General features: G+C 62.8%; 48 protein-coding genes (1 of these 48 running past the window's edge). 25 read left to right on the forward strand and 23 right to left on the reverse strand.

Annotation, left to right across the window (positions count from 1 at the left end):
* The 3 genes from NKI85_RS06170 to NKI85_RS06180 form a co-directional block, all read left to right on the forward strand.
* Positions 1-1,176, forward strand: partial view of a phosphoenolpyruvate carboxykinase gene (locus NKI85_RS06170; protein ID WP_352522404.1) — the 3' portion only. It extends 435 nt beyond the left edge of the window; the window shows 1,176 of its 1,611 coding nt (coding positions 436-1,611); its start codon lies beyond the left edge, outside the window; its stop codon occupies positions 1,174-1,176.
* 80 nt (positions 1,177-1,256) lie between these two features.
* A complete protein-coding gene (gene arfB, locus NKI85_RS06175; RefSeq protein ID WP_352522402.1) occupies positions 1,257-1,694 on the forward strand; it encodes an alternative ribosome rescue aminoacyl-tRNA hydrolase ArfB in 438 nt (145 codons plus the stop codon).
* A 144-nt stretch (positions 1,695-1,838) separates the two neighbouring features.
* Positions 1,839-2,456 (forward strand): alpha-ketoglutarate-dependent dioxygenase AlkB family protein, encoded by a 618-nt coding sequence (locus NKI85_RS06180; RefSeq protein ID WP_352522753.1) that lies wholly within the window; start codon positions 1,839-1,841, stop codon positions 2,454-2,456.
* 20 nt (positions 2,457-2,476) lie between these two features.
* Here the strand turns inward: NKI85_RS06180 and NKI85_RS06185 are convergent, their stop codons facing one another.
* From NKI85_RS06185 to hisB, 14 genes are all read right to left on the reverse strand, one after another.
* A complete protein-coding gene (locus NKI85_RS06185; RefSeq protein ID WP_352522401.1) occupies positions 2,477-2,890 on the reverse strand; it encodes a hypothetical protein in 414 nt (137 codons plus the stop codon).
* Positions 2,842-4,029: a hypothetical protein gene (locus NKI85_RS06190; protein ID WP_352522400.1), complete on the reverse strand. Its 1,188-nt coding sequence runs from the start codon at positions 4,027-4,029 to the stop codon at positions 2,842-2,844. Before NKI85_RS06190 ends, NKI85_RS06185 begins: the two co-directional genes overlap by 49 nt.
* Entirely contained in the window at positions 4,026-4,439 is a 414-nt protein-coding gene (locus NKI85_RS06195) for a GtrA family protein (protein ID WP_352522399.1), read from the reverse strand. The genes NKI85_RS06190 and NKI85_RS06195 overlap by 4 nt, the downstream gene beginning before the upstream one ends.
* 7 nt (positions 4,440-4,446) lie before the next feature.
* Complete coding sequence (locus tag NKI85_RS06200) at positions 4,447-5,217, reverse strand: class I SAM-dependent methyltransferase (RefSeq protein ID WP_352522398.1); 771 nt, start codon at positions 5,215-5,217, stop codon at positions 4,447-4,449.
* Complete coding sequence (locus tag NKI85_RS06205; protein WP_352522396.1) at positions 5,217-6,224, reverse strand: glycosyltransferase family 2 protein; 1,008 nt, start codon at positions 6,222-6,224, stop codon at positions 5,217-5,219. Before NKI85_RS06205 ends, NKI85_RS06200 begins: the two co-directional genes overlap by 1 nt.
* Positions 6,225-6,300: 76 nt before the next feature.
* Positions 6,301-7,260: a type I pantothenate kinase gene (gene coaA / locus NKI85_RS06210; RefSeq protein WP_352522394.1), complete on the reverse strand. Its 960-nt coding sequence runs from the start codon at positions 7,258-7,260 to the stop codon at positions 6,301-6,303.
* An 18-nt stretch (positions 7,261-7,278) separates the two neighbouring features.
* Positions 7,279-7,605, reverse strand: coding sequence for a phosphoribosyl-ATP diphosphatase (locus tag NKI85_RS06215; protein ID WP_352522393.1), 327 nt, complete (start codon positions 7,603-7,605; stop codon positions 7,279-7,281).
* A gap of 36 nt (positions 7,606-7,641) precedes the next feature.
* Positions 7,642-8,436, reverse strand: a complete 795-nt coding sequence (gene hisF, locus NKI85_RS06220) for an imidazole glycerol phosphate synthase subunit HisF (protein WP_352522752.1) — start codon at positions 8,434-8,436, stop codon at positions 7,642-7,644.
* Positions 8,433-9,269, reverse strand: a complete 837-nt coding sequence (locus tag NKI85_RS06225; RefSeq protein WP_352522392.1) for an arginase family protein — start codon at positions 9,267-9,269, stop codon at positions 8,433-8,435. The genes hisF and NKI85_RS06225 overlap by 4 nt, the downstream gene beginning before the upstream one ends.
* Before the next feature lie 2 nt (positions 9,270-9,271).
* Positions 9,272-10,015, reverse strand: a complete 744-nt coding sequence (gene hisA, locus NKI85_RS06230) for a 1-(5-phosphoribosyl)-5-[(5-phosphoribosylamino)methylideneamino]imidazole-4-carboxamide isomerase (RefSeq protein ID WP_352522391.1) — start codon at positions 10,013-10,015, stop codon at positions 9,272-9,274.
* Between the two features lie 2 nt (positions 10,016-10,017).
* Complete coding sequence (locus NKI85_RS06235; protein WP_352522390.1) at positions 10,018-10,308, reverse strand: DUF1330 domain-containing protein; 291 nt, start codon at positions 10,306-10,308, stop codon at positions 10,018-10,020.
* 3 nt (positions 10,309-10,311) lie between these two features.
* Positions 10,312-10,962, reverse strand: coding sequence for an imidazole glycerol phosphate synthase subunit HisH (hisH, locus tag NKI85_RS06240; RefSeq protein ID WP_352522389.1), 651 nt, complete (start codon positions 10,960-10,962; stop codon positions 10,312-10,314).
* A gap of 1 nt (position 10,963) precedes the next feature.
* Positions 10,964-11,437 carry a DUF2628 domain-containing protein gene (locus NKI85_RS06245; RefSeq protein ID WP_352522388.1) on the reverse strand — a complete coding sequence of 158 codons (474 nt, stop codon included), beginning with the start codon at positions 11,435-11,437 and terminating at the stop codon, positions 10,964-10,966.
* Positions 11,438-11,441: 4 nt separating this feature from the next.
* Entirely contained in the window at positions 11,442-12,041 is a 600-nt protein-coding gene (gene hisB, locus NKI85_RS06250) for an imidazoleglycerol-phosphate dehydratase HisB (protein WP_352522387.1), read from the reverse strand.
* A gap of 225 nt (positions 12,042-12,266) precedes the next feature.
* Here hisB and hslV point away from each other — a divergent pair, with 225 nt between their 5' ends.
* The 5 genes from hslV to NKI85_RS06275 all read left to right on the forward strand — a co-directional run bounded on the left by hslV (position 12,267) and on the right by NKI85_RS06275 (position 16,428).
* On the forward strand, positions 12,267-12,818 hold the full coding sequence (gene hslV, locus NKI85_RS06255) for an ATP-dependent protease subunit HslV (protein ID WP_352522386.1): 552 nt from the start codon (positions 12,267-12,269) through the stop codon (positions 12,816-12,818).
* Positions 12,808-13,365: a GNAT family N-acetyltransferase gene (locus NKI85_RS06260; RefSeq protein WP_352522385.1), complete on the forward strand. Its 558-nt coding sequence runs from the start codon at positions 12,808-12,810 to the stop codon at positions 13,363-13,365. The genes hslV and NKI85_RS06260 overlap by 11 nt, the downstream gene beginning before the upstream one ends.
* A 4-nt stretch (positions 13,366-13,369) precedes the next feature.
* On the forward strand, positions 13,370-13,966 hold the full coding sequence (locus NKI85_RS06265; RefSeq protein WP_352522384.1) for a DUF2585 domain-containing protein: 597 nt from the start codon (positions 13,370-13,372) through the stop codon (positions 13,964-13,966).
* Between the two features lie 4 nt (positions 13,967-13,970).
* The gene (hslU, locus tag NKI85_RS06270; RefSeq protein ID WP_352522383.1) at positions 13,971-15,284 is read left to right on the forward strand and encodes an ATP-dependent protease ATPase subunit HslU; all 1,314 of its coding nucleotides are present in this window, start codon (positions 13,971-13,973) and stop codon (positions 15,282-15,284) included.
* A gap of 184 nt (positions 15,285-15,468) precedes the next feature.
* Entirely contained in the window at positions 15,469-16,428 is a 960-nt protein-coding gene (locus NKI85_RS06275; RefSeq protein ID WP_352522382.1) for a DUF1402 family protein, read from the forward strand.
* A gap of 34 nt (positions 16,429-16,462) precedes the next feature.
* Here the strand turns inward: NKI85_RS06275 and NKI85_RS06280 are convergent, their stop codons facing one another.
* From NKI85_RS06280 to NKI85_RS06290, 3 genes are read right to left on the reverse strand one after another with little or no spacing between them, the layout of a single operon-like run.
* Complete coding sequence (locus NKI85_RS06280) at positions 16,463-17,692, reverse strand: NAD(P)/FAD-dependent oxidoreductase (protein ID WP_352522381.1); 1,230 nt, start codon at positions 17,690-17,692, stop codon at positions 16,463-16,465.
* Between the two features lie 5 nt (positions 17,693-17,697).
* Entirely contained in the window at positions 17,698-18,012 is a 315-nt protein-coding gene (locus NKI85_RS06285) for a MocE family 2Fe-2S type ferredoxin (protein ID WP_352522380.1), read from the reverse strand.
* 42 nt (positions 18,013-18,054) lie between these two features.
* Positions 18,055-19,185 (reverse strand): fatty acid desaturase family protein, encoded by a 1,131-nt coding sequence (locus tag NKI85_RS06290; protein ID WP_352522379.1) that lies wholly within the window; start codon positions 19,183-19,185, stop codon positions 18,055-18,057.
* Positions 19,186-19,319: 134 nt separating this feature from the next.
* On the opposite strand from NKI85_RS06290, the gene NKI85_RS06295 reads away from it, so the two are divergent.
* The 6 genes from NKI85_RS06295 to NKI85_RS06320 all read left to right on the forward strand — a co-directional run bounded on the left by NKI85_RS06295 (position 19,320) and on the right by NKI85_RS06320 (position 25,455).
* On the forward strand, positions 19,320-20,351 hold the full coding sequence (locus NKI85_RS06295; RefSeq protein WP_352522377.1) for a LacI family DNA-binding transcriptional regulator: 1,032 nt from the start codon (positions 19,320-19,322) through the stop codon (positions 20,349-20,351).
* A gap of 311 nt (positions 20,352-20,662) precedes the next feature.
* The gene (locus NKI85_RS06300) at positions 20,663-21,604 is read left to right on the forward strand and encodes a sugar ABC transporter substrate-binding protein (RefSeq protein ID WP_352522376.1); all 942 of its coding nucleotides are present in this window, start codon (positions 20,663-20,665) and stop codon (positions 21,602-21,604) included.
* A 117-nt stretch (positions 21,605-21,721) separates the two neighbouring features.
* Complete coding sequence (locus NKI85_RS06305; protein ID WP_292655972.1) at positions 21,722-22,798, forward strand: ABC transporter permease; 1,077 nt, start codon at positions 21,722-21,724, stop codon at positions 22,796-22,798.
* 2 nt (positions 22,799-22,800) lie between these two features.
* Complete coding sequence (locus NKI85_RS06310; protein WP_352522375.1) at positions 22,801-23,568, forward strand: ATP-binding cassette domain-containing protein; 768 nt, start codon at positions 22,801-22,803, stop codon at positions 23,566-23,568.
* A gap of 67 nt (positions 23,569-23,635) precedes the next feature.
* Positions 23,636-24,637 carry an inositol 2-dehydrogenase gene (gene iolG / locus NKI85_RS06315; protein WP_352522374.1) on the forward strand — a complete coding sequence of 334 codons (1,002 nt, stop codon included), beginning with the start codon at positions 23,636-23,638 and terminating at the stop codon, positions 24,635-24,637.
* A 23-nt stretch (positions 24,638-24,660) separates the two neighbouring features.
* The gene (locus NKI85_RS06320) at positions 24,661-25,455 is read left to right on the forward strand and encodes an SDR family oxidoreductase (RefSeq protein ID WP_352522373.1); all 795 of its coding nucleotides are present in this window, start codon (positions 24,661-24,663) and stop codon (positions 25,453-25,455) included.
* A 23-nt stretch (positions 25,456-25,478) separates the two neighbouring features.
* Here the strand turns inward: NKI85_RS06320 and NKI85_RS06325 are convergent, their stop codons facing one another.
* On the reverse strand, positions 25,479-25,691 hold the full coding sequence (locus NKI85_RS06325) for a hypothetical protein (RefSeq protein ID WP_352776378.1): 213 nt from the start codon (positions 25,689-25,691) through the stop codon (positions 25,479-25,481).
* Between the two features lie 265 nt (positions 25,692-25,956).
* Between NKI85_RS06325 and NKI85_RS06330 the strand changes: the two genes are divergently transcribed.
* A complete protein-coding gene (locus NKI85_RS06330) occupies positions 25,957-27,048 on the forward strand; it encodes a 3-deoxy-7-phosphoheptulonate synthase (RefSeq protein ID WP_352522372.1) in 1,092 nt (363 codons plus the stop codon).
* Between the two features lie 57 nt (positions 27,049-27,105).
* Here NKI85_RS06330 and NKI85_RS06335 read toward each other — a convergent pair whose 3' ends face one another.
* A complete protein-coding gene (locus tag NKI85_RS06335) occupies positions 27,106-28,215 on the reverse strand; it encodes a Gfo/Idh/MocA family protein (RefSeq protein WP_352522371.1) in 1,110 nt (369 codons plus the stop codon).
* 153 nt (positions 28,216-28,368) lie between these two features.
* Here NKI85_RS06335 and NKI85_RS06340 point away from each other — a divergent pair, with 153 nt between their 5' ends.
* The gene (locus NKI85_RS06340; RefSeq protein WP_352522751.1) at positions 28,369-29,214 is read left to right on the forward strand and encodes a MurR/RpiR family transcriptional regulator; all 846 of its coding nucleotides are present in this window, start codon (positions 28,369-28,371) and stop codon (positions 29,212-29,214) included.
* On the opposite strand, the gene NKI85_RS06345 is transcribed toward NKI85_RS06340, so the two are convergent.
* Positions 29,211-30,101, reverse strand: a complete 891-nt coding sequence (locus NKI85_RS06345) for an AraC family transcriptional regulator (protein WP_352522370.1) — start codon at positions 30,099-30,101, stop codon at positions 29,211-29,213. The two genes, NKI85_RS06340 and NKI85_RS06345, sit on opposite strands and share 4 nt — an antisense overlap.
* A gap of 137 nt (positions 30,102-30,238) precedes the next feature.
* Here NKI85_RS06345 and NKI85_RS06350 point away from each other — a divergent pair, with 137 nt between their 5' ends.
* From NKI85_RS06350 to phnN, 9 genes are all read left to right on the forward strand, one after another.
* Positions 30,239-30,967 carry an SDR family NAD(P)-dependent oxidoreductase gene (locus NKI85_RS06350; protein WP_352522369.1) on the forward strand — a complete coding sequence of 243 codons (729 nt, stop codon included), beginning with the start codon at positions 30,239-30,241 and terminating at the stop codon, positions 30,965-30,967.
* 200 nt (positions 30,968-31,167) lie between these two features.
* Entirely contained in the window at positions 31,168-33,102 is a 1,935-nt protein-coding gene (locus NKI85_RS06355; RefSeq protein ID WP_352522368.1) for a bifunctional 5-dehydro-2-deoxygluconokinase/5-dehydro-2-deoxyphosphogluconate aldolase, read from the forward strand.
* A 35-nt stretch (positions 33,103-33,137) separates the two neighbouring features.
* The gene (gene iolD / locus NKI85_RS06360; protein WP_352522367.1) at positions 33,138-34,982 is read left to right on the forward strand and encodes a 3D-(3,5/4)-trihydroxycyclohexane-1,2-dione acylhydrolase (decyclizing); all 1,845 of its coding nucleotides are present in this window, start codon (positions 33,138-33,140) and stop codon (positions 34,980-34,982) included.
* A 43-nt stretch (positions 34,983-35,025) separates the two neighbouring features.
* The gene (gene iolE, locus NKI85_RS06365; RefSeq protein WP_352522366.1) at positions 35,026-35,943 is read left to right on the forward strand and encodes a myo-inosose-2 dehydratase; all 918 of its coding nucleotides are present in this window, start codon (positions 35,026-35,028) and stop codon (positions 35,941-35,943) included.
* Positions 35,944-35,985: 42 nt separating this feature from the next.
* Positions 35,986-36,204, forward strand: a complete 219-nt coding sequence (locus NKI85_RS06370; RefSeq protein ID WP_352522365.1) for a DUF3329 domain-containing protein — start codon at positions 35,986-35,988, stop codon at positions 36,202-36,204.
* 2 nt (positions 36,205-36,206) lie between these two features.
* A complete protein-coding gene (gene iolB, locus NKI85_RS06375; protein ID WP_352522364.1) occupies positions 36,207-37,019 on the forward strand; it encodes a 5-deoxy-glucuronate isomerase in 813 nt (270 codons plus the stop codon).
* A gap of 151 nt (positions 37,020-37,170) precedes the next feature.
* The gene (locus NKI85_RS06380; protein ID WP_352522363.1) at positions 37,171-37,878 is read left to right on the forward strand and encodes a DUF1045 domain-containing protein; all 708 of its coding nucleotides are present in this window, start codon (positions 37,171-37,173) and stop codon (positions 37,876-37,878) included.
* A 77-nt stretch (positions 37,879-37,955) separates the two neighbouring features.
* Complete coding sequence (locus tag NKI85_RS06385) at positions 37,956-39,095, forward strand: alpha-D-ribose 1-methylphosphonate 5-triphosphate diphosphatase (RefSeq protein ID WP_352522362.1); 1,140 nt, start codon at positions 37,956-37,958, stop codon at positions 39,093-39,095.
* Positions 39,092-39,721 (forward strand): phosphonate metabolism protein/1,5-bisphosphokinase (PRPP-forming) PhnN, encoded by a 630-nt coding sequence (gene phnN, locus NKI85_RS06390; protein WP_352522361.1) that lies wholly within the window; start codon positions 39,092-39,094, stop codon positions 39,719-39,721. Before NKI85_RS06385 ends, phnN begins: the two co-directional genes overlap by 4 nt.
* Before the next feature lie 95 nt (positions 39,722-39,816).
* Here phnN and NKI85_RS06395 read toward each other — a convergent pair whose 3' ends face one another.
* The 3 genes from NKI85_RS06395 to NKI85_RS06405 form a co-directional block, all read right to left on the reverse strand.
* Entirely contained in the window at positions 39,817-40,347 is a 531-nt protein-coding gene (locus NKI85_RS06395) for a DUF2231 domain-containing protein (protein WP_352522360.1), read from the reverse strand.
* A gap of 154 nt (positions 40,348-40,501) precedes the next feature.
* Entirely contained in the window at positions 40,502-41,497 is a 996-nt protein-coding gene (locus NKI85_RS06400; protein ID WP_352776384.1) for an ABC transporter permease, read from the reverse strand.
* A 24-nt stretch (positions 41,498-41,521) separates the two neighbouring features.
* Positions 41,522-43,066, reverse strand: coding sequence for a sugar ABC transporter ATP-binding protein (locus NKI85_RS06405; RefSeq protein ID WP_352522358.1), 1,545 nt, complete (start codon positions 43,064-43,066; stop codon positions 41,522-41,524).
* Between the last annotated feature and the right edge of the window lie 198 nt (positions 43,067-43,264).

Consider the following 43,264-nt stretch of genomic DNA (forward strand, 5'->3'; position numbering starts at 1 on the left):
GCCGCCGAACTCGAGCATTTCGTGCCCGATTTGACGATCATCGACCTGCCGTCGTTCCGCGCCGATCCCGCCCGCCACGGCACGCGCGGCGAAACGGTGATTGCCGTCGATCTTTCGCGCATGATCGTGTTGATCGGGGGCACCTCCTATGCCGGCGAAATGAAGAAGTCGGTGTTCACCGTGCTTAACTATCTGCTGCCGGCAAAAGGCGTGATGCCGATGCATTGCTCGGCCAATGAAGGGCCGGCCGGCGACGCGGCCGTTTTCTTCGGCCTTTCCGGGACCGGCAAGACGACGTTGTCGGCCGACCCGTCGCGGACGCTGATCGGTGATGACGAGCATGGCTGGGGACCGCATGGCATCTTCAATTTCGAAGGCGGCTGCTATGCCAAGACGATCAAGCTTTCCGCCGAAGCCGAGCCGGAGATCTTCGCCACCACCCAGCGCTTCGGCACGGTGCTGGAAAATGTAGCGCTCGACGCCGGCCGTGTGCCGGATTTCGACGATGGCGGGCTGACCGAAAACACGCGCTGCGCCTACCCGCTCGACTTCATTCCAAACGCCAGCAAGACGGGGCGCGCCAACCACCCGAAGAACATCATCATGCTGACCGCCGACGCATTCGGCGTGATGCCGCCGATCGCGCGGCTGACCCCGGCGCAGGCCATGTACCATTTCCTCTCCGGCTATACCGCCAAGGTGGCGGGGACCGAGAAGGGCGTTACCGAACCCGAAGCGACATTTTCGACCTGCTTCGGCGCACCGTTCATGCCGCGGCATCCATCGGAATACGGCAATCTGCTGCGCGAGCTTATCGCATGCCACGGTGTCGATTGCTGGCTGGTCAACACCGGCTGGACCGGCGGCGCCTACGGCACCGGCAAACGGATGCCGATCAAGGCAACGCGGGCGCTGCTTGCGGCAGCGCTCGACGGCTCGCTGAAAGCGGCCGACTTCAGGACCGACGCCAATTTCGGGTTTGACGTACCGGTGACGGTTGCCGGCGTCGACCGCGCCATTCTCGACCCGAGATCGACCTGGATCGACAAGCCCGCCTATGACCGGCAAGCGGCAAGGCTGGTCGGTATGTTCGTCGACAATTTCGAAAAGTTCGAAGCCCATGTCGACGCCACCGTACTCGGCTCTGCACCACGCATGCAGGTCGCAGCGGAATAGCCCCCGCCACATGGCGACGCTTCAAGGCCCGGTTTCGATCGGGCCTTTTCTTTTTTCGCCTGCCGCGCCATGACTGCGGCATGAACGCCGACGACAAGATCATCATTACCGACGATGCGGTGATTAATCCGGGCGACCTGCACGAGGACTTCATCCGTTCGTCCGGCCCGGGCGGCCAGAACGTCAACAAGGTGGCGACGGCGGTGCAATTGCGCTTCGATGCCGCCAATGCACCGGGCCTGTCGGAGCGCGTGCGCGATCGGACCATCAAGCTCGCCGGCCAGCGCGCCACCAAGGACGGCGTCGTTGTCATCGAAGCCGGACGCTTCCGCACGCAGGAGCAGAACCGGGCCGACGCCCGCGCGCGGCTGACGGCACTGGTCGCCAAGGCCGCCGAACCACCGCCACCGCCACGCAAGAAGACCAGGCCATCCAAGGGCGCGGTCGAAAGACGGCTAAAGGGCAAAGCCGGGCGCGGCTCGATCAAGAAGCTGCGCGGCCGGGTCGAGGATGATTGACGGCCGCGGCGCTGCCGAAGCGGCTTCGGATTCCAGATCGCCGGTGTAAGGTTCGCAGCCACTGTCGGAGGCGGATTTCGGGTCGCCGTCTTCATGAGCTGGTGGCATCATTTTCTCAAAAGACCCAATGAAACGATCAAGCTGATGCTCGTGCTGCCCAAAGGCGTCCGCCATATGCCCGGCTACCTGTCGCGTGCCTCGCAGGAAGCGCTGGTGGAAGATGTCAGGAAAGTCGTGCAGGAAGCCCCGCTGTTCGTGCCGGCAATGCCGCGCACCGGCAAGGAGATGAGCGTGCGCATGACCAATTGCGGCCCGCTGGGCTGGGTCACCGACAAGGAGCAAGGCTATCGCTACCAGCCGACCCACCCGGTGACCGGGAGACCTTGGCCGCCGATCCCGGAGGTACTGCTCGAACTGTGGCGAGACGTGTCTGGCCATGCGCACCCGCCGCAGGCCTGCCTGATCAATTTCTATTCGCAGGACGCCAAGATGGGTCTTCACCAGGACCGTGACGAGATCGATCTCTCCGCACCTGTCGTCTCGGTCTCACTCGGCGACGATTGCCTGTTCCGGGTCGGCCAGACCACGCGCGACGGCGCCACCAAATCGTTCAGGCTGAAGAGCGGCGACGTCGTCGTGCTTGGCGGCGAAGGGCGGCTCTGCTTTCACGGCGTCGACCGCATCTACCCGTCGACCTCGGCGTTGCTCAAGAACGGCGGCCGGATTAATCTGACGCTGAGGCGGGTGACTAAAGCGATGTAAAGCCGATGGAATCGGACGGGCTAGGGGCTGGGGCGAACATAATCGTTACGCAGGTAGATGCGTAGGCGCTTGTCTTCGGCGAGCACGCGGTAGCGGGCCAGAATGGCGTCGAAGCCAAAACGCTCGATCAACTGGCGTGTCCAAGGGCCGTCATCCTGGAAGATGATGACATCGGGTCGCAGTCGCTCAAATTCTTCACGTTTGCTTTCGGCATAGCGCACCATGATGGCTTGGTAACGCGCCGCCTCGCTGGCATCGCCGGAGAGAGCCGCCCGCCGCGACAGATCGAGCGAATACGCTCCGAGCCAATCGCTGACATGCGTCGAAACGAACTGCCCGTCGACCATGCGGCTCAGCGGATGTCCGGCGGAAAGATCCGGGCTGATCAATGCAACGGTTGGTCGATCGGTTGCGGCGCGAATGGCATCAGCCAACACGTAGTCCGTTTGCTCGACGGTCGAGTACGGCAAGAAAGCGGCCGCAACCCCCACCAGCACCAAGGCCCGCGGAGGAACCCCGATACGAGAGAGCAGCCATACCGGTTGCCGCTCGCTTCTCGGCAAAGGCAAAGAATGGTCGCTATGGCGTAAAAAATCGTGGGATAGGCGTGATAGGTCCAGCCTTTGGCCTGGTAGAACAGCGGGAACAAGCCGGCAATCGACGCTGCTAGCGCTACAGCCGCCAGTTCTGGAAAACGCCCAGTCGGCCACAACCACCAGATCAGCAACGGGAGACACCAGCAGGTTATACCGTAGCACGCCACAATCGGCAGAAAGATGCGCTCTTGAGCATAAACGTCCGCCAGCTGCGGATAGACGTCGCGCAGGAATTCCGGATAGATCAGGGTGACCGCTGCCAGGTAGGCGATGCAAACGCCGCCGATCACCCAGTGTTCCAGGGCGAACACCGGTCTTAGGCTGCGCCGATGCGCTGCAACGAGCAGCGCCGGCGCCAGCACCATGATCGCATAATAAGGCTTGATCAGCAGGAGCGCCCCGCCAGAAAGGCCGGCCAGCCCGGCGAGACCTGAGCTTGGTTGCGTGCTTGCCTCTTTTCGCGCCCGCCAGGCATGCAGCGCCAGCAGCGGCATGAACAGCGCGATGCCGATGTGCTCGCGCTCACTGAAGACGTTGCCCGGGAAGATGACCAGCATCGCGTAGAAGGCCGGGCCCAGCGCAAACAGCAAGGGCGTTTCCGTGAACCCGGCGCGTTTGATGATGGCGCCGGAGAATAAAAGCCCGATCAATGCGGCCAGGTATGTCCAAGCCTGAACCAGGATTTCGGGAGCAACCCCCAGCATCCTGGCCGCAGCCACCGGCGGCATATAGAGCCATACACTGAATGGCGGGTTGGTCTCGTGGATTTGCGAGTAAAGCCGCTCACCGGAGAGCATACGCTCGCAGACAGTGGTCAGCCAACTCGTATCCGGAATGGTTCCCCAGCGCATCTGCCAAGCGATTGAGAGGACCGTGATTGCAGCGAAGGCAAAAACACTGCGGCTGGAAACCAGCGATTCTGCCAAATCCTGGCTGCGCCACCGACTCCAGGCGCCGACGTCATCCGAGACGCTCATGATGCTGCCGGCATCTTTGGACCCGGGGCAAACACCCATCGATCGAGGATGAAGTAATTGATTGCCGGCACGGCGACACAGATGATGGCGATCGGCAACACTGGTCGCGTGCCAAGGCAATCGACCAAGACCAGGGGCAACAACCAGGAAAAACCAATGCCCAGCGCAGTCAGGAGGAAAAACCGGGGTGCCTCAAACGCATGCGTCCCCGGCGATACAAAAGTCACATATTTGTGGCCGAGATAGGAAAAGATCGCAGCGATGATGTAGGCGGCAACCGAAGCCAGTGCAGCCGGCAGGACGGGACCCGGAAGCGCGGACAGCAAGAAAGCGCAAACGGCATAGATCAGCGTCGATGCAATGCCAATCAGCGCGAAGCGCGATAGTCGACGATACGAGCCAGTGCCCATTACGCGGTCAAGCTGCCAATTTCTCGTCGAGGCGACCGGTTTCGACGGCGCCCTTGCTGCGGAACACCGCCAGCAGCGAAACACCGAAGGGCAGACTTGCGTTTGGTATGATGCGGCCCTCAGCCGAAAACACAGCCTTCATCGCCGCATTCAGCGGTTTCGGCGGCGTTGCATGGCCGGCTGGCAAGGTTGGCGTACGCAACCTGTCTAGCAGTCGTGCCAGTGCCGCTACAGGAAAGAGCGCGGCATTTGTATAGCTCAGCCGGTCGATGGTGAAGCCAGCCTTCTCAATTCGTTCACGCAGCAGGCTGCGTGAATAGCGCCGCATATGATGCAACCCCACGTCATGCGTGCTCCACAACCACTGGTGTGCGGGCACCGTAAGGACGACGCTGCCGCCTGGTTTCAGCATTTGGCGGATCGCGGCCAGCGAAGCCTCGTCTTCGGCGACATGTTCCAGCACGTCGAACAGGCAGACGAGGTCGCAGCTTTGCGGCGCGACAGGAATGTTGTCCGGCAGGTGTCCGGCAAGGAAGTCGCGGCCGGTCTTTTCCCGGGCGATCCGGCGCGCGAGATCGCTCATCTCGACCGCCGTCACGGCGCCGAACTGCTCGAGCATCCGGATGTTGCCGCCGGTGCCGGCGCCGATCTCGACGATGCGCGCCTTTTCGGGCAGGCCGATGCTGCGAATGACCGCCTCGGCGATGGCACGCCGCCCGCAGAACCACCAATGCTCGTCTTCCGTGGCGGCCATCTGCCGGTAGGCGTCGAGCTCCATCAGTCCATTCCCTCATATTTGCGGCGCACGATGTAGATCGGACGCTGCTTGATCTCGGCGTAGACCCTGCCGAGGTACTGTCCGATGATGCCGATACCGAGCAACTGGATGCCGCCAAGGAAAAGAACACTGACCAGCAGCGAAGCGTAGCCGGGCACATCAACGCCAAAGATCATTGTCTTGGCGATAATCAGCAGGCCGTAGAGGAACGACAGCACGGAAATCATCGCGCCGACATAGGTCCAGATTTCAAGCGGAGCGGTGGAGAAGCTGGTGATGCCTTCCAGCGCGAAGTTCCACAGCTTCCAGCCGGAGAATTTCGACTGGCCGGCGATGCGCTGATCGCGGACGTATTCGACCGTTGCAGTGCGAAACCCGACCCAGGCGAACAAGCCCTTCATGAAACGACGGCGTTCGGGCAAGGAGCGCAGCGCTTCGATGACCTGACGGTCGATCAGCCGGAAGTCGCCGACATCGTGTGGGATCTTCTGCTGCGCGATCCAGTTGTGAACGCGGTAGAACATCGAGGCGGAGCGCTGCTTGAGAAAACTGTCGCTCGACCGATTGGCTCGCTTGGCGAGAACGACCTCGAAACCCTCGCGCCACTTTTCCACAAGCAGCGGAATGACATGCGGCGGATCCTGCATATCGACATCCATGGGGATCGCTGCATCGGCATCGCAGCTGTCGAGGCCGGCGGTCATCGCGGCTTCCTTGCCGAAATTGCGTGAAAGGTCGATTACGCGGATGCGTGGATCGGCCTCTTGGGCTTCGATCAGCTTTTCGAGTGTTCTATCGCTGCTGCCGTCGTTGACGAAGATGAACTCGAGGGCAACGCCTTTATTCTTCAGCGGAGCGGTGCTTTCGCACACGGCCTTCAGAAATGGAGCAATCGCGCCTTCCTCATTGTGGACCGGTACGATCAGAGCAATCGTGGCGGTCCCGCTGCCCGGACGTGCGACGCGGCCAGATGCCGGCCGATCAATATTAAGGAATGGCGCATTCATTGTTTGCCGAGCCCGCAGATCAGGCCCGACAATAGGAAGACTGGGTTAAGATGACTTTAAGGAATGCCTCGGGATTTCACAGTTTTCGGAGCGCCACTTCCTCGACCAGATGGTTGGCGCCCTTGCGCAGGATGAGATCGGCTCGGGCGCGCGTCGGCAATATATTCTCGCGCAGATTCTTCAGATTGATGTTGGCCCACAGGCCCTCGGCGATGGCGCGGGCCGCATCCTCGGAAAGTTGCGAATAGCGGTGGAAGAAGGAGGCCGGGTCGCGGAAGGCGGTTTCGCGCAGCCGCATGAAGCGGGCAATATACCAGTGATGGATCAGCTCTTCTTCCGCATCGATATAGATGGCGAAGTCAAAGAAATCCGATAGAAAAGGCACGATCTTGCCGTCCTTGGGCAAGTTGCCCGGCTGCAGGACATTGATGCCTTCGAAGATCAGGATGTCCGGCCGGTCGATGGTCTGGAACTCGCCCGGGATAACGTCATAGGTCAGGTGCGAATAGACCGGCGCGCGGACGTTGCGCTGCGCCGATTTGATGCCGGACAGGAAGCGCAGCAGCGCGCCGACATCGTAGCTGTCGGGAAAGCCCTTGCGCTCCATCAGGTTGTTGCGGCGCAGGACCTCGTTCGGCAACAGGAAACCGTCGGTGGTGACCAGGTCGACCTTGGGGCTCGACGGCCAGCGCGCCAGCAGCTCCTTTAGGACGCGCGCCGTGGTGGATTTGCCGACGGCGACGGAACCGGCAACACCGATGATGAACGGTGTCTTGGCCACGTCCAGCGCGTTGAAGAAGGCCTGGCGCTGCCTGAACAGGAGTTGACTGGCTTCGACATGAGCCGACAACAGCCGTGACATCGAAAGGTAGATGCGCTCGACCTCATGGAGATCGACCGGATCATTCAGCGACCGCAGACGATGGATCTCGTCTTCGGTGAGCGTCATCGGCGTATCGGCGCGGAACCGCGACCATTGCTCGGCCGAGAAGAACCGATAGGGTGAATACTTCTCGGTAGGAGCGAGCTGGTCCATCGAGTTCCTCCGCAGCGATCAGCCCCGGTCCAGCCGAGACGCCTTTTCGGCGACGCCCGAACGACCGGTGCGGTGTTCGAGCTCCTTGAGCACATCGCTCAGCGGAATGCCCGCTATGCCGAGAACGACAAGCCAATGATAGATGAGATCGGCGCTCTCCGAAACAAGCGCGTCCCGGTCGGCGCTGACGGCTGCGATCACCGTTTCGACCGCCTCTTCGCCGAGTTTCTGCGCCGCCTTGCCTATGCCGCGCTGAAAGAGCTTGGCCGTCCACGAATCCGGATCGCCGGAACGTGCGCGTTCGCCAATGATCTTCTCCAGATCGGAGAGCGAGAACTCAGTCATGACGCCGTTTACAGCCTCTTCTTAGCCGGAAAGGCTCTAGGACCGATTACCCGGCGAGTCCAGCCGCATCGGCAGTCCGGCTCGAGCCATATGCATCTTGGCTTCGGCGATGCTGTAGGTGCCGAAATGGAAGATCGAGGCTGCCAGCACCGCGCCTGCATGGCCGTCGCGAATGCCTTCGACCATGTGATCGAGCGTGCCGACGCCACCGGAAGCGATGACGGGCACGCGTACGGCGTCGGCGACCGCGCGGGTAAGCGCTATGTCGTAGCCGGCCTTGGTGCCGTCGCGGTCCATCGACGTCAACAGGATCTCGCCGGCGCCGAGATCGACGATCCGCCGAGCGAACTCGACGGCATCGATGCCGGTCTTCTCGCGGCCGCCATGGGTGAAGATCTCCCAGCGATCAGCCTCGCCCGCAGCGGACACTTTCTTGGCATCGATAGCGACGACGATGCACTGGTTGCCGAATTTGTCGGCTGCTTCGGCGACAAAATTAGGGGTCTTCACCGCCGCGGTGTTGATCGACACCTTGTCGGCGCCGGCGAGAAGCAGCTTCCTGATGTCGGCGACCTGACGGACGCCACCGCCGACGGTCAGCGGCATGAAACATTGTTCGGCCGTCCGGGCGATGACATCGAAGATGGTCTCGCGGTTTTCCGACGAGGCGGTGATGTCGAGAAAGCAGAGCTCGTCGGCGCCGGCCGCGTCATAGGCCTTTGCCGCTTCGACGGGATCACCGGCATCGACCAGGTCGACGAAATTGACGCCCTTGACGACGCGACCGTTCTTGACGTCGAGACAGGGGATGACGCGGGCTTTCAGCATCAGATTCTCTCGATCGCCGCAAGAAAATCGACAAGCAGTTGGCCGATGACGGGCGGAATCTCGGCCTGGGAATCAAAGGCAGGGTCGTAGGCCGAGAGCGTCACGCCGACGATCGGGATGGACCTGGCCAGCCCGCAGGCAAGTTGCCGCAGCTGTTCCGGGCTCGGACCGCCTGGATGCATGTAGCGGTTCACCTGCAGCACATCCGGATCGAGGACGTCCAGGTCCAGATGCAAATGTGCCCGGGCAGCCCCTGCCGCTGTGAGCTTTCCGACTATATCGAGTGCACCGGCACATTCGGTGCGCACGATCGGCAAAGGTTCCAGCAGGCGCTTTTCGTCGGGATCGAGGTCGCGGGCATCGACCAGCATGCAGCGCACCGGGTCTATCGGCCGGAATCCCGGAATCGCTGCTGTCATCGGACGCCAGCAGAGCCCGAGTGTCGCCGCCAGCGCCATGCCGTCGAGAAAGCCGTAGGCGGACGTCTCCGGCGTGTTGAGATCGCCATGCTGATCGATCCAGATGATCGTATCAGCCGCTTCACCGGCCACCGCACCGGCGGCGGTCAGGCAATTTCCAGCAAGGACAATGGGGAAGCGTCCTCCGTCGCCGGCGAGGCCGACCTTGGCCGCGACGGCGTTGCAGACGGCGAAGCCGGTTGCGATTTCGCGCCCCTGCTCGTCTCCCACCTTGCCGATATCTTCGACGGCGACGTCGTGGCGAGCCATGGTCAGGGCTTCGACGAGCCCACCGGCGATGATGGCGTCCGGCCCCTGGCCGCACCCTTCATGATGGTGCCCGCTGTCATAGGGGGCGAGGATAATCGAGACTTTCATGATCACGCCCCTGCCATCGGCTTGCCGCGCAGGATTGCCAGCGCCTCGGCCGGGTCGATGCGGCCGTCGTAGAGCGCGCGGCCCGAGATCGCGCCTTCGAGCTTCCGCGCATCGGGCATGGTCATGCGCACGATGTCGGCGATCGAGGCAAGCCCGCCCGAGGCGATGACCGGAATCGAAACCGCCTCAGTGAGATCGATGGTGGCGTCCCAGTTGATGCCGGTCAGCACCCCGTCGCGATCGATGTCGGTGTAGATGATGGCGGCGACGCCGGCGCCTTCGAATTTCTTCGCCAGTTCGACGACGCCGAGGCTCGAGGCCTCGGCCCAGCCTTCGACTGCGACCTTGCCGCCCTTGGCGTCGATGCCGACGGCGATCTTGCCCGGGAATGCCTTGCAGGCCTGCCTGACCAGATCCGGATCGCGCACGGCCACTGTGCCGAGGATGATACGGGCCAGCCCGCGGTCGAGCCAGTCCTCGATCTGCGCCAGGGTGCGGATGCCGCCGCCGAGCTGCACCGGGTTGCTGGTCGCCTTGAGAATGGCGCCGACAGCTGCGCTGTTGACGCTCTGGCCCTTGAAGGCGCCGTTGAGGTCGACCACGTGCAGCCATTCGAAGCCCTGCTCTTCGAAGGCGCGCGCCTGAGCGGCGGGATCGTCATTGTAGATCGTCGCAGTCGCCATGTCGCCATGCTTGAGGCGCACGCATTTGCCGTCCTTGAGGTCTATCGCCGGAAACAGGATCACCTTCAGGCGCCTTCGACGATGACAAAGTGGCCGGTCGAGCCGGCGAGCCTGTACTTCAAGGCCTCCTGGTATTCAGGCGAGCCGTAGCATTCCATCGCCTTCTCGTAGGATTCGAATTCCACCAGCACATGGCGATTGCCTGTCGGCCCTTCCGGGCTGGTATGCCGCCCGGCTCGCACCGGGAATTTCGCGCCGTATTTCGCGAAAGCCGCGGCGTTGGCCTCGATATACTGCTTGTAGATCTCGGGATCGCGGACGTCGACCATCGCCATCCAATAGCCCTTCTTGCTCATGATTCAGGGCCTCCATTGCAGGAAGTTGGTGATCAAAGCGAGACCGAGTGCCTGGCTCTTCTCGGGGTGGAATTGCGTTCCGGCGAGATTGCCGCGCGCGACAGCGGCCGTCACCGGGCCACCATAGTCGGCAACCGCCAGCACCTCATCCTCCTTCTGCGCATCGAGATGGTAGGAGTGGACGAAATAGGCGTGCAGTCCCTTCCCGCCCGTCGCAATGCCGGAAAACAATGGGTGCTTGCGCCTGAGATCGAGCGTGTTCCAGCCGATCTGCGGGATCTTCAGCGCCGGGTCGGCCGGCGTGATCTCCTTGACGTCGCCGGCGATCCAGCCAAAGCCCTTTGTAACGGTCTTTTCCAATCCTCGCTCCGACATCAGCTGCATGCCGACGCAGATACCGAGGAACGGCCGCGCCTTGGCGATCGCCACCTCCTCCACTGCCTCCCACATGCCGGCAACCGCATGCAGTCCAGCGGCGCAATCGGCATAGGCGCCGACGCCCGGCAGGACGATGCGGTCGGCGGTCCTGACCCGCTCGGCATCGGCGGTGAGCTCGATCGCGGCGGCGATGCCGGCTTCATGCGCGGCGCGCTCGAAGGCCTTGGTGGCCGAGCGCAGATTGCCCGACCCGTAATCGATGATCGCGACCCGCATCTCAGGGCTTTCCCGGAATATGGGTCAATCCCAGCGCCATACCCATCTGCGCCGGCCGGGCAAGTGCTGCGTCCGGGACGATGCGCTGCGCAGGGGCCTGTGCATTCGAATCCGCATCGGCTTCCAATGCATAGCGGATGTCGGCATCGTCGAGCCTGTCGGCCTCGACGACGCCCCACTCATGCCAGCCGCGGCGGCGAAGGGCTGCAATCCGCAGGCCCTGTCCTTCCAGCCCGACATAGAGCGAGACAAGCAGCGACAAAAGCGAGCCGGCGGTTTCTAGGCCCAGCCTTTCGCCAAGCATCGAAAGCAGGCCCATGGCGACAAAGGCCAATGCCGCCTCGACCCACAGCCGATGCCAAGCCAGCCAGAGCGGCGGCACCAGCAAGCCGAGCCAGGCAAAACCGTCGCGGACAAAGGTAGCGTCCGCTCTTCCGTTGCGGCCCGGCGGCTCCATCACGACATAGATGGCCATGGCGCTACCCTTTCAAGGATCCCTTGGTGGAGGGAACCGCGTCCGGCTGGCGCGGGTCGCGCTCAAGCGCCAAACGCAGCGCACGCGCCACGGCCTTGAAGCAGGTCTCGGCGATATGGTGGTTGTTGGCACCATAATGATTGGTGATATGCAGCGTGATTCCGGCATTCTGCGCCAGTGCGTGGAAGAATTCGCGCACCAGCTCGGTGTCGAAGGTGCCGATCTTCGGCGACGAGAACGAAACATTCCAGACCAGAAAAGGGCGGCCGGAGACGTCGATCGCCGCCCGCGTCAGCGTCTCGTCCATGGCGAGATCGATCGAACCATAGCGCATGATGCCGCGCCGCTCGCCCAGCGCCTTGGCCAGCGCCTGGCCGAGCGCGATGCCAGTATCCTCGACCGTGTGGTGGTCGTCTATGTGCAGGTCGCCCTTGGCCTTCACCGTCATGTCGATCAGCGAATGGCGCGACAACTGGTCCAGCATATGGTCGAAGAAGCCGACGCCCGTCGAAATGTCGGATTTGCCCGAGCCGTCGACCTGAACCGACACGGAGATATCGGTTTCCTTGGTCTTGCGGCTTATCTCGGCGGAACGGGGCGCCATGACCTCATCCTTGTCTCAGGTTTGCACGGTTCAGGCGTTCACATGCCTGAAAACGAAAGCCTTCTAGCAGCATGACCCGGCGATTGCCAGTTACCGCTGCGGAGCGATATCAGACCCTGCGGATGGCCGGTTTGCAATCATCCGGCCTATGCATACATATGGCCGATCAAGTCACTCGTAACGCGCCAATCGCCTTGATGGGATCGGTGCTGATCGGAGCAGAAAATGTCGAATGAACTGACCATGCATGCCACGACCATCCTGACCGTGCGCAAGGGCGGCAAAGTGGTGATCGCCGGCGACGGCCAGGTCAGCCTCGGCCAGACCATCATGAAGGGCAACGCCAAGAAGGTGCGCCGCATCGGCAAGGGCGGCAACGTCATCGCCGGTTTCGCCGGCGCCACCGCCGATGCCTTCACGCTGCTGGAGCGGCTCGAAGCCAAGCTCGAACAATATCCCGACCAGCTGACGCGCGCTTGCGTCGAGCTCGCCAAGGACTGGCGCACCGACCGCTATCTGCGCCGACTGGAAGCAATGATGCTGGTTGCCGACAAGTCGGTCTCGCTGGCGCTGACCGGCACCGGCGACGTGCTGGAACCCGAATTTGGCGTCATGGCGATCGGCTCGGGCGGCAATTACGCGTTGGCCGCAGCACGCGCCCTGATGGATACCGACAAGGACGCCGAGGGGATCGCCCGCAAGGCGATGCAGATCGCGTCCGACATTTGCGTTTACACCAACAACAGCTTCGTCGTCGAAACGCTCGATGCCGCCTGAGCGGAGTCTCCGCTATGATTTTCGGCCGGTGACCGAGAAGGACCTGCCGATGATCGCCGGCTGGCTTGCCGAGCCGCATGTCGCCGAGTGGTGGGACGATCCAGGGACCGAGATTGCAGAGATCCGCGGGCATATCGACAGCATTTCGGTCGAGCCGCTTATTGTCGAGCTCGACGGCAAACCCATCGGCTATCTGCAGAGTTACGATCCGCATCTTGAGGACGGCCATCCCTATAGCGACCAGCCGTTCGGCACGCTCGGCATCGATTTGTCGATCGGCGTGCCGGAGCTTGTCGGGATCGGTCACGGCTCGACGATCGTCCGGCAGTTCGTCGAGCAGCTTTTCGAGGAAGGTGCGCCGCGCGTCATCATCGACCCGGACCCTGCCAATGCACGGGCTATCCGTGCCTATGAAAAGGCCGGTTTCAGGGCTATCGATCGCAGGAAGTCGGAATATGGCGATGCCGTGCTGATGGCGATTGATGCCCACGAGGGTGACGCCGAACAGGGTGATGCCGAAGTGGGCGACGCAGAAGAGGGGCAATAGCAGCATGAGCGTATCCAGCGACAAAACCGTCTCGGCCTATGAAGACAGTTGGCGAATGGGGCTTCTGCTGGTTCTCGGCCTGGTCATCTTCCAGGCCGGGGCCCTTTACGGCATGGGGCGGACGCCGATTTGCACCTGCGGTTATGTCAAGCTGTGGCATGGCATCGTGCAGAGTTCGGAGAATTCCCAGCATATTTCCGACTGGTACAGCTTCTCGCACATCATTCACGGCTTCCTGTTCTATGCGCTGGCATGGTTCCTTTTCCCGCGCTCGCCGATCGGGCTCAGGCTGGCCTTTGCGGTCGTCATCGAGGGCGGCTGGGAGCTGCTCGAGAACAGCCCTTTCATCATCGACCGCTACCGCGCCGGCACGATCTCGCTCGACTATTATGGCGACAGCATTATCAATTCGGTGTCGGACACGCTGGCCATGGTGCTGGGGTTTGTCATGGCGCGAAGGCTCCCTATATGGGTGATCGTAATCCTCGCCCTCATCTTCGAATTCGGTGTCGGCTATCTCATCCGGGACAATCTGACACTCAACGTGATCATGCTGCTGCATCCGTTCGAGTCCATTCGGCAGTGGCAAAGTGGAATTTAGTGACATGAGCACATTCTCTCCCCGCGAAATCGTTTCGGAACTCGACCGCTTCATCATCGGCCAGAAAGACGCCAAGCGTGCCGTGGCGATTGCCTTGCGCAACCGCTGGCGCCGCCAGCAGCTCGAAGGCCAGATGCGCGAAGAGGTGATGCCGAAGAACATCCTGATGATCGGCCCGACCGGTGTCGGCAAGACCGAGATTTCGCGCCGCCTGGCGCGCCTTGCCGGTGCGCCTTTCGTCAAGGTCGAAGCCACCAAGTTCACCGAGGTCGGCTATGTCGGCCGCGATGTCGAGCAGATCATCCGCGACCTGGTCGAGATCGCCATCGGGCTGGTGCGCGAGAAGATGCGCGAGGACGTCAAGGCGCGTGCTCACATCAACGCCGAGGAACGGGTACTCGAAGCGCTCGTCGGCAAGACAGCGAGCCCGGCCACCCGCGACAGTTTCCGCAAGAAGCTGCGCGACGGCGAGCTCGACGACAAGGAGATCGAGGTCGAAGTGGCCGATACCGGCAATGGCGGCATGCCCGGCTTCGAGATTCCCGGCATGCCGGGCGCCAATATCGGCGTGCTCAACATCAACGACATGCTGTCGAAGGCGATGGGCGGCAAGAAAACCAAGATGCGCAAGACGACCGTCAAGGAGTCCTACGGGCTGTTGATCGGCGACGAGTCCGACAAGCTGCTCGATCAGGACGAGGTGGTGCGCAGGGCACTCGAATCGACCGAGAACGACGGCATCGTCTTCCTCGATGAGATCGACAAGATTGCCTCGCGTGAAGGCGGCATCGGTGCCGGTGTTTCGCGCGAGGGCGTGCAGCGCGACCTGCTGCCGCTGGTCGAAGGCACCACGGTTGCGACCAAATACGGGCCGGTGAAGACCGATCACATCCTGTTCATCGCTTCGGGTGCATTCCACGTCGCCAAGCCATCCGACCTGCTGCCCGAATTGCAGGGCCGCCTGCCGATCCGCGTCGAGCTGCGGGCGCTGGAGAAGGACGATTTCGTCCGCATCCTCACCGAGACTGAAGCGAGCCTGATCAAGCAGTACATCGCGCTGATGAAGACCGAGGGCGTCGACCTGGTCTTCACTGATGACGCGATCGACTCGTTGGCCGGCATCGCCGTTGACCTCAACGCAAGCGTCGAGAACATCGGCGCCAGGCGGCTGCAGACGGTGATGGAGCGGGTGCTGGACGAGATCTCCTATGACGCACCGGACCGCAACGGCACCTCGGTGACCATCGATGCCGCCTATGTGGAGAAGCATGTCGGCGACCTCTCCAGAAACACGGATTTGTCGCGTTTCATCCTGTAGGAGACGCTTCATCCTCAAAGAGGCCGGGGAACTGCTCCCGGTCTCCGCCAAATTCAGCCCGGCATCCCCGATGTGTGGCTAAATGGAAGCATCCGGCGAGCTTTCGTCCCGTCGGGTGCAGGCGTCTCTCGACTCCCGTTGGAGCATTACCTAGTTTGCCCGGCGATTATTTGGGCGGCGGCACATGAAAAAACTGATCCTCGTCATTCTCGGGCTGACGCTGGCGGCAGCCATGTTCGCCGCGCAAGCGGCAACGATGGTGCCGCCGGGCAACCGCAACACCGAGCAGCCCGACATACCGGGCGCTTCGAGCCGGCGCACCCAGGCGACCAACACCACCTTCCAGGCGAAATACCGCAAGGTCTTTGCGCTGCTCCAGAACGATGCCGAACTGCGCGGCAAGATCAAGCAGGCAGCCGCGGCCTATGGCATCGACCCGATGCATATCGTCGGCGCCATCGTCGGCGAGCACACCTACAATGTCGATGCCTACGACCGGCTGCAGACCTACTACGTCAAGGCGATCTCGTATCTGTCGAGCAAGCTCTCCTTCGCCTATGACGGCCAAGACATCACCGATTTCGTGCAACGGCCGGAATTTGCCAAGTGCGCCGGCAAATCGGACAGTTACGAGCTCTGGGAATGCCGCGAGCAGGTGTGGAACCGTTCCTTTCGCGGCAAGACCGTCGATGGCACCAGCTTTCCCAACGACCGCTTCGGCGCGACTTTCTTCCAGCCCTATTATGCCGGCCAGACTTTTGGCCTTGGCCAGCTCAATCCGCTGACGGCACTGCAGATGAGCGATCTCGTGCACAAGGTTTCCGGCCTGCCGGAGCTCGACGTCGGCGACCCGAATGCGGTCTACAAGACCATCATGGATCCGGACCTGACCCTGCCTTATGTCGCGGCAACGATCCGGAAGTCGATCGACGCCTATAAAACCATTGCCGGCTTCGACATCTCGGGCAATCCCGGCATCACGTCGACGCTCTACAATGTCGGCAATCCGGAACAGCGTGCCTATGCGCTGAAGGCCGAGAACGACAAGCGCCGCGCTGCGGGCGAGCCGGAAAAGCTGCCTGAGGAAAATTACTATGGCTGGCTGGTCAACGACAAGTTGCCGGAGCTGAAGGCGCTGTTTTAGCCGAGCCCATTCGGCCAATTATCCCCCCGGCAGCTCAAGCCGCCAGCAGCGATTTCAGTTTGACGGTCTGCGAGCCTAGCGCTTCCGGCGCTGGCTTTGCCCGCTTTGCAATCAGCATCTCGGCCAGCCTTATGTCGCGCGCGACCGCATTGCCGGGGCCGATGCCACTTGCCGCAACCAGCCTGCCGTCCTCGGCGAGATGGAACAGGATGAACGCGCCGTCGCCGAGGTCGCGGCGCACGATGCTGCGGCCTTCGTCCGACAGGCCGGCGATCTGCAAGGTCAGGCCGTACTGATCCGACCAGAACCACGGAACCGCCGCGTGGGCCTCGCCGGCGCCAAGCATGTTCCTGGCGGCAAGCGCACCCTGCTCCTGCGCATTGCGCCAGGCTTCGAGCCGCACGCGCCGGCCGCCATAGATGGCGAGCGGAAACGAGCAGCAGTCGCCGGCGGCAAAGATGTCCGGGTCGCCGGTGCGAAGCGCGGCGTCGACGGCGATACCATTGTCGATGGTCAGCCCCGCCTCCGCGGCAAGTCCGGTCACCGGCACGGCGCCGATGCCGATCACGGCAAGATCAGCGACAATGCCCTGCCCGCTGGCAAGCGCCATGCGCACTTCGGCGCCATCATCAGCGATGGCGGCGATGCCCTCGCCGCACAGGATTTTCACGCCTTCGGCCTCGTGCGCCGCGTGAATGATTTGCGCAATCTCGGCCGGCACGCCGCGCATCAAGATGCGCGGCTGCGCCTCGATGACGGTGACCGCCGCACCCAGTCTGCGCGCCGCCGCGGCGAGCTCGAGCCCAATGAAGCCACCGCCAATGATGGCGACGCGATTTCCGGCGCTGAGATGAGCACGAATAGCCAGCGCATCGTTGAAGGTCCGGAGATAGACGCAGCGCCCGCCAAGACCCGGCATCGGCAATTTGCGCGGCACCGACCCAGTGGCCAGCAAGAGCCTGTCGTAAGGCAGGACCGAGCCGTCCGACAGGCGCACGGTATGCGCAGCACGGTCGATCGCGACCGCCCGAACTGAATGGATGTGCCTGATCGACCGCTCGGCAAAGATCTCGTCACTGGCGATTGCCGTGATCACCGGCGCTTCGGCAACCATCGCGTTCTTCGACAGCGGCGGCCGCTCATAGGGCAGATGCGGCTCGTCGCCGACCAGCGTCACCGGGCCATTATAGCCGAGATCGCGCAGCGCGAGCGCTGCCCGCCCGCCGCATTCGCCGGCGCCGATGATGACTATTCCTTTCGCCATCACCGTCACCCAATCTGGATCAGAACTTTGCCGGCATCGACCTTGACCGGATAGGTCCTTAGATCGACACAGACCGGCGCGCCCCTGGCAGCCCCAGTCTTGTAGTTGAAGCGGCCATTGTGCTTCGGGCACTCGATGATGTTGTCCATCACGAGCCCGTCGGCCAGATGCACCTTCTCATGGGTGCAAAGGCCGTCGGTGGCGAAATAGCCGTCGTCGGGGCTGCGATAGACCGCAAAGGTGCGGCCGCCATGATCGAACCGCATCACGTCCTCTTCGTCGATGTCCCCGGCGTCACAGGCCTCGATCCAGTCGCTCATTTCTCCCTCCCGGCAGATTTTTTGGCCCGGCATGGGCTTGGCTCATTCGGCTGCCGCGGCGGCAGCAGCGTTGTCGTTGTGGAAGTCCTCGCGATAGGGCCTCGCCGTCGGCGGCAGTTCACGCTTGATGAAATAGTCTTCATTGCGCAGCTGCCGCAGGAAGGCCGGTATCATCTCGCGGTAGCCGGCCAGGATAGACGGTGTCGGCGCCGGCAGATCGTGCTTGATCAGCTCATGCAGCCTGGGCAGCGCATGATAGGGCACCATCGGGAACATGTGATGCTCGACATGGTAGTTCATGTTCCAGTAGATGAAACGGCTCACCGGGTTCATGTAGACCGTGCGGCTGTTGAGCCGGTGATCGGTGACGTTTTCAGCCAGGCCGCCATGCTGCAGCAGGCCGACCATCACATGGTGCCATGCGCCGTAAAGCCTGGGCAGCCCGACCAGCATCAGCGGCAGGAACGAGCCCGTGTAGAGCGCCAGCGCGATAGTCGCGGCATAGATCGCCGTCCAGATGCGGGCAATGCGGATGGCCTTCGGCTGCTCCTGCTCGGGAATGAAGGTTCTTTCGGCCGGGCTGATGATGCCGGCTGCATTGCGCAGCATGTCGCTCATCGCATGCCAGGCGTCGAGAATGCCGACGAAGTTGAGCACGACGCGCAGTAGATCGGGCGGACGCATCACCGAGATCTCCGGATCGCGGCCGACGATGATGGTATCGGTATGGTGGCGCGTGTGGCTCCAGCGCCAGGTTACCGGGTTGCGCATGATCATGAAGCAGGCGATCTGATAGACCACGTCGTTCATCCACTGCGTCCTGAAAGCGGTGCCGTGGCCGCATTCGTGCCAGCGGGAATCGGTGGAGGAACCGTAGAGGACGCCGTAGATGAAGAAGAACGGCACGCACCACCAGCTGCCCCAGAACCAGGCGCCGCCGGCGCCGCTCAGGACCAGGGCGCCGAGCCAGATGATGGTATCGCGGATCGCCGGACCGTCGGAGCGCTGCATCAGCTCCTTCATCTGCTTGCGCGACACGTCGGTGTGGTACCACTCGGCCGCCGTCAGCCCGCTCTCGACGGCGAGTTTCGCGTCGCGGCCGATCAGGCTGTAGTCACGCCGGGACGCTGCTACAGAGGTAATGTTCCCGGTTCGGAGTCCAATGTCCACCATGGCGGAGGCCTCGATTAGGTTTCTGCCATACTGAAATAACGCTTGGGCTTGATAGGCTCAATATCACAAAGATAGTTTCTATCATTTTCCATCAGAATGGTGTAAAAGGGGCCGGATAGTGGAGTAAGGCAGCGATGGCGAAACGGCCGACGATCACCGACCTGGCACGCATTTCGGGGGTCAGCGTTGCCACCGTCGACCGGGTGCTGAACAACCGCTTGCCGGTGCGCGAGGAAACCGCGCGCCGCGTTTATGAAGCGGCGACCAGCATCGGCTATCACGCAGCCGGGCTGATCAAGCAGCGGATGCGCCATGAATTGCCCGAATACCGGCTCGGGTTCCTGCTGTTGAGGCGGGAGGACGTCTTCTACAGCGAATTCGCCCGCGAGCTTGAGCTGGCGGTGTCGCAGTCGCCGCGCTTTCGCGGCGTAGCGACCATCGACTTCGCCGCTTCGCTGGCGCCGGACGAGATCGTCGAGCGAATGCGCAAGCTGGCCGCAAAATCCAGGGCTGTCGCCCTGGTCGGACCTGATCACCCGACACTGACGGTCGCCGTCGAGGCTCTCAAAGCCAAGGATGTGCCGGTATTTTCCCTGCTTTCCGACTTCGCGTCCGGCATTCGCGAGGGCTATGTCGGCCTCGACAATCGAAAGGTCGGCCGCACCGCTGCCTGGATGATCTCGAAGGCCGCGAAGAAACCGGGCAAAGTCGCGCTCTTCGTCGGCAGCCATCGCTTCCATGGTCACGAGCTCCGCGAGATCGGCTTTAGATCCTTCTTTCGCGAGCAGGCGCCAGAATTCACCATACTCGAGACGCTGGTCAATCTGGAAGCGAACCAGATCACGCATGATGCAATGATCGAGCTTCTGGCCCGCCATCCTGATCTCGCCGGTTGCTATGTCGCCGGCGGCGGCATGGAAGGCGCGATCTCGGCGCTGAGGGAAGCGATGCCGGCAGAGATGCCGGCGGTCGTCTGCAACGAGATCACGCCTGACTCCCGTGCGGCGCTGGCGGATAACATCCTGACCATGGTGATCTCGACACCACTGGCGGCGCTTTGCCGGGAGCTTGTAGCGCTGATGGCGCATGCCATCGAGACCGGTGCCGCGAATGCGCCGGGTCAGACCTTTCTGCCCTTCGACATTTATCTACCGGAAAACATCTGAGGTCGCGGCCATTGCCGCTGCATGATGTAATCTATCAGGACGGCTTTCAGGCCTGGCTTGCCTGAGCGTTCGTCTAAAAGAGCTCGAAATGCCGAAAATCCATTCCTCACGGCGAAATCTCGCTTGACGCCCTCACGCGAAATGGAATAAATATTTCACTAACTGAGCATTTTGGTTCTTTCGTTCCGGAACACCTGTTTCAGGCAAAATGCCTTCCGGAACTGAAGCGGGCAATCGGGAGAGATTCCCTGGGAGATCGGGGATTCCGGGTAGATCGGTGCAGCCGGACACCAATGTGGAGGAGACATAAAATGAAGAAACTGCTTTTGGGCGTCGCGTTTACGGCGCTGATGAGTTCGTCCGCTCTCGCTGCCAAGATCGGCGTGTCGATGGCGTTGTTCGACGACAATTTTCTCACCGTGCTGCGCAACGGCATGATCGAGCAGGCCAAGGGCATGGACGGCGTTGAGCTGCAGGTGGAGGACGCGCAGAACGACGTCGCCAAGCAACTTGACCAGATCAAGAATTTTGCCGCCTCGGGCGTCGACGCCATCATCGTCAACCCGGTCGACACCTCGGCCACCCAGGCGATGTCGGACGCAGCCGCCGCGGCCAAAATTCCGCTGGTCTATGTCAACCGCGAGCCGGTCAACGTCGACACGCTGCCCGACAACCAGGCCTTCGTCGCCTCGAACGAAGCCGATTCCGGCACGCTCGAGACCAAGGAGGTCTGCCGCCTGTTCAAGGAGGCCGGCAAGAAAGAGGCCAATGTCTACGTGATCATGGGCGAGCTGTCGAACCAGGCAGCGGTGCAGCGCACCAAGGACATTGACGACGTGATCGCCACTCCGGACTGCAGCTTCATCAAGATCATCGACAAGCAGACATCGAACTGGAAGCGCGAAGAAGCGCAAAACCTGATGACCAACTGGCTGTCGACCGGCAAGCCGTTCGACGGCGTCATCGCCAACAATGACGAAAGCGCCATCGGCGCCATCCAGGCGATGAAAGCTGCCAACATCGATATGAAGTCGGTTGTCGTCGGTGGCGTCGACGCTACCCAGGACGCGCTTGCAGCGATGCAGGCTGGCGATCTCGATGCAACCGTGTTCCAGGACGCGGCCGGCCAGGGTGCCGGCGCGCTTGACGCAGCGCTCAAGCTAGCGAAGGGCGAGAAGGTCGAGCACAAGGTCTACATCCCCTTCCAGCTGGTCACGCCGGCGAATATCGACAAGTTCCTGAAGAAGAACTGAGGCCGCGGACCCATTCGAAACGGAGCGGCGCGCCAAAATAAGACAGCGCCGCTCCTCCTTTCCCTCTCGGCCTGAAGAGCGGCCGAGTGGAGACCGTGGCTGACGGAGGAAGCACGATTGGCACAGACATCTCACGGCGTCGGCGGGCTCAGCTATGATGCGAAGCGGCGCGCATGGCCGGCCGAATTCAACGTCTTCCTGGCGCTCGTCATCCTGGTCGGCGCTTTCGAGCTGATCGGCCGGGTTTTCCTTGGCGACAGCTTCCTGTTCAATACCCGCGACAATATCGATGCAATCTTCAATGAGGCACGCCTGCAGATCATCATCCTGCAGGTGTCGATCGTCGGCATCATTGCCATCGGCGTGACGCAGGTGATCATTACCGGCGGCATCGATCTGTCCTCGGGTTCGATCGTCGGCGCCACGGCGATGATAGCCATGAGCTTCGCCCAGGTGGCGACGGTCAATGGCAACCCGAATCCCAAGGCAATGTTCATCGCCCAAGGCTGGACCGATCTGCCGGTAATCGTTCCGGTGCTGGTCGCGATCGGCTGCGGTCTGCTGGCCGGCCTGGTCAACGGTGCATTGATCGCCTACACCCGCATTCCGCCGTTCATCGCCACGCTCGGCATGATGGTCACCGCGCGGGGCATCGCCAAATGGTGGTCGAAGGGCCAGCCGATCTCGTTTCCGACCGAGAGTTTCGCCGCCATCGGCAAGGGGCTGATGCCCGTCATCATTTTCATATCCCTGGCAGTGCTGTTCCAGCTGATCCTGAGCTACACCAAATATGGCAAGCACTGTTATGCCATCGGCTCCAATGAGGATGCCGCGCGCATGTCCGGCATTAACATCGCCAACCACAAGATCCTCGTCTACGTCATTGCGGGCGTCCTCGCCGCGCTCGCCGCCGTGGTGCTGAGCTCCAAGAATCTCACCGCCCAGGCCGGCATGGGGGTGATGTATGAACTCGACGCGATCGCCATGGCGGTGATCGGCGGCGTCTCGCTGTCGGGCGGCCGCGGCTCGATCATCGGGACGGTGATCGGCTCGCTGATCTTCGGCGTCATCATTTCCGGCTTCACCTTTTTGCGCCTCGACGCCTATTACCAGGAGATGGTCAAGGGCGTGATCATCGTCGGCGCAGTCGTTCTCGACCAGTGGCGCCAACGCTTGCGGGCAATGAGGGCTTGATCATGTCGGACATCGTCCTGAAGACCGAAAACCTGACCAAGTATTATGGCGGCGTCCATGCGCTGGAAGGTGCGAACTTCGAACTGCGTAAGGGCGAGCATGTCGCCATTATGGGCGACAATGGCGCCGGCAAATCGACCTTCGTACGCCAGATTACCGGCGTCGAGCAGCGCACCAGCGGCAAGATGTGGTTCGACGGCAAGGAAGTAAATTTTGCCGGCCCTATCGAAGCGCGCGAGGCGGGCATCGAGACGGTGTTCCAGAATCTGGCGCTGGCCGACGATCTCGACGTGCCGTCGAACCTGTTCCTCGGCCGCGAAAAGGTGCTGTTCAATCTCGGGCCCTTCTCGATCCTCGATCGCAAGTTCATGCGCAAGGCGACCGAGGCCGCCTTGGTCCGGACCGCGGTCAAGATCCCCAACCTTTCCAACACCATCCGCCACATGTCGGGCGGCCAGCGCCAGTGCGTGGCGATCGCCAGAACCGCGACCTTTGCTTCCAAGCTCATCATCATGGACGAGCCGACGGCGGCACTCGGCGTGCAGGAAACGATGCAGGTCGAAAACATCATCCGCACGCTGAAGGAAAATGGCGAACCGCTGATCCTGATCTCTCACAACATGCGCCAGGTGTTCGATTTGGTCGACCGCATCGTCGTCTTCCGGCGCGGCCGCATCGTCGCCAATTTGCGCAAGCAGGACACCGACGGCAACGATATCGTCTCCTATATCACCGGCGCCAAGACCGGGCAGGCGGAACTTGCGGCCTAAAGGCCAACGCCGGGCCACAGGCGCCGACACGCCTTCCCTTCCGAACCATCCTCAAAGGAAAATCTTCATGCCTCTTCGCTTTGCTCTTCTCGGTGCCGGCCGTATCGGCAAGGTCCACGCCCGTGCGGTCGGCTCCAATCCGCAGGCCAGGCTGGTTGCGGTTGCCGACGCCTTCGAGAAGGCGGCGACCGATCTGGCCACAGCCTATGGCGCCGAAGTGCGCAGCATCGACGCCATCGAGAAGGCCGGGGATATCGACGCGGTCGTCATCTGCACGCCGACCGACACCCATGCCGATCTGATCGAGCGCTTCGCCAAGGCGGGCAAGGCGATCTTCTGCGAGAAGCCGATCGACCTCGATGCCGGCAGGGTGGAAGAATGCCTGGCCGTCGTCGACAAGGCCGGCGCGACCTTGATGGTAGGCTTCAACCGCCGCTTCGATCCGCATTTTGCCGCCGTGCGCAAGGCGATCGACCACGGCGCCATCGGCACCGTCGAGATGGTGACCATCACCTCGCGCGATCCCGGTCCGCCGCCGCTCGACTATATCGGCCGCTCCGGCGGCATCTTCCGCGACATGACCATTCATGATTTCGACATGGCGCGCTTCCTGCTTGGCGAGGAGCCGGTGGCAGTCAGCGCGCATGCTTCGGTGCTGGTCGACAAGAAGATCGGCGAGGCCGGCGATTTCGACAGCGTCAGCGTCATCCTCGAAACCGCCTCCGGCAAGCAGTGCGTCATCTCCAACTCGCGCCGCGCCACCTATGGCTACGACCAGCGCATCGAGGTGCATGGCTCGAAAGGCATGATTGCGGCCGAGAACCAGCGGCCGGTGTCGATCGAACTGGCCAATGAAAAAGGCTATACGCGGCCGCCGCTGCACGACTTTTTCATGACCCGCTACCTCGACGCCTATGCCAACGAGATCGCTGCCTTCATCGCCGCGGCGACGACAGGCAACAAGGCGGCGCCGAGCGGCAAGGACGGGCTGGTGGCACTGAGGCTGGCGGATGCGGCGCTGAAATCGGCCAAGGAAGGCAAGACCATTCGCCTCGACAAGAGCCACTGAACATCAAGCACAGGAGCAAGGCGATGAACGGTTCCGCCGGTCGCAATTCCGAAACACGCGCCATCGTCACCGGCGGCGCGCAAGGCATCGGCTTCGCCGTCGCCGAGGCGCTGGCCGATGAGGGCTGCCGGGCGCTGGCGCTGATCGGCCGCTCCCAGCAGAAAGGCGACAAGGCTGTCGCCGCTCTCAAGCGGGCAGGCGTCGACGCCATCTTCATCAGTGCCGACGTCTCAGAGGTGGCCGACTGCAAGCGCGCCGTCGAAACGGCGATCGCCCATTTCGGCACCGTCAACGCGCTGGTCAACGCCGCCGCCACTTCGGCCCGTGGCTCGCTGGTCGAGACCTCCCAAGACCTCTTCGACCAGATATTCCAGACCAATGTGCGCGGCCCGTTTTTCCTGATGCAAGGCGTGGTGGCGCATTTGCTGGCGCGCAAGGCGCCGGGCTCGATCGTCAACGTACTGTCGATGTCGGCGCATTGCGGCCAGTCGTTCCTGGCGCCCTATTCGTCGAGCAAGGGGGCGCTGGCGACGCTGACCAAGAATGTCGCCAATGCCTATCGCGGCAGCCGCATCCGCTGCAACGCGGTGCTGCCCGGCTGGATGGACACCGAGGGCGAGGCGATCGTGCAGAAGAAATGGCATGACGCGCCAGACGACTGGCTGGAAAAGGCCGAAGCCGCGCAGCCGATGGGCCAATTGGTGAAGCCGGCGCAGCTTGCCCGGCTGATCAGCTATATGATCAGCCCGCAGTCCGGCGTCATGACCGGGTCGCTTGTCGATTACGACCAGAGCGTCGCCGGGTCGTCGCCTGAGTAGCATCAGTTGAAAACGTCGGGGCCTCAGGTCCGGTGTGCATTGTGCAACCCCGCCAACTCGACCTGAACGTCGGCCAGCTCTTGCTTCCAGTAGGCAATATCCTCCGGCGTAGCTGGCGTCCCGAAGGCGTTGGCCTCGTAGGCGCTCAACATAGCTTTGGCTGATCTTAGGCGTGCGTCTGCCGCCGCTCGCAGCAGCGCATAAACATCGACGGGTTCTTCGGGATCTTGGTCCATATCGTTGAGCGTATAAGAGTTCGGGCTGGATCGCGACGGGCAGGGCCGTCAAAATTCAAACTGAGGGGAGCGTGACAAGCACCTCGGCTTCGGCTATAGGGCTGGCATGATCAACCCGACCGCCTCGTTTTGGTACTTTAGCTACTCGCTGGCGGCGGGAGGATTGCGCTCGATCTGAAGATTGCAGCATCAACATCCGAACGCCGCCAGACCTGGCGGCTTTTTTGTTTCAGCCGGCAGGTCTCCCAATCAGGAGCAGAAAGCCGTGTTGACCACCACAGATGATCTTCGGGTCAAGGAACTCAAAGAACTGAGCACGCCGGAAGAGGTGATGCGCGAGATACCGCGCACGCTGACGGCGACGCGCACCGTTACCGCCTCACGCAACGCGATCCATTCCATCTTGACCGGCGCCGCCGACCGGCTGGTGGTCATCGTCGGCCCTTGTTCGATCCACGACCCGGTCGCCGCCGTGGACTATGCCAGCCGGCTAGCGGCGCTGCGCGAGACCCTGTCGGACCGGCTGGAGATCGTCATGCGCGTCTATTTCGAGAAGCCGCGCACTACGGTCGGCTGGAAGGGCCTGATCAACGATCCCGACCTCGACGGCAGCTTCAACATCGACAAAGGACTGAGGATGGCCCGCAACGTGCTCTCGGCGGTCAACAATCTCGGCCTTCCCTCAGCGACCGAGTTCCTCGACATGACAACTCCGCAATACATCGCCGACCTCGTCGCCTGGGGCGCGATCGGCGCGCGCACGACAGAGAGCCAAATCCATCGCGAGCTCGCATCGGGCCTCTCCTGCCCGGTCGGTTTCAAGAACGGCACCGACGGCAATCTGCGGATTGCCGTCGAGGCGGTGAAGTCCGCCGCCCAGCCGCATCATTTCATGGCGGTGACGAAGGGCGGGCGCAGCGCCATCGCGACGACCACCGGCAACGAGGACTGCCACGTCATCCTGCGCGGCGGCATTGTGCCCAACTATGACGCGGCAAGCATAGCTGCTGCCTCCGCTGAGCTCGGCCGGATCGGCGTGGCACCTCGGCTGATGATCGATGTCAGTCACGCCAACAGCAACAAGAAGCCGGAAAACCAGCCGCTGGTGGCGGCTGACGTGGCGGGCCAGATCGCGGCGGGCGACGAGCGCATCATCGGCATCATGATCGAGAGCAACCTGGTCGCCGGCCGGCAGGACGTCGTGCCCGGCAAGCCGCTCGTCTATGGCCAGAGCATCACCGATGGCTGCATCGACTGGGAAACCACCGAGACAGTGCTGCTCGGCCTTGCCGACGCCGTCGAGCGGCGCCGGTCGGCGCGACACGCCATGATCGCCGATCGCCCGGGAGCCGCCTGAGACCGGCACTGCCCCCTTCTCCCCTTGCGGGAGAAAGGGAAACCAGCGCCCGGCTTACTACCGCACTGCGATCCAGCGCTGTTCCGCGAACGAGCGCGCCATCGCGTGCACGGTGCGCTCGATCTCCAGGCCTTCGTCGAAGTCGATGATCCGCGCCGGCTTGCCGGCAAGGCGCGTCAACAGTTCGCGGCATTCGATGATCTTGAGATCGTTAAAGCCGAGGCCGTGGCCGGGCGCCGGCAGGAAGGCGTCGTAAGGCCTGTGGTGCGGCGCCACCAGGATCGTGCGGTAGCCTTGCTCGGTCGGTCGATCGGCCGTCAGATAGAGCTGGAACTCGTTCATCCGCTCCTGATCGTACAGGATCGAACCCTTCGAACCAAAAATCTGGATGGCGATCCGGCCCTTGCGGCCCCACGCGGAACGGTTGACCAGCAAGGTGCCGGCGATGCCATTTTCGAGATGCATCAGGATGCTGGCGATATCGTAGGTCTCGACCGCGCGGCGCCCGCCTGAGGCGACGCGGCGGTCGGCATAAGGCTTGGCCATGTCGCACATGACGCGGGCGACACGACCGAACAGGACCGCAATGAGCGACAGCGGGTGTACGGCGAAATCGTCGAGAGCGCCATAGCCCGACACCGCCTCGTGCTTCCAGAAGAACAGCGCCTGCGGATCGGCCATGAAGTCCTCGTCCATCTCGATGCGCAGATGGTTGACCTCGCCGATGATCTTCTCATCGAGCAGTGCACCGATATGGCGGATTGCGGGGTTCTGGATGTAGTTATAGCCGAGCGCGGCGACTTTGCCTGACTTTTGGGCCGCCGCCGCCATTGCTTGCGCCTCGGCGAAGCTCGGCGCCATCGGTTTTTCGCACCACAGATGCTTGCCGGCTTCGAGGATGGCGATGGCCATTTCCGGGTGGAACTGGTTCGGCGTGGTCAGCGAGACGACATCGACTTCCGGGTCGTCGACAACGGCGCGCCAGTCGCCGGAGGCCTTGGCGAAGCCGAATTCGGCCGCACGGCGTTTGGCAAGGTCCTCGTTGACCTCGCCGAGATGGACCAGCCTTGGCTTGGCCACGTCGGGAAAGACGGTGCCGACCGCATTCCAGGCAATGGCGTGGCACTTGCCCATGAAACCAGTACCGATAAGACCTACCCCGACCATCTGCTTTGCCTCCGCTACGTGCAAATTTGTGTGGATGAATTAGTCCATTTTGTTTGTAAATGGAACGCTTGTCTCATTTTTTATGGTGTTCTTGCACAGGCCCGCTATGATGGGGCACAGAGGGAACCGACGATGAGCCTGGGCGGAGCGACGATGGACGAACGGGTGCCTCGCGATTTCGAAACGCTGCGGGCGACGATCCTGGAGCGGCGCCAGAGCCTGCCGAAACGCATCGCCCAGATCGCCGCCTACGCGCTCGACAATCCCGACGATATCGCCTTCGGCACCGCTGCCAGCATCGCCGCCTCCGCCGGTGTACAGCCTTCGACCCTGATCCGCTTTGCCCAGCAGCTTGGCTTCGACGGCTTTACCAGCCTGCAGCTGGTATTTCGCGAGCGCCTGCGCGAACGCAACTCGTCCTATGACGAGAGGCTGGCGGCGTTGCGCGCCAAGGCCGAGGAAGGCGCCGGTCACCGGGCGATTTTCGACGGTTTTGTCGCCGCAGCCAGCACCTCGCTCAACGACATTTCGCGCACGCTGAACGAAGACCATTTCGAAGATGCGATCGCCGTGTTGGCCAAGGCGGAAACCATTTATGTGCTGGCCAAGCGGCGCTCTTACCCGGTCGCCTCCTACATTGCCTATGCATTGGGCAAGCTCAAGATCCGCAACCAGCTGATCGAATCGGCCGCCGGCCTCAATGCGGAGATGATCGGTTTTGCCTCTCCAAGGGACGCCGTCATCGCCATCAGCTTTTCGCCCTATGCCCCGGCCACCATCGAGGAGGCGCGCGTCATTTCGGAGCAAGGCGTGCCGATCGTGGCGATTACCGACAGCTCCTTTTCGCCGCTCGCCCAATTCGCCAGGGTCTGGTTCGAGGTCGCCGAAGCCGATTTCGCCGGCTTCCGCTCGCTGTCGGCGACGATGGCTTTGGCCATGGCGCTGACCGTTGCCGTCGGCGAGAAGCGGCGCGACGGCGGCCGCAAGCGGAAGGCTTAGATCACCTCTATTGCCGTTTCGCCTTCTGCCAAAAGCCGCGCTGCGTCGCGGGCAGGCGGCGATCCGAACTGGCGGGCATACTCCCGGCTGAACTGGGAAGCACTCTCATAGCCGACAGCGAAGGCGACACGCGCCACGTTGCCCGGCTGGGCAATCAGCAGATGGCGGGCTTCCAGCAAGCGGATTTGCTTTTGATACTGGATTGGGCTCATGGCCGTCGCCGCCTTGAAGTGGCGATAAAACGCAGCGCTGCTCATGCGGGCGATTTCGGCCAGATCCCCGACCCGGACCGGCTGATGGGGATGCGAACGGATCCAGGCGATCGCCCGGCCAATCCGGGACAGATGGCCATCGGCGCGCGCAAGCTCACGTAGCTTTCCGGCCTGGGGGCCTTGCAGAAGCCGAAACAGTATCTCCCGCTCGAGCAAGGTTGCGAGCACGGGAATCTCCGCTGGCCGGCCAAGCAGCCGCATCATTCGACGCAACGCGTCGAGCAGGTCGTCATCAACGGGAGAGGTGGAGAAACTGTCGCCGCCGAGGGCCGGCCGGTGGTCGACGAGGAGCGCGGCGACGGCCTGCAGGTCAAGGGTCAAGCCAATGGCCAGGTAAGGGCGCGCGGCGCTCGCTTCGACTATCTGGCTGATAGTGGGCGTCTCGACAGTGTAGATGAAATAGCTGGCCGGATTGTAACGAAGTGCCCGGTCGCCGATCAGAACCGTCTTCGCGCCCTGCAATACGAATAAGATCCCCGATCCCCACACCCCCGGCAATGGCGCCGTGGCGACTTCGCTGCGGCCGATCGAAACGCGGGGAATCGCCGTTCTTGTTCGTCGCCCGCGCGCATGGCGGCCGGCGATCTCGATCAACTCCTGCAGCGCCTCGCTCATTGCACCAGCATCGCGCATTCGCGCCAACCGTGCAACAGCGTGAGAGGATTAGGCAAGAGCTGGAGAGTTTCCGGCGCGCGGCGCCCGCTGCGTCGCGCCATTTGTGGCTCGTCCACAAGGAACATGGAGACACCGATATGACGACATCGAAAAGCGCGCTGGTGACCGGCGCCAACAAGGGTATAGGCCGCGAAATCGCCCGGCGACTGGCGACGATGGGCTTCAAGGTCTGGCTCGGCGCCAGAGACGCCGAACGCGGCATGGCGGCAGTGCAAACCTTGCGCGCCGAAGGCCTCGACGTAGAGTGGCTTGAGATGGACGTCACGCAGGATGAGAGTGTGAAGGCGGCCGCCAAAGCCGTCAGCGCGGCCAACTCCTGCCTCGACGTGCTGGTGAACAATGCCGGCGTCGCCATCAACTACGACCTGCCGCCGAGCCGGCAGCGGGTTGCCGACATCCAGGCCACCTATGACGTCAATGTCTTCGGCCCGATCCGCGTGACCCAGGCATTCCTGCCGCTGCTGCTGGCAGCTCCTGCTGCCCGCATCGTGATGGTGAGCAGTTCCACCGGGTCCATCGGCCGGGCGCTCGATCCCGCCAGCGCGAACCACGCCGTCAATATTATGGGCTACGGCAGCTCCAAGACGGCCTTGAACGCCATCACCGTGGCCTTCGCCAGGGAGCTTGCGCCGCAAGACATCAAGGTCAACGCCGCGGCGCCCGGCTATACCGCCACCGATCTCAACGGGTACAGAGGTCACCGCACGGTGCAGCAGGCGGCCGAGATCGTCATTCACCTGGCGACCCTGGACGCCGATGGCCCGACCGCCGGGTTCTTCAACGAAGATGGCCCGCTTCCTTGGTAAATCAGCTGGTTTCAGTGGTAGGGACTTGACGTTCGTCTGACTTCAAAGTTTCTCAACGCGCGGGCCTTTGCACAGCACTTTTCGGCGAAGGAACGCGCGTTCCATATTGACTATGGATTGGAATTATTATTTCATATTGCCGGCGCCACGCTGCCGCTCGCGCGTGTTACCCAAGACAACAAAGCCGATGGGAGGTTCGAATGGGCGAAGCCGTGGAAGCGAGATATGCGCCGCTCGACGTTATCACAATCGGCCGCGCTTCCGTCGATCTCTATGGCCAGCAGATCGGCTCGCGCCTGGAAGATATCACCTCCTTTGCCAAGTCGGTCGGCGGCTGTCCGGCCAACATCGCGGTCGGCACTGCCAGGCTCGGCCTGCGCTCGGCGCTGCTCACCCGTATCGGCAATGAGCAGATGGGCCGCTTCATCCGCGAGCAGCTGACCCGCGAGGGCGTTTCCGTCGACGGCCTCAGGACCGATCCTGAGCGATTGACCGCTCTGGTGCTGCTGTCGGTCGAGGATGAAGGCGTCTCGCCGATGATCTTCTATCGCAGCGATTGCGCCGACATGGCGCTTTCGGAAGACGACATCGATGAGGCGTTCATCGCTTCGGCACGCGCGGTCGTCGTCACCGGCACGCATTTTTCGCGGCCAAACAGCGACGCCGCGCAGCGCAAGGCGATCCGTGTCATGAAAGCCAAGGGCGGCAAGGTGGTGTTCGACATCGACTACCGCCCCAACCTATGGGGCCTCGCCGGCCACGCCGAAGGCTTCGAGCGCTATGTGAAATCCGACCGCGTCTCGGCGCAGTTGAAGACGGTGCTGCCCGACTGCGATCTCATCGTCGGCACCGAAGAGGAGATCATGATCGCCTCCGGCGCGGACGATTACCTGAGCGCGCTGAAAACCATCCGGTCGCTGTCGGCGGCAACCATCGTGCTGAAACGCGGCGCCATGGGCTGCATCGTCTATGACGGGCCGATCAGCGACGACCTCGAGGACGGTGTCGTCGGCAAGGGGTTTCCGATCGAGGTCTACAATGTGCTTGGCGCCGGCGACGCGTTCATGTCGGGCTTCCTGCGCGGCTGGCTCGGCGAGGAAAGCCTGGCGACGGCGGCGACCTGGGCCAATGCCTGCGGGGCATTTGCCGTGTCGCGGCTGCTCTGCGCGCCGGAATACCCGACCTTCGAGGAATTGCAGTTCTTCCTGAGGAACGGCAGCAAGCATCTGGCGCTGCGCAAGGACGAGGCGATCAACCACATCCATTGGGCGACGACGCGCCGGCGCGACGTCCCCTCGCTGATGGCATTCGCCTGCGACCACCGCGTCCAGCTGGAGGACGTCGCGGCAAAAGTCGGTGCCGATCCGTCGCGAATCCCAGCTTTCAAGGTGCTGACGGTCAAGGCTGCGGCCAAGGTCGCGGCTGGTCGCGCCGGCTACGGCATGCTGCTCGACGAAAAATACGGCCGCGAGGCGATGTTCGAATTCGCCCACCATTCCTTCGCCTGGCTCGGCCGACCGGTGGAGTTGCCGGGCTCGCGGCCGCTTCGCTTCGAATTCTCGCAAGATATCGGCTCGCAACTGACCGAGTGGCCGGTCGACCATTGCATCAAGTGCCTGTGCTTCTACCATCCTGACGATCCGGCGGAGCTGAAAACCGAACAGCAGCGGAAGCTGCGCGCTTTGTTCGAAGCGGCGCGCAAGGTCGGCCGGGAATTGCTGGTCGAGATCATCGCCGGCAAGCATGGCAAGCTCGACAACATGACCATCCCGCGGGCGCTGGAGGAACTCTATGCGCTCGGCATCAAGCCCGACTGGTGGAAGCTCGAACCGCAGGCGTCGGCCGGCGCATGGGCAAAGATCGAGGCGGTGATCCTGAGGAACGATCCGTGGTGCCGCGGGATAGTGCTGCTTGGCCTGGAAGCGCCGCAGGACGAACTGGAAGCGGCCTTCGCCGCCACCGCCAAGGCACCCATCGTCAAGGGTTTCGCCGTTGGTCGCACCATCTTCATCAACGCGGCCGAGCAATGGCTTGCCGGCAAGATGTCGGACGACGAGGCGGTGGCCGACATGGCGTCGCGCTTCGAGAGACTGACCGAGGCATGGCTTGCCGCGCGCGGCCGCAAAGCAGCATAAGAAGGCGCGGCATAAGGACTGCGGAGGAAAACGACATGACCAAAACAATCCGCCTGACGATGGCGCAGGCGCTGACCCGCTTTCTTGCTAGACAGATGACCGAGATTGGCGGCAAGAAAGTGCCGATCTTCGGCGGTGTCTGGGCGATCTTCGGCCACGGCAATGTCGCCGGCGTCGGCGAGGCGCTCTATCAGGTCCGCGACGAGTTGCCGACCTTCCGCGCCCATAACGAGCAGGCGATGGCGCATGCGGCGATCGCCTATGCCAAGGCCAATTTCCGCCGCCGTTTCATGGCGGCGACCAGTTCGATCGGCCCCGGTGCGCTCAACATGGTGACGGCGGCAGCCCTTGCCCATGTCAACCGGCTGCCGGTTCTGCTTCTGCCCGGCGATGTCTTCGCCAATCGCATCCCGGACCCCGTCCTGCAGCAGGTCGAGGATTTTTCCGATGGCACGGCGACGGTCAATGACTGCTTCCGGCCGGTATCGCGCTATTTCGACCGCATCACGCGGCCGGAGCAGATCATACCGGCGCTAAATCGCGCCATGCAGGTGCTGACCGATCCCGCCGAATGCGGCCCGGTGACGCTGGCGCTGTGCCAGGACGTGCAGGCCGAGGCCTATGACTACCCCGAGAGTTTCTTTGCCGAACGGCTCTGGACTCAGCGCCGGCAGCGCCCGGACCGTAGGGAATTGGCGGCTGCGGTGGCGGCGCTGAAGAGCGCGAAGAAGCCATTGGTGATTGCCGGCGGTGGCGTGCTCTATTCGCAGGCGTCGGGTGAACTGGCCAGACTGGTGCAGGACGCCGGCATTCCGGTCTGCGAGACGCAAGGCGGCAAATCCTCGCTGCCGGACGATCATCCGCTGAACATGGCTGCGGTCGGCGTTACCGGCACTTCGGCGGCCAACAGGCTGGCCGAAGAGGCCGATGTCGTGCTTGCCGTCGGCACTAGGCTGCAGGATTTCACCACCGGCTCCTGGGCTTTGTTCAAGAATTCCGGCAAGACCATCATCGGGCTCAACGTCCAGCCTTTCGATGCCGGAAAGCACCAGGCGCTGCCGCTGGTCGCGGATGCGATGGAAGGGCTCGCCGAATTCGCTGCGGCGCTGAAGGGCTGGAAGGCTCCTTCAGGCTGGACCGACAACGCAGTCAGTGGCAAAAAGGACTGGCAGGCGGATGCCGGCAAGGTGACGGCGTCGACCAATGCCGCCTATCCGTCCGACGCGCAGGTGATCGGCGCCGTGCAGCGCGCCATGGGCTCCGGCGTGGTACTGCTCCATGCCGCCGGCGGCCTGCCGGGCGAATTGCACAAGCTGTGGCAGGCGGGCGCGCCCGGCTCCTATCACGCCGAATACGGCTTCTCGACAATGGGCTACGAAATCGCCGGCGGGCTCGGCGCCAAGATGGCCAAGCCGGACGAGGAGGTTGTCGTGATGATCGGCGACGGCTCCTACCTGATGCTCAATTCCGAGATCGCGACCTCGGTGATGCTCGGCCTCAAGCTGACCATCGTGCTGCTCGACAACCGCGGCTATGGTTGCATCAACCGGCTGCAGATGGCAACCGGCGGCGCCAACTTCAACAATCTGCTGAAGGATGCGCGTCACGAGACCTTGCCCGATATCGACTTCGCCGCGCATGCTGCGAGCATGGGTGCGATCGCCGAAAAAGTGCCCTCGATCGCTGGGCTGGAAACGGCGCTGGCGCAAGCGAAGAAGAACACGCGAACGACGGTGCTGGTCATCGACACCGACCCCCTGGTTTCGACCGACGCCGGAGGAAGCTGGTGGGATGTCGCAGTGCCGGAAGTCTCGGCGCGGCCACAAGTGAACGCGGCGCGCAAGAAATATGAAGAAGCGTTGCGCGGGCGGGGTCTTTAAGCCCTGCGAAGACCGCCTCGAATGTCTGAATTGGAGTGACGACTTGAAAGCCAAACTGGGCATGTCCCCCATTGCATGGTGGAACGACGATCTTGTGGAACTCAGCGACGACGTATCGCTGGAGGAGTGCTTGCGCCAGTCGCGTTCGGCTGGTTTCACCGGCATGGAGATGGGCCGCCGTTTTCCCAATGACCCAGAAATCATGCTGCCGATCCTCAGGCAGGCCGACGTGACGCTTTGCGGCGGTTGGTTCTCCGGGACGCTGGTCGATGAGGATACATCGGGGAATAAAGATCGCATCCAGCCGATGATCGATCTGTTCAAGGCGGTGAATGCGCCTTGTATCGTCTATGGCGAGGTCGGCCGCTCCATCCAGGGCGACCGTTCCAAGCCGCTCGCCAGCAAGCCCAGGCTTTCGGACGACGAGATGAAAGCCTACGCCAGGCGGCTCACGCAGTTCGGCGAATGGTGTGCCGAGCAAGGCATGCCGCTCTCCTATCACCATCATATGGCGGCGGTGGTCGAGACAGAGCCCGAATTGGATGCCTTCATGCGCTATTCGGGAGAGGGCATTCCCCTACTGCTCGATGCCGGTCACCTGGCCTTTGCCGGCGGCGATGTGCTGCGCGCGATAGACAACCACCACCGGCGCATCAACCACGTGCATGTGAAGGACGTACGCATGGAAGTGATCGAAAGACTGGATCGCAACAAGCAGTCTTTCCTCGACGCGGTGGCGCTTGGTGCCTTCACCGTGCCGGGAGACGGCTCGCTAGACTTTGGCGCGATTGTGCAGAGGTTCGCCGAACATGGCTATGAAGGCTGGTTCGTGGTCGAGGCCGAGCAGGACCCGAAGAAGAACCCGCCGCTCAAGATGGCGCAAGTCGGCTACAAGGAGTTGATGCGGGTGATGACGGCCGCGGGCTATACGGTGGAGACACAGGGCTTTCCGAATGCTTGAGAGTTTGCGAAGAAGGGCTGATCCGATGCCGGGGTTGATTGGATGAAAGACTCTGAGCACCCGTTCTTCCGGCCGCTATGGCGCCGCGTTGCCATTGTCGCGGTCTGCCTGGTCTGGTCGGTGATCGAGTTCGCCACCGGCACGCCGTTCTGGGGCGTGATCGCGCTCGGCTTCGCCGGCTATGCCGTCTGGCAGTTCTTCTATCTCTATAAGCCAGCTAATGAAGACAAGGCATCGGCGGACGCCGAACCGAAGGAATGACCATGTCGAAGCTGCTCGTCAAAGCCAATAAAGGCCACGGCCGCATCGCCCATGTGACGCCGCAAAGCGCGGGCTGGAGCTATGTCGGCTTCGATCTGCATCGGTTGAGGCCAGGCGAGAGCGCTTCCGGGCAAACCGCGGATCGTGAGGTTTGCCTGGTGTTTCTCACCGGCAAGGGCAAGGCCAAGGCCGGCGGCAGGGATCTCGGCCTGCTGGGCGGACGCATGTCGCCGTTCGAGGGCAAGCCGTGGTCGGTCTATGTGCCGCAGGGCTCGGAGTGGTCGGTGAGCGCGGATACCGATCTCGAACTTGCCGTCTGCTCGGCGCCGGGGCTTGGCGGCGGCCTGCCGGTCCGCGTCATTGCGCCGAAGGACCTCGGCCAGGAGGTTCGCGGCAAGGGCACCAACACGCGCTATGTCACCAACATCCTGCCGGAGGGCAAGCCGGCCGATTCCTTGCTGGTGGTCGAGGTCATCACGCCCGGCGGCCACACGTCGAGCTATCCGCCGCACAAGCACGACCAGGACAACCTGCCGGCCGAATCCTATCTCGAGGAAACCTATTATCACCGCCTCAATCCGCCGCAGGGCTTCGCTTTCCAGCGCGTCTACACCGATGTCGACCAGAACGGTGCTCGTTCGCTCGATGAGGCGATGGCGATCGAGGACGGCGACGTCGTGCTGGTGCCCAAGGGCTATCACCCCTGTGCCGCCTGCCACGGTTACGACCTCTATTACCTCAACGTCATGGCCGGGCCGAAGCGGACGTGGAAATTCCACAACGCGCCCGAGCACGAATGGCTGATGAAGGCCTGATAGCGGCCCCGTCCGCGTCGGCAAACTGGCCCAAGGCGAAAAAATCGTCGGCTAATGACCCGCCTGGACAACTTTGTTATCAGGAGCGATCACCAGCTTCGTCATTTCGTCATGCAAATCGCCTATGGCAGCGGGCTGACGAGGACTTTCGATGCGCTACGCGATTTATTTCACCCCCCGGCAGGACGAACCGCTGGCACGGATCGCCGCCAATTGGCTCGGTCGCGACCCATTCGGCGCCGCCACAAGGCCGGTTGAGGCGGTGGGCGAACTGTCGGCGGCGGAGGTCGCCTTCCATACCGCCTCGGCGCGCCGCTACGGTTTCCACGCAACGCTGAAGGCGCCCTTCCGGCTGGCCTCGAACGAGACGGAAGCCACGCTTCGCGCGGCACTGGACAACTTTGGCGAGGCGATGCCGGTGGTGATGATCCCGCGCCTCGTCGTCAGCCAGATCGACGGCTTTTTCGCGCTGGTGCCGGAAGCACCGCTGCCGGCACTCAATCGCTTCGCCGACGACGTAGTGCGGGGTTTCGACCGCTTTCGCGCGCCGCTGACCGAGGCCGAGATCGAACGGCGCAGCCCCGATTCGCTGAAGCCCGACGAATTCCGCAATCTTTGCCAATGGGGCTATCCCTATGTCTTCGAGACGTTTCGTTTCCATATGACGCTGTCCGGCCGGGTCTCGTCACAGGAAAGCCCTCGTCTTCGCTTAGCAATCGACAGCCTGTTTGCGGACGTGCTGCAAAGGCCGGTGCCGGTGGACGCGCTGACGCTGTTTGTGGAAACTGAACCTGGCGCGCCGTTCATGGTGCTGTCTCATCACGCGCTCGGGTGTCGCCCGGCCAGAAGAACCGCCTGAAATGACTATTTGTTTTAACCGCAAGCGACGCGAATTGATTCCAATTGGCTGCAAAAATGCTGCAAGGACTGCCTGAAATGACCGCCGAGACCGTTCTTGACAACGCCCGCATCGTGCTCGCCGACCAGATCGTCGAAGGGTCGATCGTGCTGCGCGACGGCATGATCGCCGCCATCGATCCCGGTCCCGGCCGCAGCGGCGAGGACATGGACGGCGACTTCATCATTCCCGGCCTGGTCGAGCTCCACACCGACCATCTCGAAGGCCATTACGCGCCGCGGCCGAAAGTGCGCTGGAACCCGATCGCCGCTGTGCTCGCCCATGACGCGCAGGTGGCGACCGCCGGCATCACCACCGTGCTCGATGCCTTGCGCGTCGGCATGGACGAGGACGCCGACCTAACGGCTGCCGACATACGCAAGCTGGCCGACGCGATCGAGGACAGCGTCCAGCAGGACCGGCTCAGGGCCGACCATTTCATCCATCTGCGCTGCGAGGTTTCGGCGCCGGACTGCCTCACAGCCTTCGCCAATTTCGACGGCGACGAGCGGGTCAGGCTGGCGTCGCTGATGGACCATGCGCCGGGACAGCGCCAATTCGTCGATCTCGAAACCTATGCCTATTATTACCAGCGCAAGCTGAAGCTGACCGATCGCGATTTCCAGAAATTCTGCGAAAAGCGGATGGCGGAATCGGCGAGGAATTCGAGCCCGAACCGCAGCTTCATCGCCGCTGCCTGCCATGAGCGCGGCATCGTGCTCGCCAGCCATGACGACGCGACCGTCGGCCATGTCGACGAAGCGATCGAGCAAGGCGTGCGCGTCGCCGAGTTCCCGACCACCGAGGAGGCAGCACGGGCTTCGAAAGAGGCAGGGCTCGGCGTATTGATGGGCGCGCCGAACGTCATGCGCGGCGCTTCGCATTCGGGCAATGTCTCGGCCCGCACGCTGGCCGGCGACGGCCTGCTCGATATACTGTCGTCGGACTACATCCCCTTCAGCCTGATCCAGTCGGCCTTCTTTCTCGGCGACGTGGTCGAAGGTATCTCGCTGCCGCAGGCGGTGGCCATGGTTTCGAAGAACCCGGCCGAGGCGGTCGGCCTCACCGATCGCGGTGTCATCGAGCCCGGCCGGCGCGCCGATTTGGTTCGCGTGCGCGTCGACGACCATGTCCCGGTTGTCCGCACGGTCTGGCGGCAGGGACGCCGGGTCGCATGATGGTGTCGGCGTCGATCGAGCGTGAATTGTCCGCGGCGGCGTTTCCGATCCGCGACGGCGTCTTTGTCGCCGTCGTCGGGCCGAGTGGTGCCGGCAAGGACACGGTGATCGGCTATGCGCGCACTGTGTTTGCCGACGAAAGCCGGCTGGAGTTCGTGCGCCGGGTGATCACCCGGCCGAGCGATGCGGCCACCGAGGATCACGACACGCTGGCCGACGCGGCCTTTGTCGAGGCCGAAGCGGATGGTGCCTTCGCCATTTCCTGGGAGGCGCATGGCCTGCGCTACGGCATCCCGGCCGAAGTCGACTGGTCGGTCTCCAACGGCCGTGTCGCGGTCGCCAATGTCTCGCGCGCGATTATCCCGGCGCTGCGCGAGCGTTACGCCAATCTGGCTGTCGTCGAGATCACGGCTACACCGGAGATCCTGGCCGAGCGGCTGGCATTGCGCGGTCGCGAGTCGCGCGGCGAAGTGCTGGCGCGGCTGGCGCGCAGCGCCAATGTGGCGCTGTCCGGACCGGGTGTCACCTCGATCGACAATAGCGGCCCTCGTGAAGCCGCCGGCGAGCGCTTCGCCGAGGTGCTGCGCAAGGCCATGGCCTTCTCCGACGTGTCGGGCCTTATCTAGAGCCTGCCCATCCCGATGCATCGGGATGGGACTCTATCTTCTTGTTTGACCAATATCTTTCCGGAAACCGGTATTCACTTTTCGGGATTATGGCCTCATGCGGCGTGCCGGTCCCGACCGGCGTGACGAGTGTCAGTGGCGTTGGTTGCCGAAGGCCGCACCTGCGTATCCGCTGGCGTATCCAGAACTGCAACGTGATGCCGATACACCATTTCCCACCCCTTCCAGCCGGTAAACAGCAGTATGCAGACCACTATGAACGACAACAGCGCGCCCCATGGTCGGACCGCGGCTTCGGCGCCTTGGGCATAGCGAAGATAGAAATTGATCAATGCCACAACGACCGCGGTCAAGTTGCCCAGCATGTGGTACCAAGCGTCGGGCAAGGCGCGGATGCGCGGCTCGTTGAGGAAGTCGATAAAACCGGCTGTGGCAGCTAGAAGTGCCATTACGACGGCTGCCCCGATCAGCCACATCGATGCCCGTGCCCAGAAGGCATCAGTAGTCCCCCAGAAAACCAGATCGGTGACAAACGCACCGACAAGAAAAGCGACAGGAAAAGGAATCAGCATCGGGTGGAGGGGGTGACTTCCTACTTTGGCGGTGCTTACAGGATTCGTGGCCATTGGATGCCTCCAATAGAAAAGCCTAAATCAACGCTCAGATACGAGTTTCGTTCCAAATAGAGATTGATCTGAAACTGCCGTCGCGAAGCTCAGCACTGATTTTTCATGCCACCTGCCAATGGCAATTGGCGTGCTTCATCCAGTTATTTTTGCGTCACTCCGCGGCAGCACCCGCCACACTTTTGCGGGTGGCCTCGAGCATTAGCCGCCGCGCCCGGAACACGCCCCATTGCTGGTCGACCAGCACGCCGATGAGGATCACCCCGCCCATGACAGCGAAGTTGAGCGAGGAGGGGATGCCGAGCAGGTTGACGAGGTTCTGCAGCTCCTGCAGCAGCACCGTGCCGAGGATGACGCCGATCAGCGAGCCTTCGCCGCCACGCAGCGAGAAGCCGCCGAGCACCGCCGCTGCAATGGCGTAGAGTTCATAGAATTGGCCGTGGCTCGCCGGCGAGATCGAGCGTGTGTACATGGCGAAATAGATCGCCGACAGCGCCGTCAGCACGCCGCAGATGACATAGGCGGCCATGACGATGCGGCCGGTGCGGATGCCGGAATATTTCGCCGCTTCCTCGTTCTTGCCGATGGCGTAGAGATAGCGCCCGAACACTGAGCGGTGCAGCACCACCCACATCACGACGGCGATGACGATCAGCGCGATGAAACTGTTCGGCACGCCCCAGGACCGCCCGGCGGTCAGGAATTCGAGTTCCGGGAAATTCTGTCCGAAGGCAAAGCCGGCGGTGCCGTCGGCGGTGTAGAAGCGCGCCACGCCGCGATAGATCAACAGGCCGCACAAGGTGACCACGAAAGGCTGCAATTTGAGCCGCGTGATCAGCCAGCCATGCGCCAGCCCGATGATGCCGCCGAGCACCAGGATCAGCGGCAGGGCGACCGGCCAGGCCATGCCGCGCGTGGCGATGAAATCGATGAACAGCACGCCGAGCAGCGCAACCACCGAACCGACCGACAATTCGATGCCTCCGGTGATGATGACGAAGGCCTGGCCGATCGACAGAATGCCGAACAGCCCGATCAGGTTCGACGTGTTGGCGAGATTGATCGGCAGCAGGAAGCGTGGATTGATGATCGCCACCGCCGCGCCGACCACCAGGATCAGGATCAGCAGGCCGAGATCTTTCTTGCTCATCGTCGTCTCCCCAATGGCCGCTGCCTATTTCGGCTGCTTGCCCACCGCCAGCAGCAGCACGTTTTCCTGGCTGAACTGTTCCTTGTCGAGAATGCCGGAGATCTGGCCCTCATGCATGACGGCGATGCGGTCGGACACGCCGATCACCTCCTCCATGTCGCTGGAGATCATCAGCACGGCGACGCCGGCATCGGCCAGCCCCCGCATCAGCCCGTAGATTTCGGCCTTGGCGCCGATATCGATACCGCGCGTCGGCTCGTCGAGGATCATCACCTTCGGCTTCATCGCCAGCCATTTGGCCAGCACGACCTTTTGCTGGTTGCCGCCGGACAGCGTGCCGGTGCGCGTCTGGACGGAGGGCGCCCTGATGCCGAGATTGGTCTTCTGCTTCTCGGCGGTAGCAGCTTCCGCGCTGGCCGAGACCAGCGAGCGCCGCGAATGCGCCGGCAGGTTGGGGAGCGAAATGTTCTGGGCAATCGACAGGTCGAGCAGGATGCCGGTCAGCTTGCGATCCTCGGGGACGAGGAAGATGCCGCTTGCCACCGCATCCGCGGCTTGCGCGACGACCAGTTCCTTGCCGTCGAGCAGCATGGTGCCGCCAAAGCTCTTGTCAATGCCGAACAGGACGCGCGCCAGCTCCGTCCGGCCGGAGCCGACGAGACCGGCGAGGCCGAGGATCTCGCCATGCCTGACATCGAGGTCGACGGGCCGGTCGGGATAGGCAGCGGTGCGAATGGCCTTGACCGACAGCGCGACTGAGCCCGGCGGGCGCGCCGATTCCGCGGCCTTCTCCCTCTCCTTCAGCATGCGGCCGATCATCAGCTTGACCATCTGGTCGTGATTGATGGCGCTCTTCGGCAAGGTTCCGGCGAGCATTCCGTCCCTGAGCACGACGACGCGGTCAGCGACGCGCTCGACCTCGTGAAGGCGGTGCGAGATGAAAATGACGCTGATGCCGTCCGCCTTCAGCGCCTTGATGACGCCGAGCAGCTTGTCGGTTTCGGCGATCGGCAGGCTCGAGGTCGGTTCGTCGAGGATGACCAGCCTTGCCTTGATCGACAGCGCCTTGGCGATTTCGACCATTTGCTGCTGGGCCAGCGACAGCGCCGACACCGGCGTATCGGCCGAGAAATTGGCGCCGACGCGTTTTAGCAGCGGCGCCGCCAGCGCTCGCAGCCTGGCGCGGTCGACGAGCTTGAGCGGGCCGGCACGCAGCGGTTCGCGGCCGAAAAAGATATTGGCGGCGACGTCAAGGTTTTCGAACAGATTGAGTTCCTGGTGGACGAAGGCGATGCCCGAACCGATGCTGGCCTCGACGGTCAGACCGTCATGGTCGAGGCCATCGACGGTGATGGTGCCGGTGTCCGGCCGGGTCACGCCGCCGAGGATCTTCATCAGCGTCGATTTGCCGGCGCCGTTTTCGCCGACCAGGCCGATGACCTCGCCGGGCCTGACCTCGATCGAGAACCCGTCCAGCGCGACGACGCCGGGATAGGTCTTGCGCACGCCGTCAAGGCTCAGGAACGGAGCGTCCGTGGATGCAACGATGGATGGGTCGGAATAATTCATCACGCCTGACAGCAGTCGGTGAGCCGTTTTGGCCTCAGACTGACGGGCCTCGCAAGGCGCGTCAATAGAATCGCCGGCGCCGGGGGGGCCCCCGGGCGCCGCCCCGAAATTTTACTGCAATATCCAAAACACCATGTGCGTGGGGGGCGTGGTGGGGACCTACTCCGAAGGGCGTAGAGTGGTGGGGCCCGGCATACA

Source organism: Mesorhizobium sp. M0571 (assembly GCF_040320985.1).
Classification (GTDB): domain Bacteria; phylum Pseudomonadota; class Alphaproteobacteria; order Rhizobiales; family Rhizobiaceae; genus Mesorhizobium.

Bases quoted from the DNA above. Each gene is read 5' to 3' on its own strand.
- arfB (WP_352522402.1), top strand. From the start codon at position 1,257: ATGAACGCCGACGACAAGATCATCATTACCGACGATGCGGTGATTAAT.
- NKI85_RS06180 (WP_352522753.1), top strand. From the start codon at position 1,839: ATGCTCGTGCTGCCCAAAGGCGTCCGCCATATGCCCGGCTACCTGTCG.
- NKI85_RS06190 (WP_352522400.1), bottom strand. From the start codon at position 4,029: ATGAGCGTCTCGGATGACGTCGGCGCCTGGAGTCGGTGGCGCAGCCAG.
- NKI85_RS06195 (WP_352522399.1), bottom strand. From the start codon at position 4,439: ATGGGCACTGGCTCGTATCGTCGACTATCGCGCTTCGCGCTGATTGGC.
- NKI85_RS06200 (WP_352522398.1), bottom strand. From the start codon at position 5,217: ATGGAGCTCGACGCCTACCGGCAGATGGCCGCCACGGAAGACGAGCAT.
- NKI85_RS06205 (WP_352522396.1), bottom strand. From the start codon at position 6,224: ATGAATGCGCCATTCCTTAATATTGATCGGCCGGCATCTGGCCGCGTC.
- coaA (WP_352522394.1), bottom strand. From the start codon at position 7,260: ATGGACCAGCTCGCTCCTACCGAGAAGTATTCACCCTATCGGTTCTTC.
- NKI85_RS06215 (WP_352522393.1), bottom strand. From the start codon at position 7,605: ATGACTGAGTTCTCGCTCTCCGATCTGGAGAAGATCATTGGCGAACGC.
- NKI85_RS06225 (WP_352522392.1), bottom strand. From the start codon at position 9,269: ATGAAAGTCTCGATTATCCTCGCCCCCTATGACAGCGGGCACCATCAT.
- NKI85_RS06235 (WP_352522390.1), bottom strand. From the start codon at position 10,308: ATGAGCAAGAAGGGCTATTGGATGGCGATGGTCGACGTCCGCGATCCC.
- hisH (WP_352522389.1), bottom strand. From the start codon at position 10,962: ATGCGGGTCGCGATCATCGATTACGGGTCGGGCAATCTGCGCTCGGCC.
- NKI85_RS06245 (WP_352522388.1), bottom strand. From the start codon at position 11,437: ATGGCCATCTATGTCGTGATGGAGCCGCCGGGCCGCAACGGAAGAGCG.
- hisB (WP_352522387.1), bottom strand. From the start codon at position 12,041: ATGGCGCCCCGTTCCGCCGAGATAAGCCGCAAGACCAAGGAAACCGAT.
- hslV (WP_352522386.1), top strand. From the start codon at position 12,267: ATGTCGAATGAACTGACCATGCATGCCACGACCATCCTGACCGTGCGC.
- NKI85_RS06260 (WP_352522385.1), top strand. From the start codon at position 12,808: ATGCCGCCTGAGCGGAGTCTCCGCTATGATTTTCGGCCGGTGACCGAG.
- NKI85_RS06265 (WP_352522384.1), top strand. From the start codon at position 13,370: ATGAGCGTATCCAGCGACAAAACCGTCTCGGCCTATGAAGACAGTTGG.
- hslU (WP_352522383.1), top strand. From the start codon at position 13,971: ATGAGCACATTCTCTCCCCGCGAAATCGTTTCGGAACTCGACCGCTTC.
- NKI85_RS06275 (WP_352522382.1), top strand. From the start codon at position 15,469: ATGAAAAAACTGATCCTCGTCATTCTCGGGCTGACGCTGGCGGCAGCC.
- NKI85_RS06280 (WP_352522381.1), bottom strand. From the start codon at position 17,692: ATGGCGAAAGGAATAGTCATCATCGGCGCCGGCGAATGCGGCGGGCGG.
- NKI85_RS06285 (WP_352522380.1), bottom strand. From the start codon at position 18,012: ATGAGCGACTGGATCGAGGCCTGTGACGCCGGGGACATCGACGAAGAG.
- NKI85_RS06290 (WP_352522379.1), bottom strand. From the start codon at position 19,185: ATGGTGGACATTGGACTCCGAACCGGGAACATTACCTCTGTAGCAGCG.
- NKI85_RS06295 (WP_352522377.1), top strand. From the start codon at position 19,320: ATGGCGAAACGGCCGACGATCACCGACCTGGCACGCATTTCGGGGGTC.
- NKI85_RS06300 (WP_352522376.1), top strand. From the start codon at position 20,663: ATGAAGAAACTGCTTTTGGGCGTCGCGTTTACGGCGCTGATGAGTTCG.
- NKI85_RS06310 (WP_352522375.1), top strand. From the start codon at position 22,801: ATGTCGGACATCGTCCTGAAGACCGAAAACCTGACCAAGTATTATGGC.
- iolG (WP_352522374.1), top strand. From the start codon at position 23,636: ATGCCTCTTCGCTTTGCTCTTCTCGGTGCCGGCCGTATCGGCAAGGTC.
- NKI85_RS06320 (WP_352522373.1), top strand. From the start codon at position 24,661: ATGAACGGTTCCGCCGGTCGCAATTCCGAAACACGCGCCATCGTCACC.
- NKI85_RS06325 (WP_352776378.1), bottom strand. From the start codon at position 25,691: ATGGACCAAGATCCCGAAGAACCCGTCGATGTTTATGCGCTGCTGCGA.
- NKI85_RS06335 (WP_352522371.1), bottom strand. From the start codon at position 28,215: ATGGTCGGGGTAGGTCTTATCGGTACTGGTTTCATGGGCAAGTGCCAC.
- NKI85_RS06340 (WP_352522751.1), top strand. From the start codon at position 28,369: ATGGACGAACGGGTGCCTCGCGATTTCGAAACGCTGCGGGCGACGATC.
- NKI85_RS06345 (WP_352522370.1), bottom strand. From the start codon at position 30,101: ATGAGCGAGGCGCTGCAGGAGTTGATCGAGATCGCCGGCCGCCATGCG.
- NKI85_RS06350 (WP_352522369.1), top strand. From the start codon at position 30,239: ATGACGACATCGAAAAGCGCGCTGGTGACCGGCGCCAACAAGGGTATA.
- NKI85_RS06355 (WP_352522368.1), top strand. From the start codon at position 31,168: ATGGGCGAAGCCGTGGAAGCGAGATATGCGCCGCTCGACGTTATCACA.
- iolD (WP_352522367.1), top strand. From the start codon at position 33,138: ATGACCAAAACAATCCGCCTGACGATGGCGCAGGCGCTGACCCGCTTT.
- NKI85_RS06370 (WP_352522365.1), top strand. From the start codon at position 35,986: ATGAAAGACTCTGAGCACCCGTTCTTCCGGCCGCTATGGCGCCGCGTT.
- iolB (WP_352522364.1), top strand. From the start codon at position 36,207: ATGTCGAAGCTGCTCGTCAAAGCCAATAAAGGCCACGGCCGCATCGCC.
- NKI85_RS06380 (WP_352522363.1), top strand. From the start codon at position 37,171: ATGCGCTACGCGATTTATTTCACCCCCCGGCAGGACGAACCGCTGGCA.
- NKI85_RS06385 (WP_352522362.1), top strand. From the start codon at position 37,956: ATGACCGCCGAGACCGTTCTTGACAACGCCCGCATCGTGCTCGCCGAC.
- phnN (WP_352522361.1), top strand. From the start codon at position 39,092: ATGATGGTGTCGGCGTCGATCGAGCGTGAATTGTCCGCGGCGGCGTTT.
- NKI85_RS06395 (WP_352522360.1), bottom strand. From the start codon at position 40,347: ATGGCCACGAATCCTGTAAGCACCGCCAAAGTAGGAAGTCACCCCCTC.
- NKI85_RS06400 (WP_352776384.1), bottom strand. From the start codon at position 41,497: ATGAGCAAGAAAGATCTCGGCCTGCTGATCCTGATCCTGGTGGTCGGC.
- NKI85_RS06405 (WP_352522358.1), bottom strand. From the start codon at position 43,066: ATGAATTATTCCGACCCATCCATCGTTGCATCCACGGACGCTCCGTTC.